The organism is Marinobacter shengliensis, from assembly GCF_030297115.1.
GTDB lineage: Bacteria > Pseudomonadota > Gammaproteobacteria > Pseudomonadales > Oleiphilaceae > Marinobacter > Marinobacter shengliensis.
Genome location: NZ_AP028062.1, coordinates 4,072,252 through 4,129,805, shown reverse-complemented (window position 1 = coordinate 4,129,805; position 57,554 = coordinate 4,072,252). Strand labels below are relative to the sequence as shown.

Sequence of the window (57,554 nt, the reverse complement as noted above, 5' to 3'; positions counted from 1 at the left end):
CAATTCTTCCAGATCGCTGGCGGTGTCCAGGGCCTCCAGGTGGCCAAGCTGCTGCTCCAGCTTGTCCACAAGCCGTCGTTCCCAACGGAAATAGTCTGTACTGCCGGGTTTGGGCGCCTGATCAACCCCGAAAAGTACCGGGGCGTCGGTATTTTCCAGCAAATGATCAAACAGCGCTGGATGGTCAGCCTCGTCTTCCAGGGTGACCAGCCACAGGCATGCATCCGGGAATTCCGGATAGTCCATCAGTCGGGACGGATCGCCGGAAAATGACACTTCCAGGCCGAATTTACCGGTGGCGGCCTGCAACCGGTGGCGTTGCAGGACCACATCGGAAACAATCCCGACCCCGGGCCGGCCAGATTGGCCGGCCATCACTGATTCCCGGTCAACCGCTTGATGGTGTCAAGCAGCTCGGCTTCCTGGAACGGTTTGCCCAGATACTCGTTGACCCCGATCGACAGTGCCCGTTCGCGGTGTTTCTCTCCGGTTCGGGAGGTGATCATGCAGATCGGTGTTTCCTTCAGGTTGTCGTCGTGGCGCACGAAACTGGCCACCTCGAAACCGTCCATCCGGGGCATTTCGATGTCCAGCAGAATGATGTCCGGGCGATGATCCTGAAGCTGGGCCACCGCATCCAGGCCGTCCTTCGCGGTGATGACTTCCATGCCGTTTCGTTCCAGCAATCGAGAGGTAACCTTGCGCACGGTTACCGAGTCGTCCACCACCATAACGGTGGTGATTTTCTCTTCGTAGCGGCTGGTTTCCCGGGCTTTTTCGAGGTTCGCCAGGCGTTGCCGTTCGGACAGAATGTCGGAACGAATCATCGCTGGCAGGTCAAGAATCACCACCACGTTACCGTCACCCAGAATGGTGGCACCGGACACACCGCGCACCGTACTGAACTGCGGGCCCAGGGATTTAACAACGATTTCCCGGCTGCCCATCAGGTGGTCCACCTGCAAGGCCATGGGCTGTTCGGCACCTCGCACCAGAATTACCGGTAATGGCAATGCCTGACCCTGCAGTTTCGGATGATGGTCACTGTTCAGCAGGCTGCCCAGATACTGCAGGCGGTATTGCTGGCCGGCGTATTCGTACATGGGGGCATCCGGCTTGTAATACTCTTCCAGCTCGTAGGTGCTGACCCGCACGATACCTTCAATGGTGTTGAGCGGGATGGCATAGAAGTCTTCGCCGGTAGCCACCATCAGGGCGCGGTTCACCGACACGGTAAACGGCAGGCGCACGGTAAAGGTGGTGCCGCGGCCCAGGGCCGAGTCAATATCCAGGCTGCCGCCCAGTTGCTTGATCTCGCTGCCGACCACATCCATACCCACACCACGGCCAGAGATCTGGGTAACTTGTTGGGCGGTGGAGAAGCCGGGCTGCAGGATAAACTGCAGGATTTCCCGCTCTGACAGGTCTTCATCTGCCCGCATCAATCCCTGCCGAACGGCTTTATCGCGGATCACATCGGCCGGGATGCCCTTGCCGTCATCGATCATCCTAAGAACCACATCGCCGCCTTCCCGGGTCAGTGACAACGTCACTTCACCGGTGGCAGGCTTGCCGGCTTTCTTGCGCTCTTCCGGGGTCTCGATGCCGTGGTCCAGGGCGTTACGCAGCATATGCTCCAGGGGCGCGATCATGCGCTCCAGAATATTGCGGTCCATTTCGCCTTCGGCGTTACGAACGTCAAAGTCCACTTTCTTGCCCAGCTCGCCGCTGATCTGGCGCACGATACGGCGCAGGCGTGGCACCATCGAGGCGAACGGAATCATCCGGGTCTTCATCAGACCCTCCTGGAGTTCCGTGTTGATCCGGGACTGCTGTACCAGCAGAGTTTCGGTATCCCGTACCCGGTCGGCCAGGGTTTCCCTCAGGTCGGCAAGGTCAGAGGATGACTCGGACAGTGCCCGGGACAGCTGTTGGATGGATGAGTAACGGTCCATCTCGAGCGGATCGAAGTCGTCGCCGTAGTCTGGGCCGTGTTCCTGTTCCGCCCGGAACAGAATCTGGGCCTCTGTCTCGATATCCATCCGGCGCAGCTGTTCTCGCAAACGTTCGATAGTGGCGGCCATTTCGTCCAGGGTGTGGCTGAAATCGCTGGTTTGCTGCTCCAGGCGGCCCCGGGTAATACTGGTCTCACCGGCCAGGTTAACCAGTTCGTCCAGCAATGGCGCAGAAACCCGTATGGTTTCCTGGGCCGCTCGCTGGGCTTCAGCCGCCTTGTTGCGGATCTTGGCCGGTGCTTTTTCTGGCTTGGGCTGCTCCTGGGCCGGTTTGGCCGGCGTTTGTGGTTGCGGGGCCGGTACCTCGGCTGGCCGCTCAGATGTCGGCTCAGGCTGCGTTGCATCAGGCTGCGCCTGTGACGGTGCAATAACCGGTGCACCCGACTCAAAGCGAGTGCGGATAGCCGACACCAAACCAATAATAGCGTCGTGGTCTTCGGTAATCGCCTGCCACTGGCTGTCGTCCGGAGCGTTTCCACCCAAATCAATCAAGCGGGTTTCAAAAGCGTGGGCTTTGTCACCCAGTTCGCTAAGTTGCGACAACCGTGCGCCACCCTTGAGGGTGTGCAGGGCCCGTTGGGCCTCCTGGTTGAAATGATGGTTGGCTGGCTCTTTGCGCCAGTCATCCAGCAGCTGCTCGAGCTGGTCCATGATCTCGCCGGCTTCCTCCAGGAAGATCTCCAGCACTTCTGGATCGACCACATCCGAGTCGGCCTCGGCGGATGCCTCCGGGGCCTCCGCCAGGTCGTCGGACACCTGGCCGGTGGCCTGGAAGTCGGCAATCAGGTCGCTGTCAGACTTAGGTTTCTGGCCTGCTTCAATGGTATCCAGCATGGACTTGAGGCTAGCCAGGGCCCGGTCGCTGAGCGTCAGCAGACCTTGCTGATCGTTACCGCCGGAGACCAGAGTATCCAGCGCGTCCGACCAGGCCTCGGCAAGGTCGGCAATCGGGTCGACATCGGACAGGCGGGCGCCACCCTTAAGGGTATGCAGTTCCTGCTGCAATCGGGTGATGCCGGCCAGTTCGTCCGGTTCTTCACGCCACTGGTCGAGGCATTCGGTGATGGCTTCATGGATCTCCAGGCCTTCGTCCAGGAAGATGCCAATCAGGTCGTCATCGGAGGCAGCTGCCAGAGTCCCGGTAGGTTCTTCATGGACATCAGTGCCGGGCTCGGCGATGGTCTCCGGGCTCTGATCCTCGGCGCCTGGCTCTTCCGCCTCCTCCACCTCTGCGGCAGGCAAGGTTTGCACTGGCGCCGGGGTCTCGCCCCGCAGAATCGCTTCCACCTGCTGAACCAATTCATCGGCCGGCGGGCAGGGCTTCTGGGTGGCGACCTGTTCAACCATCTGAGCCAGACGGTCGTGGCAGGCAAACAGCAGGTCAGTCATTTCGCCGCTGGCGTCGAGCTGGCCTTCCGCCACTTTCTCGAAAAGATCTTCCAGCACGTGAGTCAGGTCGCCGATGGCGTCGACACCGGCCATGCGGGCGCCACCCTTGAGGGTGTGTACTTCCCGCTGCAGGACAGCTGCGACCTCGCGATCCGATGGATCTTCGCTCCAGGCATGTAACGAGCTGCCGGTGGAGTTGATCAGGTCATAGGCTTCCTCGAGGAAAATGCCTACCAATTCAGGATCAAGGTGTGAAAGGTCTGTGGCCTGTAATTCGTCTTCCGCAGTGGTCTCTTCTGGTGCCTCGTCAGCCTCGGGCAGCGGCAGCTCCTGGTCTTCGGACACGTCTACGGTGTCAGAGAGGCTGACGTCGGTGACCGGCCGTGAGCCCCGTGCGGTATCGATGTAGGCGTGGATCTCGGCAATCAGATCCGGTGCCGGCCTTGGTGGCTCCTGGGTTTCCAGGGCCTCTACCATGCCTGCCAGACGGTCATGGCAGCGGAACAGCAGATCAGACAGGGTGTCGGTGACGGCAAACTTCTGCTCGGTCAGTCCCTCGAACAGGTTTTCAAGTTCATGGGACAGGTCGCCCACCGAGGGGATGTCGGCAAGCCGTGCACCGCCCTTAAGGGTATGCAGGTCACGCTGCAGCAGGCGCAGGATGTCCAGGTTGCCGGTATCTTCGCTCCAGCTCTGCAGGGCATCGGCGGTGCTGTTGATCAGGTCGCGGGCTTCCTCGAGGAAGATTTCCGCCAGTTCCTCGTCAATATCGCTGTCATCCGAGGACAGTTCCGGCAGCGGTGGCTGCTCGCTCTCGGCGGGTTCGGGCGCACCCTGGTCCAGTTCTTCCAGTTCGAGGCTGAGGTCGATTTCTTCCAGATCCTCGGTGAACTGCTGGTCGAACTCGCTCGGTTCCTCACTGGCTTGCGATGATGCGCTGGCCAGTTCGTCGAGCTCTTCGATCAAACCGTCGCTGGGTTCGGTGGCGAGACCGGCAGCCACTTGATCCATCAGGTTGATCAGTTGTTCCTGGGCTGGGCGAACGGTGGCGAAGAAGTCGTCGCCCGGTGTCAGCTGATTTTCTGCGACCGCGGTGTAGGTGCGAGTCAGGGCAGCGGCCAGGTTGGCTACATCTGTCAGACCGGCATCCGAGGCTCCCCGGGTCAGTTGTTCCAGTTCCTCACGCAAGGTGGCCAGTGAGTCGGTGCGCTCCGGGTGCTGTGCCCAGTCGTCGAGGATCGATTCTGCGTCCAGAACAATGTCCAGACCTTCACCGAGGAACAGCTGAACCAGTTGCGTCGGCGCCTGCTCAGACTGCTGCTCGTCGTCAGACATGGCATGTGAAAGCAGGGTTTGCTGGCTGATCTGTTGCAGTCTTGCCAGGTATTCATCGGTGCCCTCGAGCGACCCTTGCGGGTTGCTTCTGAGTTGGGCCAGGCCTTCGGTCAGGTAGCGGCTGGCCTGTTCGATCAGTTCCAGAACGTCCCGGTCCGCACGCTTGTTCTGGGCCCTGGACTCTTTAACAAAGCGTTCAAGCGGCGTAATAACCTCGGCAATCGGGCCGATACCGGCAGTATGGGCGCTGCCCTTGAGGGTGTGGAGGGCCCGGGAAAGGTCATCGGTGTAGGCGGCCGAGGTCTTGTCACCGGCTGCGGCCAGATAATCCTTGAGGGTTTGCAGGTGGGTTTCGGTTTCGTTCTCGAAAATCTCGAGAAGAACGGGATCGACGTCCTGATCTGGCTCACCGGCGCCCGCATCGAATTCCGGTTCGGCGTGTTCCAGACCGGTATCCTGGGCTGTCTGGCCTTCATCACCTATCTCGGCTTCCGCCGGGGGCATGGAGGTGGCGTCCGGAATCTCGCCGTTGGCCAGGGCGGTTGCCCGGGCCTGCATGACCGAGGTATCGACGCTGGCGGGGCGACGTTGCTCGAAATCAGACACCAGGGCAGGGACGGCGTCGGTCACGTCCTGAACCAGTTGTGCCACGTCGTCGTTCATGAAAATGCTGCCGTCGATGACCCGGTTGAGCATGTTTTCCACAGACCAGGCCAGTTCGCCGATTACCTCGGCACCCACCATCCGGCCACTGCCCTTCAGGGTGTGGTAGGCGCGGCGCACTTCCGCCAGGGCGGTGCGGTCGTCGTGCTGGCGCAACAGCATCGGCAGGTATTCGCGGATGGTGTCGAGCACTTCCCCGGCTTCTTCGATGAAGATTTCCAGAATCTCATCGTCGATCAGGTCATCACTGTCACTGGCGTCGGTGGCGGCCGGCTGTGCAATCTCTTCCGACAGAGACTCATTCGGTTGCGCAGATTCGGGAACAGAGCTGGTCTCGGGCTGCTCTGCTGGTGCAGGGGCGTCCTCGGCATCGGCCCGGCGAGTGGTGGCCAGGGCTTCGGCCCGTTCGATCAGTTCGGCAACGTCACCGCTGCTGTGGCCATCCCTGAATTCGTTAATCAGTGATGGAATGCGGCTGTTCACTTCATCGACCAGTGCAAACAGGTCGTCACTGGGCTTGATGGTCTGATCGATCACCCGGTTCAGCAGGTTCTCAACCGACCAGGCCAGTTCGCCGATACTGGAGGCACCTACCAGACGGCCACTGCCTTTAAGCGTATGGAAGGCGCGGCGCACTTCGGTCAGTGCCTCGCGATCGTCGTGGCTCTGGCGCAGGCGGGGGTAGAATTCATGGATGGTCTGGAGAACCTCTTCGGCCTCCTCCACGAAAATGCCCAGAATTTCGTCATCGACCAGCTCGTCATCCGATGCCTTGGCCGCATCCGGGGTGTCGCCCGGCTCCTGAACTTCCACAGTCGGCACGGAGGTGGATTCGGACGCCTGCTGGTCGAGGTTCCAGGTTGGCTCCTGGCCTACCGGGAAGCCAAGCCCGGCCAGACTGTCTTCAGCCACTCTCAGAATGGAATCGTTGTCGCTGATGCCTTCCGCCAGGCGCTCCAGATAGTATTCGATACTGGTGACGGCATCGGCCAGGGTGTCCAGCTGTTTCCAGTCAGGTACCTGCTTGTTACTCAGCAAGACATCGGAAACGTAACGCTCAGCCGAGGCCAGCATGTCTGCCACGCGATCCAGCGGTACCAGGCTCAGCCCGCCGCGAATGCTGTGCAACAGGCCGGGAACATGGTCGATTTCCCGGGTATCCCATTGCGAGGCAATGAAGTTGACGATGGCCGACTTGACCTGCTCGAGGGTGTTGCGCGACTCCCGGAGCAGGGCTTCACTGGCGTCACCCAGCTCGAGACTGCCCATATTGGGGCGTTCGCCATCCTGGCTGCCCGACTCAACGTCAGTCCGCCGGTCACTGTCCAGGCCGGCTAGGCTGGCTTCGACATAGAGCAGTGCCCCGGCGATGTCCATCAGGGTGCCATCGTCGGCGGGCTCGGCCTGGCCACACAGTTTTTCGACCAGTTCAACCTGCTCGGTTACCACCTTGCGGGGGATGCCGAGGCCCAGAACGGCCAGGGTATTGGCAACCTGGCGAAGGCCCGGCAGCAGCTCGTCAAGCTCGGTGTTCTGACGCAGTTCGGCGCGCACGAACAGATCGAGCTGATCTTTCAGGCGGGCCAGCTCCTCGTTCAGGGCGCTGACAACAGAATGGATGGCATCACGGCCCGGGCCGGACACGCGGGTGCGGGCAGCGTCCACGTCGTCTTCGGACGGTAACGCGCTGGTTAGCTGATAGGCGTCCCGGAGTGCATTGACCTGCGGGCTGTCCAGGTCACGGGCACGTGCCACGTAATACAGCAGGTGCTTGAACAGGGCTTCCGGTACTGGTTGCTGCAGAATATCGGCGTGCTCGTCGGTCAGCCGTCGAATCTCGGCGTCCAGTTCCCGTAACAGGGATTTAACGGCGGTATTGACCGGGTTCACGTTGGCCCGAAGGGTCTCGACAAAGGCGCTGGCGGCTTTCCAGAGTTCACCGCGGGGTGTTTTCTGGCACAGGCGGATCAGGCGCTGGATGACCTTTTGCATGTAATCGAAATGGGCGGCCAGGTCGGCCTCCCGGACCACGCCGGCAAGGGCAAACTGGTACATCTGCCGCAGCTTGCGCAGATGGCCGAGAACCTTGGGGTCATGCAGTCGTTCGGAGACTTTGCTGCTTACCCGGATCCGGGATGGGCTGAGATCCGGCTTGAACAGTGAGGTGTCTGACAGCAGGGCTTCGCCCCGGGCGGCCCGGAGATCGTTCAGTAGCGGCAGCAACACCATCGGAAAATCGTCACGACTGCTGCCGAGGTGTTCGAGGTACTGGGGCAGCTGCAGGATGGCCTGCATGAGGACATCAACGGCTTCGTCAACATTGGTGACGGTTTCGTTCAGGATGGCCTGGGTCAGCTTTTCCATCTCTTCGGTCAGCAAGGCTGCACCGTAGAGTTCCACCATCTGCAGGGTACCGTGTACCTGATGGAGGTAGTTCAGGCAGAAGCGCAGGCGCGCGGTATCGTCACGATTATCGACGTACGCTTCAAGTGCATGCTGGCCCTGGGTCAGCGTGTCCTGTATTTCGCCCCGAACCCAGTCGAGGGCGATACTGTCATGGTGATTGCCCATAACCACTCCGGTTATTCTTCGTCGGACTGACGTTTGATCCACGCCAGCACATGTTCCGAGGGAAGCCTCTGCAGGCCCGGTGGCTGCCAGTCGGTCAGTTCACCCTGGCCAAGCACCAGTAACCCCCCCGGTGCCAGACGCTCTGCTAGCCGTTTGACAATTTCCCGCCGGCGCCAGCGGCGGAAGTAAATCAGCAGGTTCTGGCAGAAGATAATGTTCATGCCGTGCATCGGTGCCTTGTCCAGGTCCAGGACATTGAGCCTGGTAAAACAGACTCGGTCACGGATGCTGTTCACAATCTCAACGGTATTCCGTTCTGATGGACGGAAATACCGGGCTTTCATGTCTTCGTCCATGCCCAGCAATTTGCGGGCATTGAACTGGCCCTGGCGTGCCTTTTCGATGGCGGGCAGGCTGATGTCAGAGCCAGTGACGCCAAACAGGGGCTGCAGTGCCAACTGCCCCATGCATTCATTGAGGATCATCGCCAGGGTGTAGGGCTCTTCGCCGGTTGAACAGCCAACACTCCAGGCTTCCAGGGCACGTTTTCTGAACTGTTCCCGGGGGCGGGTCAGAACATAGTCTGCAACCAGCCGGAAGGCGTCAGGGTCCCGGAAAAACCGGGTTTCCTGAACCGTCAGACGATCAACCAGTGTTGCCCATTCCCTGACGGCATCCGGGCCGTTAACGATTTTCTCGTAATAGGCCTGATAGCTGCTGCAGCCGATTTCCCGCATTCGTATACCCAGATTGGTTTCCAGGAACGAACGGCGTTCGGCCGTCAGGGTGATGCCGGTGCGATGCTCCAGCAGGGTCTGCCACTGGCTGAACTGCGCCTCATCCATATCCGGGAGTCGGCGCAGTGCCCAAATGCCTTCGGCGGGTGACAGTTGGTTATGCATCTGAGCCATAAACCGTCATTCGCCCCGGGCCGGTGATCAGCTGACCACCGGAACGTCGTTGTCTTCCTCTTGCTCCTGATCTGCAAGCTCTTCGTCTGGCAGGGTGAAGCCGGCAACGGAGGACCGCAGTTCAGACGCCATCTCGGCCAGGTTACCGATAGACTTCGCGGTTGCGTTGGTACCGGACGAAGTCTGCGAGGTGATTTCCTGGATGACGTTCATCGTGTTGGAAATGTGCGCCGCAGAGGACGACTGCTGGCGGGCCGCGTTGGAGATGTTCTGGATCAGTTCCGCCAGAGACATGGATACGTTCTCGATTTCCTCGAGGGCGATACCCGCGTCCTGGGCCAGACGGGCACCACGGACCACCTCGGCGGTGGTGTGTTCCATGGAGATAACGGCTTCGTTGGTGTCAGACTGGATCGTCTTAACCAGCGCTTCGATCTGCTTGGTTGCTGCAGAAGAACGCTCCGCCAGTCGCTGAACTTCGTCCGCAACCACCGCGAAGCCCCGGCCGGCGTCACCGGCCATGGAGGCCTGGATTGCGGCGTTCAGAGACAGGATGTTGGTCTGGTCGGCGATGTCGTTGATCAGCGATACGATGTCGCCGATTTCCTGGGAAGATTCACCCAGTCGCTTGATCCGCTTGGAGGTTTCCTGGATCTGCTCACGGATGTTGTCCATGCCGCGGATGGTGTTCTGTACCACTTCCGCGCCTTTCTTGGCGATCGCAACCGACCGCTCCGCAACCGCTGAGGATTCGGCGGCGTTGGAAGATACCTGGTCGATGGACACCGCCATCTCGTTAACCGCAGCAGAGGCGCCGGCAATTTCCTGGGCCTGGTGCTCGGAAGCATCGGCAAGGTGCATGGCCGTGGCCTGGGTTTCCTGGGCCGCTGACGCAACCCGTACAGCGGTACCCCGAATCGCCTGTACCAGCCCGCGCATCTGGTCGATCGCGTAGTTGATGGAGTCGGCGATGGCGCCGGTGAAGTCCTCGGTTACCGTGGCCTCGGTGGTCAGGTCACCATCCGCCAGGTCGGCGAGTTCGTCCAGCAGTCGCAGGATCGCGTTCTGGTTCTGTTCATTCTGCTCCTGAGTCGCAGACAGTCGAGCCTGGGCATCGCGATACAGAGCCACACCGATGATGACCACGATCGCCACCATGGCTGCCAGCAGGAAGAAGGCCAGGGTCGGGCTGATGAAGCGGGAGCTGGACTGACGGGCAAAACCGTCGGCCAGAACGGAGAGCTCAGACAGCAGGATCTCGGAGTTCTGGAAGATGTCACTGGCAGCGGTACGAACCTTGAAGAGGTCGGGAGAGGCTTCAAGGATCGCATCAACGTTCTGGGAAACGAATTCGAACAGCTCGTCTACCGCCTCCAGGCCGTAGATAGCGTCTTCATCGGCTACCCTGGAGATGCCCATGGCGGGGTTGCCGTTAAGCTGACCGTCCAGTACCCGGCCAAACAGGCTGGCGTCACGGCCGAAACGGTCAGCGGCGATAACCGCGTCTTCGTCACCGGACAGTACGTTGTTGACAGAACGCACGATACGCTCTGCCAGCAGCGACTGGCGCTGGGCCAGGGCAATCTGCTCCGCCGGAGCGTTGTTGTCCAGCAGGATCTGTACGATGTCATCGTACTCCACCTGCAACTGGGGAATGGTTTCGTTCAGGGTCCGGGCTACTTCGTGCAGGCCAAGTACCGCATCCCGGGTAGACAGGATGCTGTCGGCGTTGTCCCGAACCGTGTTCCAGTTCTGCTGAACGCCACTCTGCTGGGCCATTTCACTGGCAGGCAGGCCGGTGGCCGGATTACCTTCTGAGACGAATGACCAGAGCTGCTGGAAGTCATCCCGGGAGCGACGAAGCTGGTCAAAGGCTTCGGCGGTACCGCCGGCGGCCTCGGTGGCGTTCTTCGCGATCTCCTGGGAGAGCACCCGCATTTCGGCGGTGTTGGCGATGTATTCCTGGTCGTTCTGGCTATCCCTGTTAATAATGAACAGGACCACAACGAGCAGGACGGTGAGTGCAATCAGCGCAGCGATCAGGCCGGCAACCAGTCTGTTGCCCCCCTGTCCCATGCTGAGTCTTCCGGCTCTGTTTTTCATTTTCTGGCTCCCGGCCTCTTTCTTTCTGGAAATGGCAAGTTTTTGTAACGGGTTTCAGACGGTCAGGGTGATGTTCCTGCCAGTGCTCACACCCTTACCACTGTGCGACATCGAGAAAACGCTCATCTTCCACCAGATCGGCGGCAGAGAACACTTTCCAGACCTCCTCGTTGCGCTCATAACCACCGGTTACGAACGGACGAATGCTGTCGGGTACTCCCTCGGGAGTCGCCCTGAAACTGTCTTTTGCAAAGTACTGCATGCCCAGCACGGAATCGACCACCAGGCCGCTGAATACGTCGCCTTCCTCAATGACCAGAACCCGACGCTCGCGCATACTGCGGGAGGATCGGGGAACATCGAAGAAGCCAGCGAGATCAACCAGGGGCAGAAGGCGGCCGCGAACATTGGCAGCACCCATCAAAAACGAGCGAACCCCCGGGATATGAGTAAACCGGGGGACGTGCAGGATTTCGGTGACTTCACCCATGGGTGCGACATAGCGCTCACCCGCCAGAACAAAACCGATGCCGTTCCAGAGTTCAACGGCTTCCTGTTGTTCCGGAAGGCCGGCGGCTAATGACCGGCTGCGCTGGGCGATATCCGTCAGAACGGCGAAAGGGGCGGCCTGGGCGGACATGCTTACTCCACGGTTAGGGATCAGGCAATCAGGCTGTTGATTGTTTTGATCAGGTCATCTTCGTTAACCGGCTTGACCAGGTAACCCTTGGCGCCCTGGCGGGTTCCCCACACGCGGTCGGTTTCCTGATCCTTGGTGGTGACAATCACAACCGGAATGGACGCAGTTTCTGGCGCGCGGGTCAGCTGGCGGGTGGCCTGAAAGCCATTGAGGCCAGGCATGACCACGTCCATCAGAACCAGGTCCGGGGTTTCTGCGCGGGCTTTGGCCACGCCGTCTGCACCGTTGTCGGCGGTCAGCACTTCGTGCTTGTGTTTTTCCAGGATAGTGGAAATCTTTTTAACTTCTGTTGGCGAGTCGTCAACAATCAGAATGCGGGCCATGTTTTCCTCGATAATTACTGGTGTCAGCAGGTTTACTGTTGCGCCTGTGGAATGTACTGGCGAATAGTATTGAGCAGCTCATCCTTGCTGAACGGTTTGGTCAGATACTGGTCCGAGCCAACGATGCGACCTTTTGCCTTGTCGAAAAGGCCGTCCTTGCTCGAGAGCATGATAACCGGCGTCTTTTTGAAAGAGGAATTGTTCTTGATAAGTGCGCAGGTCTGGTAGCCATCCAGTCGGGGCATCATGATATCAACAAAAATGATGTCCGGCTGGGAATCAGCAATCTTGGCCAGAGCGTCAAAGCCGTCAGTGGCGGTGATGACCTCACAACCGACCTTTTTGAGAAGGGTTTCTGCGGTGCGACGAATGGTTTTGCTGTCGTCAATCACCATAATCTTCAGATTCTCGAAGTTGTCATCCATTGTCCAACTGCCTTGCGCTCTAGCGACTGTCGTTATTTTCAAACGGGGGTTTTAACACAAACCTTAAGGTTGTTCTATAAACCCCGCTCATTTATAGAGTATCGATGGCCGGATAAAAAGTATTAGTTTGTGACCAAATGTACTTCTGCCTGTGCCGTCACGGATTTAACTGTGGATTTCACCGGGTGCAATCAAGGCTCGGGTACAATACCATTTCCAGCATAGCACTTTATCGCTGGTTCGCTCTGCTGACCGGTTCGTGTTTTCACATCGAAATTCCAGGAGACTCTGATGACAGTCCGGCTCGGGATCGTGATGGATCCTATCGAAGACATCAGCTTCAAGAAAGACAGTTCGCTGGCCATGTTACTGGCGGCGCAGAAACGCGGTTGGCAGATCGAGTATATGGAACAGCACGATCTGTATCTGGCGGGTGGCCAGGCCCGTGCCCACACCCGCGATCTCACCGTGCATATGGACCCGGAAAACTGGTTCAGCTATGGCGCCAGCCAGGATCGGGCCCTGGGTGATCTGGATGTGATTCTGATGCGCAAGGATCCTCCGGTGGATCGCGAGTTCCTGATGGCCACTTATATATTAGGGGCTGCTGAGCAACAGGGTGCGCTGGTGGTCAATCCGGCGGCCACGCTGCGGGATTGCAACGAGAAGCTGTTTGCCACCCAGTTCGAGGACCTCACGCCACCGTTGATCGTCACCCGTTCCTCCCAGCGTTTCCGGGATTTCTATGCCGAGCATGGCGACATCATCATGAAACCGGTGGATGGCATGGGCGGCCGGTCGATTTTCCGGGTCAGAGAAAACGATGCGAACCTTGGGGTGATCATTGAAACTCTGACCAACCATGGCGCCCACCAGGCCATGGCGCAGAAATTCATTCCGGAAATCACCGACGGCGACAAGCGGATTCTGTTGATTGAGGGCGAGCCGGTGCCATACGCTCTTGCGCGAATTCCATCCCAGGGTGAAAATCGCGGCAACCTGGCGGCCGGGGGGCGTGGAGAGGGGCGCGAACTGACCGCGCGGGATCGTGAAATCTGTGCCCGCGTAGCGCCAGTGATCAAGGAAAAAGGGCTGATGTTTGTCGGGCTGGATGTGATCGGCGATTACCTCACCGAAATCAATGTCACCAGTCCAACCTGTATCCGCGAGCTGGATGCGGCCTTTGGCATCGACATTGCCGGCATGCTGATGGATGCCATTGATCGGCGCCTGGGCCGGAGCTGAGTCAGGCTTCCTCCAGGCACGTGCAGATAAACTATCAGGAAAGGTAATGGCAGTTCAGGTAAGCGATTTCGACCGGTTGTCCTTCACGCTGTTCATGGCGCTGGCGGTGCATGCCATTGTGGTTCTGGGCATTACCTTTGCTCCGGAGTCTCCCCGTTCGTCTGCCCAGACCATGGAGATTACGCTCTCGCAGTTTGATGATGAGCAGGCTCCGGATGAGGCGGATTTTCTGGCCCAGACCAGCCAGCAGGGTAGTGGCACGGAAGAAGAGGCCATGGAGATGACCACGCCGGAACCTGCGGAAATCAGCCAGCCCGAAATGGCCCAGGTGCAGCCTGAGCCCCAGACCACCACACAACCGCAACCCCGGGAAGAGCGTGCTGTGGTCCAGACCGAAACGACGGCGAGCCGGCAGGTAGAGCAGCCCGAAGACCGGTCAGAGCCTGAGCCGGAACCGTTGCCACGCAGTGAGCGCAAAAGCCTGATGGAGCGGAGCCTGGAAATTGCCAGCCTGGAAGCCCGGTTTGATGCCCAGCAGCAAGCCTATGCTCGCAAGCCAAGGGTCATGCGGGTGACGGCGGCCTCCACCCTCAGGTCAAGCAATGCCTGGTACGTTCAGAACTGGGTAAACAAGGTTACCCGGGTGGGCAACATCAATTATCCGACTGAAGCGAGGCAGGCCGGAATCTACGGAAATCTGCGTATGCTGGTTTCTCTGCGCAAAGATGGCACAATCAAGGAAGTGGCGATACTCCAGTCGTCCGGCAGCACGGTACTTGATGATGCCGCCATTCGCATTGTGCGCATGGCCGCGCCCTTTGCACCCTTCCCGGAAGAGATGCAGCAGGAAGTGGACGAACTGGAGATCATACGTACCTGGTCGTTCCAGCAGCGGGGGCTTACATCCGGATGACAGCGTCCAAGCAAACCGACGGTAATCTCAGGCATCACTTTCTGGTGGCGTCACCGTGGCTCGCCGACCCCCGTTTCCATGGCGGTGTTATTTACCTCTGTGAGCATTCCGAAGAAGGGGCCCTTGGGCTGATGATCAATCAGCCTCTGGATATCCACCTGGGAGAAATCCTCGAGCAGCTGGACATGCATGGCGGTGAGTTGGACCTGCCGGTGTTCACCGGTGGCCCGGTGCAGCCGGAACGGGGTTTTGTGCTCCACTCGCCTGGCCAGCAATGGCAAAGTACGGCACTGGTGACCGATGACGTTCTGCTCACCACCTCCCGGGATATTCTGGAAAGTATTGGTCGCGATGAGGGACCGGATGAGTTTCTGGTGGCTCTGGGTTACTCAGGCTGGGGTGAAGGGCAGTTGGAAGAAGAACTCGGCAGCAACGCCTGGCTGACCTGCCCGGCGAGCACCGATATCCTGTTCCGGACACCGGTCAGCCAGCGTTATGAAGCGGTACTCAGGTTGATTGGTGTCGATCTGAACCAGCTCAGTGATTCGGTGGGCCATGCCTGAACAAGGTAACCGTCGGCTGCTGGCCTTTGATTTCGGAACCCGTCGCATCGGTGTCGCTTCCGGTCAGGAACTGCTCGGCACCGGCCAGCCCCTGGCCATGATCCCGGCGAGGGACGGTATCCCGGACTGGCAGCAGGTCGAGAAACTTCTGGCGGAATGGCAGCCGGATGTCGTACTGGTCGGGTTACCGCTGAATATGGATGATACCGAGAACGACATGTGTGCCCGGGCCCGCAAATTTGGCAAGCGCCTGCACGGTCGTTTTCATGTGCCGGTAGAGATGGTGGATGAGCGACTGACCAGCTTTGAAGCCAAGGGCGATGTGATGGCTGCCGGTGGCAGCCGTGATTTTGGTCGCCATGGGGTGGATGACCGTGCCGCAGTACTGATATTGGAAACCTGGTGCCGGGAACAGGCCGGCTGATCTGACTGATGAGGCTCTGATGACCGCATTGATGGATATCAACCAGTTGCTGGATGAACTGGAAACCGGGTTACGCCGGATTCTTGAGCAACGTGGTATCGACAACCCTGTGTTGATTGGCATTCGCACCGGTGGCGTCTGGCTGGCCGATGTCATTGGCAAGCGCCTGGGTATAGAACAGCCGTTTGGTGAACTGGATATCTCCTTCTATCGGGACGACTTCAGTCGCATTGGCCTGAACCCGAAAGTGAAGCCCTCCAGCCTGCCTTTTGACACCGAAGGCCGTGACATCATCCTGATTGATGATGTGATCATGAGTGGGCGAACCATTCGAGCCGCGATGAATGAGATCTTCGATTACGGTCGTCCTGCCAGTATCATACTGGCCACCTTGATTGATCTGGGTGCCCGGGAGCTGCCGATTCAGCCCGATGTGGTCGGCCACTCCCTGGCGCTGGAAGCGCATCAGCGCGTCAAGTTGCGCGGCCCCGAGCCGTTGCGCATCGAACTTCAGGACTCCGGGCAGTAACACCCCCAATTGACGACAGGCGAGCCATGACCGCAAACGATCCCTCCCCGAACCACTTGCAGCTGACCCGGGATGGTCAGTTGCGGCATTTTCTCACTTTGGACGGCCTGGGCCGGGAGCTGCTGACCGACATTCTGGATACCGCCGATTCCTTTATCGAAGTGGGTGAGCGCAGCATCAAGAAGGTGCCGCTGTTGCGGGGCCGAACCGTCGTTAACCTGTTCTTCGAATCCAGTACCCGTACCCGCAGTACCTTTGAGCTGGCCGCCAAGCGGCTGTCTGCCGATGTGCTGAACCTGGACATCAACACGTCGGCCACCTCCAAAGGGGAATCCCTGTCAGACACCCTGCTTAACCTGGAGGCCATGGCCAGCGACATGTTCGTGGTGCGGCATTCCCAGAGCGGGGCGCCGCACTTTATCGCCGAAAGCGTGACCCCGGGCGTGGCCATCATCAATGCGGGCGATGGCAGGCATGCCCACCCCACCCAGGCGATGCTCGACATGCTCACCATTCGCCAGCACAAGGGGCGTTTTGAAGGCCTGAAAGTGGCCATTGTCGGCGACGTATTACACTCCCGGGTTGCCCGTTCCCAGATCCGGGCCCTGAACGAACTGGGCGCAGAAGAGGTGCGGGTGATTGCCCCCGGTACCCTGTTGCCCAGGGATGTGGAAGATCTTGGCTGCACCGTGGAATATGACATGGCCCGCGGCATGAAAGACTTGGACGTGGTGATCATGCTGAGGCTGCAAAAGGAGCGTATGGAAGGGGCACTGCTGCCCAGCGAGCGGGAATTCTACCGCCTGTATGGCTTGAATCAGGAGAAGCTGGCGCTGGCCAGGCCGGACTGCATTGTGATGCACCCGGGCCCGATCAACCGGGGTGTCGAGATTGAATCGGCGGTGGCGGATGGTCCTCAATCGGTGATCTTGAACCAGGTAACCAATGGTATTGCCATCCGGATGGCGGTCATGTCCATGGCGATGGGTGGGCAAATGGCAGAGCGACAGCAAAAACAGACAGACAGCGAGGGACATCGGGCATGAGTGGCAGCCAGCAAGATAACAGCACCAGCCTGGTGATTACCGGTGGCACCCTGTTCGATGCTCATGGGCAATTGACCGACAATCCCGGGCTGTTGGTTCGCGACGGAAAGATTGCCGCTGTCGGTTCTGAGGCGCAGCAGGCCGGTGTAGCCCGGAGTGTTGACGCCAGTGGCTGTGTGATTTCCCCGGGGTTTGTGGATTTGTGTTGCAACCTCCGGGAACCCGGCAATGGTCAGAAGGGCAATATTGCCTCGGAAACCCGGGCAGCCGCCCACGGTGGTTTCACCACGGTTTGCGCCAGCCCGGAAACCTCTCCGGTCAATGATTCCAGCGCCGTGACCCATCTGATTCGTGAAGGTGCGGCTACCCGTGGTGTGGTGAATGTGTTGCCCGTTGGAGCGATTACCCGTGGCCTGGAAGGTGACTTGCTCAGTGATATGGCGGGCCTGAAGAACGCCGGTTGCGTGGCAGTGGGTAACGGTTCCCGTGGGGTGCGCAATGCCCGTATCCTGCGCCGGTGTATGGCCTATGCCCAGACATTCGACCTGACAGTGATGTTCAGTCCGGAGAACCAGGCCCTGGCCGCGGACGGCTACGCTCACGATGGTCAGGTGGCGACCCGCCTGGGCCTGCTGGGCATCCCGGAAGTAGCGGAGACGGCTGCGGTCATGGAAATGCTGTTGCTGGCGGAGGAGACCGGGGTACGACTGCACCTGAGCCAGTTGTCCTGTGGCCGCAGCGTCGAGATGCTGGCGGAGGCCCGGAAACGGGGAATCCAGGTGACTGCCGATGTCGCCATGCATCAGCTGGTGTATACCGAAGATGCACTGGCGGGCTTTGATAGCCGTTTTCACGTACGCCCGCCGCTGCGCTCCGAGAGTGATCGCCAGGCGCTGCTGGCAGGCGTTCGCGAGGGTGTGATTGATGCCATCGTCAGCCAGCATCAGCCCCACGACAGCGCCGCCAAGCAGGCGCCACTGCCGGCCACCGAACCTGGCCTGTCCAGCATCGAGAGCGTGTTGTCCCTGGGGTTGGGGCTGGTGGCGTCTGGTGAACTTGAGATGCCTGACCTGCTGTCTGCGCTGACCATTGGTCCATCCCGGGTTTTGGGCCGGGAATGGGCGCTGGCTGAGGGTGTGGCGGCAGACCTGTGCATTTTCGACCCCAAAGGCCATTGGGTACCGTCCCCATCTACCCTAGTGTCAGCCGGACACCATGCCCCCCGTTTCGGATGTGAGCTGCCGGGGTTAATGAAGCTAACGCTGGTTGGCGGACGGACCGCCTGGCAATAGTGACACTGCTGAAAATGCGGCAGAGGTTGGCCAACCTCTGTCGACGCCATCACAGATTACCCTGTTTTTGCTGAAAAACTCTTGAAGAGAGGCACCTGAGCCAACGTATTCTATGGCTCGGCCACTTATGGTCATCAAAAGGACGACGGAAAATGCCGGCGGCCTGCTGTGCCGGTGTCCGACAATAATAATTCAGGAGTCATCCCGTGAAATCAGTCAGTTTATCCCGCCGTATTGCCATGGCGGCTGCTTTGTGCGCCACCCTGGTTACCCCTGCTCTGGCGAAAGCCGAAACCGAGATTCTCGAGCGCAGCTTTTGCGTGTTTGATCCCGTGGGCGCCAACGGCCCGCTGTTTGCCATTACCAAAGAGTTCCAGCCGGTCGCCATGCAGCGAGGCATCAGGCTGAACCTGCGGGCTTACACCGATGAAAAGGTTGCCGCCGAGGACTTCAAGGCGGGCCAGTGCGACGCAGTGCTGCTCACGGGCACCCGCGCCCGTGAGTTCAACAAATTTACCGGCAGCCTGGAGGCCATGGGTGCCGTCCCTGGCGAGCAGGAAATGCGCCTGTTGTACAACACCCTGAGCCAACCCCAGGCACGCCAGTTCCTGGTTGAAGGGCCCTACGAGGTGGCCGGTGTATTCCCCGGTGGTGCTATCTACCTGCACACCCGTGATCGCAACGTCGACTCGGTTGAAAAGCTCCAGGGCAAGCGCATCGCCACCCTGGATTATGACAGTGCGTCGGTGCGCATGGTTCGTCATGTAGGCGCGTCAGTGGTGGGCTCCAATTCCGCCAACTTTGCCGGCAAGTTCAACAATGGCAGCGTGGACCTGGCCTACGCCCCGGCGGTGGCCTATCAGCCACTGGAATTGTACAAGGGCGTTAACACCAAGGGTGGCGTGTTCAAATACGCCCTGGGGTACATGAACTTCCAGGTCATCATCCATCGTGACCGGTTCCCGGATGATGCGGGCCAGATGGTGCGTGATGAATCGATCAAGCGGATTGATCAGGCCTACGAGATTATCGCCGAGGCAGAAGCTGGCATTCCGGAAGAGGTATGGATGCACCCGCCTCAGGAAGATGTGGCCGAGTACGACCGGATGCTGCGTCAGGTGAGGCTGTCTCTGCTGGAGGATGGCGTGTATGACGAGCGTGCGATCAAACTGATGCGTGCCATTCGTTGCCGGGTGGACGGTTCGCGTTCGGAGTGTGCGTCTTAAGTCTGAAGGGCGTTGCTGGGCCTGTCAGGTAGAAGCTGGCCCGCCGGTTGGCGGGCCGGATCCGGTTAACGGATCGCGTCTTTCAGGGCCTTGCCGGCCTTGAATCCGACGGTCTTGCTGGCGGGGATCTGGATGGTGGCGCCGGTTTGAGGGTTGCGGCCTGTGCGAGCCTCGCGGGAGCGAATGCTGAAGGTGCCGAAGCCAATGAGCGTGGTGTCTTCACCCCGGGCCGCTGCCGCAGACAGCTGATCGGTAAAGGCGTTGATAACTTCGCTGGCTTTTTCCCGGGTCAGGCCGGTTTTATCGGCAATGGCGGCGGCAAGCTCTGGTTTGCGCATCGGATACTCCTGTTTGATTTCGTTCTGATTATTGTGTTTGACCGCAAGGCAGACCCTGCGGTTGAAGCAATCTATAGTGGCTTTGGCCGAAATGTGCAAACCCTGTTCGGTTACGAACTGTGGCCGCAGGCGTCATTTGCGGGGTTGGTCTCATAAACCGGAGCCCGGTTTGGTCATAATGCATGGCCGGTTACAGGATGTAACAAAACGATTCTGGCGGCGCCAGGCGCTGACGTTTTCTGAATAACACAAGAATAAAAGGGTGTTGATGCTATGAATGATTTCCGCAAAGCCGGTTCCGGAATTCGTGGGCTGGTGGCCGCTGTTGGTGCCAGCCTGGTGCTCACCGGTTGTGGTGCCGTCAATCACATGATCTACAAAACCACCGGTGATGTGATGCAAGGGTTCTCACGCAATCACACGGTGCCTTACCTGCTGGAATCCGATGACCTGGCCATGGGTTGCTCCATGAGTGAGGCGACAGCCCCCCTGCTGATGTCGTTTGGCCGCGTGACCCGCGAACCGGACCAGCTTGCGGTTATGCTGTACCTCTCGGCGGGCGGTTGTGCGGAGGAGCAGGCCAGGGAGCATGAGCTGGCTGCGGCGCGGGCAATGTATTCCATGAACGCCGGTGAGGCCCAGGATGCGATGATCCGGCAGAAACGGTCCCATACCCAGGCGGCAAAACGATACCTGAAGGGCTGGCAGCATCACCACGCCCATTACGGTGATCCGGACGGCGGGGAATGCCCCAAATTCAAAGACGATCTGGATGAGTTCATTTACCTGGCCGGCTTGTTGTCCGGGTTGCAGGCATTGAATGCCCAGATACAGGCATCGTCCTCAATTGGTGTGCCATTCAATACCGGTTCAGTGGTTGGCCGGGCGACCCAGTGCCTGGACAACAAGAAATGGTGGGGCGCGCCGATGGGGCTGCGGGCAACGGTCTGGGCCATGATTCCGGGCACCCAGCCGGAAGGTGAAGACGCCTTTGAACGACTGGCTATCGCCAGCAAGCAGGGCGAAGAGGCGGGCGTCAGGCTCGGCCACGTTTTCCACGCGATCGCCGCAGTAAACAAGAACGACGAAGCCTTGATCAAATCGGTGATCCGGGACCACGCCGAATCGTTGAAGAATGACTCGTCCAGCGACCAGTGGCGGTTTGTTGATGCCATGGCCAGCAACATGCTGGTGGCCATTTCTGATCGTTTGTGGGTCGAGAACACCGGCCACCGGACCCCCATCGGTCAATTCGGCAGCTTCTGGGATGATCAGCGGGCGCCGGTCGAAACCATGGATCTGGATGATCTGCTGTAACTCCTTCAAATTCCAGGGTAGGTTTTATGACTAAGGGTGGTCTGCAACGTTCCGGGCTGGAATGGTTCTCTTCCTTGCCGGCGTGTCTGTTGCTGCTGGCTGTGGTGTTGTTCTCGACCAGCAGTGATATCCATAACCAGATGCTGCGCGGTGGTGAGCAGCTCTGGAGCGGATACTACAAACTCCGCATGGATCCGGTGCAACCGGAGTGCAACCCGGACCGGGATATTGAAGCTGCGGTTGCGGAGGAAATGGCGGCAGGGGCTCCAGACGATGACCCCATGGCGGCTTTGCTTGGTGCACATGAAAAGAATCCGGCGGATGTCCGGCTGGCCATCGAGCGATCAGTCGGTGAGTGTCAGGCGGCCCATGCCAGCTATCTTGAGCTGCAGGATCAATTGACGCCCGGGGTGAAAGCCTATCGTGCGGTGGAATTGTTCGTGGCTGATCTGATCGCCTTCGGCCTGGCGGGCCAGCGTTATATCCTGGTGATTCTGGTGATGCTGTGTGCGGTTACCGCAACCCTGACCCGACACCACATCGCCATGCGGGCGATGGAAACCAGGCTCGATTACATCGTTTCCCATACCCTGCAGACCATTGCCAACGCCATGCTGTTGGGCTCCAGTGCCATCTTCCGGCAATCCAGCCTGGGTAGCAGTACTGCGGTTTCCGGTGAGGAGCTGATGCTCCACAATCTGTGGATTGTCGGTTTTGCCTGTCTCACCCTGGCCAGCCTGTATCGGCTGTTCCGGGTGCCCTCCAATCTACAGGAGGGTGGTCGGCTCGGGCAGGCCTTCCTTGCGGTGCCATTGTATACCGTCATGTGCCTGATCTCCGGCACTTATTTTGCGATGATCGGCCACTCCTCGGGTATTGGTATCTACCTGGGTAAGATGATGGAGCTGGCGGACATGTTCCTGAACGTTGGGCTGTACGTTTGGGTAGGCATGATGCTCAAGCAGACCCGTCTGGCGACCCTCGTGTTCAACGTATTCCGGCCCTGGCGCATGCCCCCGGAAATGCTGGCGGTTGTTGCCGTATTGGTGGCCGCTGTGCCGACGGCTTATACCGGTGCTTCCGGGATCTTTGTCATCGCAGCCGGCGCCGTGATTTACAGCGAACTGCGGGCCGCGGGCGCGAGACGGCACCTCGCCTTGGCCGCCACGGCCATGTCCGGTTCGTTGGGCGTGGTTCTGAGGCCATGCCTGCTGGTGGTGGTGATCGCCTACCTGAACCGGGAAGTGACGACCGACGAACTGTTCGGTTGGGGTATCTGGGTATTTGTCCTGACCGCGACCATGTTCGGTCTGGTGGCGATGTCGGTCAACCGGCAGAGCAAATTCGACCTGGCGCCGACCGCTCAGGCTTTCCCGGCCTCGTTCCGGGCACTCCGGCCACTGCTGCCCTACGCCCTGGTGATCGCCGGTGTTGTTCTGGTGTATCGGTTCGCCCTGGACGTGAAGATGGATGAGTTCTCCGCGCCACGGTTGCTGCCGGTGATCATGCTGGCGATTCTGGTCTATGAACATGTCAGTCTGAAGAAGCGGACTAGCCCGGAACCAGGGCAGGCTCGCCATCCGGGCCTCGAGCGCAGTATTCGTGGCGCAACCAACGATACCACCGCTGAAATCGGAGCACTGCTGTTGCTCCTTGGCCTGTCAGTCAGCATTGGTGGTGTCATCGAGCGTTCCCACATCATGGAAGCCTTCCCGCAGGCCTTCGATAGCGCCTGGTCTGCCATGTTGCTGATGGTGGTCATCCTGGTAATCCTGGGTATGATCATGGATGCTTTCGGTGCCGTGATTCTGGTCACTGCTACCGTAGCCACCATTGCCTATTCCAGTGGTATTCACCCGATCCACTTCTGGATGGTGACGCTGGTGGCCTTCGAACTGGGTTACCTGAGCCCACCGGTGGCACTCAATCACCTGCTGACCCGTCAGGTGGTGGGTGAGGCCGAGGTGCTGGCTGCCCAGCGTGAGGGTGGCACCTTCTACCAGCGCCATGAGCGTATCATCATGCCGCTGATTGCCATGGGTATTTCCCTGCTGCTGGTGGCCTTCGTGCCGCTGTTGTTCTACGCCACCTGACCCGAGGGGCTTCGGCCCCTGCCAGTATCAGACAACAAAAAAAGCGCCGTGCTCTCGCAGGGCGCTTTTTTGTTGGGGCAGGCTCAGCTCAGTTTCGGGCCGGCCTCGACGATGGCGTCTGCCACATCGAACTTCTTGAAGTTTTCCACGAACTGGGCAATCAGCTCCTGGGCCTTGCCGTCATAGTATTCCGGGCTGGTCCAGGTGTTGCGTGGGTTCAGCAGTTCGGTGTCGACACCAGGGATGTGCTTGGGCACGTCCAGGTTCAGGGCGTCCAGATGCTCGGTTTCCACGTCATCCAGATCGCCATTCTGGATGGCGGCAATGATGGCGCGCGTGGTCGGAATGCTGAAACGCTTGCCTTCGCCATAGGGGCCGCCGGTCCAGCCAGTATTGACCAGGAATACCTTGCTGCCGAACTCGTCGATCCGCTTCATCAGCAGCTCGGCGTATACGCCGGCCGGACGCGGGAAGAAGGGGGCGCCAAAGCAGGTTGAGAAGGTGGATTTCAGCTTGGACGAAGAGCCCATCTCGGTTGAACCAACCAGTGCGGTGTAACCACTCAGGAAGTGGTAAGCGGCCGCTTCACGGCTCAGGATGGAGACCGGGGGCAGAACGCCAGTCATATCACAGGTCAGGAAGATAATGTGCGACGGCTCGCCGGCGCGGTTCTCCAGAACCCGCTTCTCCACGTGCTCCAGCGGGTAGGCGCAGCGGGAGTTTTCGGTGAGGGAAACATCGGTGTAATCCGGCTCACGGGTTTCCGGATCGATCATCACGTTTTCAACGATGGCGCCAAAACGGATGGCATCCCAGATGATCGGCTCGTTCTTCTGGCTCAGGTCGATGCATTTGGCGTAGCAGCCACCCTCAATGTTGAATACCGTGCCGGGGCCCCAGCCGTGCTCGTCGTCACCGATCAGGAAACGGTGCGGATCGGCAGACAGGGTGGTCTTGCCGGTACCGGACAGGCCGAAGAACAGGCAGGTTTCGCCGTTCTCGCTGACGTTGGCGGAGCAGTGCATCGGCAGTACGTCTTTCTCTGGCAGCAGGAAGTTCTGTACAGAGAACATGGCTTTTTTCATTTCGCCGGCGTAGTGCATGCCTGCCAGCAATACTTTGCGCTTGGCAAAGTTGATGATCACGCAGCCATTGGAGTTGGTGCCGTCACGCTCGGGCACACACTCGAAGTTGGCGGCGTTGAGGATCTGCCATTCCTGCTTGTCGGCCGGGTTGTAGTCATCCGGGCGGATAAACAGGTTGCGGCCAAACAGGTTCTGCCAGGCGGTTTCCGTGGTCATTTTGACCGGCAGGTAGTGTTCGGGGTCAGAGCCGACGTGAACGTGGGAGACAAAACTGTCTTTTTCAGCAATGTAGGCTTCAACACGATCCCAGAGGGCGTCGAACTTGTCGGCGTCGAACGGGCGGTTGATCGGGCCCCAATGGATGTCGTCAGCGGTGCTGGGCTCCTCGACGATAAAACGGTCCATGGGAGACCGGCCGGTACGTTCGCCGGTGGTGACCACCAGGGAACCGTTGGCTGCCAGTTGTCCTTCATTTCTGGCCAGTGCCACTTCAACCAGTCTTGCTGTACTCAGATCATTATAAGTGTTGCTCACTTCGACCTCGCCCTCGGGATGTCTTCGTGATTGCTCAGGCCGTCCCCCCGAAAAAAAATTGACGGAAATCTGAACAATCGGGTCAATTCAGGCGCGCTATTATGCCAGAGACGCCGGTAAAAAACGACTGCCCTGAAAGCCGCGCCAGATGCGGCTTCCGGGCAAGTTGAGTGACTGCTTAGTGTAACGTATGACCGGTGAAAAGGTGATCAATGTCATTTCTATTGAAGCGATAGTTTGCGTGACAGAACTGGCAGTCCATGTTGATGCTGCCCTGCTCGTCGAGGATGCTGTAACACTCGTCTTTGCCGATGGCCTCGAGGGCGGCGAGGGTGCGCTCCCTGGAGCAGCTGCAGCGAAAGGCCACCGGTTCGGGATCGAACAGCCGCACGGTTTCCTCGTGGAACAGCCGGTGCAGCAGGGTTTCGCTGTCGAGCGTCAGCAACTCTTCGGCCTCGACAGTGCGCGCCAGGTGATTGACCCGGTTCCACAAATCATCGTCTTCTTCGGTATGGCCCGGCAACCGCTGCAGCATCAGGCCGGCGGCGGTGTCTTCGTTGGCGAACAGGAACAGGCTGGTGGCAATCTGCTCGGACCGCTCGAAATACTCTTCCAGACAGCCGGCCAGCGTATCGGCTTCCCTGGGCACCACGCCCTGATAACGTTGGCCCTGGTCCGGGGTGATGGTGATGGCCATGCGGCCGGTTCCCAGAAGTTCGTTCAGGGTATCGCCGGTAACCGCCTGATCGTCATGGCGGGCAAGGCCCCGGATATGGCGGTCGTGGCTGCATTCGGCCATCAGTGTGCGCAACGAGCCTTCGCCGGCCGCCTGCAAGGACAGGGTACCCTTGAACTTCAGGCTGCTGCTCATCAACACGCTGGCCACCAGCGATTCGCCCAGTAAACGGCGAACGGATTCGGGGTAAGGGGCCTGGGTGCTGATGTCACTGAAACTGTTACCCAGTTGAACCCAGGCACCCCGAACCTGGCTGTGTTCGAAAATAAAACGCTGGAATTGATCTCGGGATGCCATGGTGTCTCCTGACGCTGTCTGTGGGGTTGATGGTACTGCCCGCGCGGAGGGTAATTGAGGCGGGCGTACTCTTTACGAGCTGTGGTGTGATCCGGTTTTACAGGCCGTTCTGGTCCCGGAACCGCTGAATATCCCGGCGGTCTCTCTTGCTCGGCCGGCGGGCGGGTGGTAATTGGGCTGCCTGCATGGTCTTGCGCTGCCAGGCCAGTTCTTCGCGTTTTTTCACGCTGTCACTGGTTTCGTGGTAAAGCTTCTGGGCCTCTGGAGCACCCCTGCGCCGGTCGCTTATTTCATCCACGATCACGATTTTTTCCTGCCAGCCCAGGCGCAAGGTAACCCTGGCGCCAGCTTCGACAATCTTGCCGGGCTTTGTTCGCTGGCTATTGTAGTGCACCTTGCCGCCTTCGATGGCTTCTTTCGCCAGGGAACGGGTCTTGTAGAAGCGCGCGGCCCAGAGCCATTTGTCGAGCCGTACCTTTTGTTCGTCAGCGCTGGTTGCCGTCATATCTCCTCACCGGGTTGGCACCTGCCGTCGGGCTTTGTGTTAACCAGATTATAACCGGCTCGTCATCGGGATGGCAGGGGCTGTTGCGAACGCAGTGATGGCAGCACTTCATCAAAATGGCGAATGCCGGGGATCTCAGGGTGCTGTGCATTGGGTGCCTGGGTGCTGTCGGGCTCAAGAATGGCCAGGCATTGGCCGATGCCTGCCTGGCGGGCACTCTCCAGCACGGGAAAACTGTCGTCCACCATCAGGGTTTTGTCTTGCCGGTACGGGACTTTTCTGCCGAGGTCTCGCCAGAAATCCCGATCTTCCTTGGGTTTGCCGAATTCATGGCTGGAAACGATGGCATCCACATGTTGGTCCAGGCCGGTGCGCTCCAGTTTCAGTGCCAGGGGGTCCGGGTGGCAGTTGGTCACAATGACCGAGCGCAGGCCGGCTTGGCGCAACGAAGACAGAAAGTCGGGCACGTGGGGGCGGTAGCCGATGCGATCACTGACTTCCGCCTTCAGCTGGTTGATATTCACCGAGAGCCGTTCGCTCCAGTAGTCGGTGCAGTACCAGTTCAGTGACCCCCGTTCCGCCATGATCATGGCCACCAGGGTCTCTTTCGCCTGTTGGGGATGCAGGTCGTACTGTTCGGCGTAACGTCTGGGCAAGTGCTCGAGCCAGAAGTGCGAGTCGAAGTGAAGATCCAGCAGTGTTCCATCCATATCCAGGAACACGGTATCGAGGGTTGACCAATCCACCATAAACAAAAACAGCCTGAAGGGTTTCCTTCAGGCTGCCTCAGATTCCGGCGGCTGGCAAGCCGGGATTCTACTGATCGCCGGAGTAGGCTCAGTCAGCAGCTTGTTCAACCGTTTCTGGCTTGCGGCCGGTGCGCGAGCAGCCCAGGCAGCGAACGAAGGTAGCCTTGGCAGGGCCAACAACCAGCACTTCGCCAGCCTCACCGGCGTTGCCGCCGAGGGCGGAGAATGGCAGAGATACCAGATAGACGGCACTGCCAACAATGGTGGTGGCCAGTAGGGCAGGTCGCAGCAGAACCGCATCGGCCGTCATGGCCAGCGCCGAGGGGCTCTCATCGACCGCTCTGGCGTGGCCCAAAGATGAAAAAGCCAGCAGACAGGCTGCCACCGTTGCAACCAGAGTGCGGGAAATCTTGCGGGTCATGACGATTCTCTCCTGTTAATTCTCTGTTAACTATGAATCATATTGCCTGAATTTCAAACGGTTTTTGTTTGTATTGTGTGAGTTGTGTGATGTTGGTTTGCAGTTTCAGCGTTGGCAACGAGGGCAGTACACGGTGGAGCGATTGTTCATCCGGATTTCCTTCAGTACGGTGTTACATTCCGGGCAGGGGGCGCCACCATGCCCATATACCAGCAATGACTGGGCAAAATAACCCGGCTTGCCGTCGCTGTTAACGAAATCCCGCAAGGTGGTGCCGCCCATCAGGATGGCTGCGCTCAGGGTTTCCTTTATGGCTTCAGCCAGCCGGTGATAGCGGTCCAGGCTGATCCGGCCCGCCTTCCGTTTCGGGTGTATGCCGGCTTTGAACAGTGCTTCGTTGGCGTAGATGTTGCCAACCCCGACCACCACATGATTGTCCATGATGAAGGATTTGATCGGGCTCTGTTTGCCCCGGGACAGCCGGAACAGCCAGGCACCACCAAATTCCGGCGACAGCGGTTCCGGGCCAAGATCCCGTATCAGTGGGTGCAGGGTGCAGTCGTCGGACCACAGCCAGCAGCCAAAGCGCCGGGGATCATTGAAGCGCAGGGTGCGGCCGTTGGCGAGACAGACATCAACGTGGTCATGGGCGGCGGCCGGGCTGCCGTCGGTGATCACCCGCAGGCTGCCGGACATGCCCAAGTGTACAATAACAGTGCCGCCATCCAGGTGCAGGAACAGATATTTCGCCCGGCGGTCTACGGACCGGATAACCTGACCCTGCAGGCGCTCCGGTAAATCCTCGGGAATCGGCCAGCGCAGCCGGGCATTACGAATCACTACCCCGTTTATCTTCTGGCCTTCACAGTGGGGCGCAATGCCCTGACGAGTGGTTTCTACTTCGGGTAATTCGGGCACGAAGCCTCCGCTGGCAAACGTATTCTGGGGCCATAAGTGTAAACAGTAACAAAAAAGCCACCAAACGGTGTTGTTGACGCGTACAGCTGTACGCTAAAGTTGGTCAAGCATATTCCCTTCGAGTGTTTGCGAATCTCCCTCCGCAGTATCGCCTTTCGAAGTTGATGAATTCTTGAGGATAATTTATGTGGTTTAACGGTCTCCTTGACCTCTCGGTATGGCAGTTGATAGCGGTCACCCTGGTGCTCACCCATATCACCATTGTCAGTGTTACGCTCTATCTGCACCGTCACTCGGCCCATAACGCCCTGGATCTGCATCCGGTGCTCAAGCACTTTTTTCGCTTCTGGCTGTGGATGACCACTGCGCAGAACACCAAAGAGTGGACCGCGATCCACCGCAAACACCACGCCAAGTGTGAAACCGAGGAAGACCCCCATAGCCCGGTGGTCCTGGGTATCCGCAAGGTCCTGCTGGAAGGCGCAGAGCTTTACGCCGAGGCGGCCACCCCGGAAACCCTCGAGCGCTATGGGCAGCGCACCCCGGAGGACTGGATCGAGCGCAACGTCTATAGCCGATACAAGATGCTGGGCATCATGCTGATGGCGGTACTCAATCTGGCACTGTTTGGCGTCCACGGGATCTGGATCTGGGCGGTACAGATGATGTGGATCCCGGTATGGGCCGCAGGCGTGGTCAATGGCGTTGGCCATTATCTGGGTTACCGCAATTTCGAATGTGCCGATAATGCCCGCAATATCTCGCCCTGGGGCATCCTGATCGGCGGCGAAGAACTCCACAACAACCATCACACCTATCCGAATTCCGCCAAGCTGTCCCGCCGTTGGTACGAAGTGGATATCGGCTGGGGCTATATTCGCCTGTTCCAGTTGTTTGGTCTTGCCAAGCCCAAGGGCTACCGGCCGATTGCTCATTACGTTCCGGGCAAGCAGGAGATGGATGTGGAAACCGTTCAGGCCATCACCAACAGCCGTTTCGACATCATGCGTCAGTACCGCAAGCGGGTCATGGAGCCGGTCTTGCGCCAGCAGCGTTCACTGATGGACGACGAAATTCGTCCCCGCTACCGGAAGCTGAAGCAGCTGTTATCCCGAGAAGCTACGCTGATCAAGCCCAAGGACAAAGAACAGCTGGAAACGGTACTGGAGCGCCACGAAATCCTGCGCCAAATCTACGAGAAGAGCCACGAACTGCAACGGTTGTGGCGTCAGCGCGGGCTGAAACCCCAGGAAAAACTGCAGGCGCTGATGGAATGGTGCAAAGAGGCGGAAGCCAGCGGCATTCGCTACCTGGAAGAGTTCGCGGCGCACCTGCGAGCCTACTCCCTGCGTCCGGTTGCCTGACGCGCCCCGCCGTTGAGGCACCAAAAAAGCCAGATGGGTTCGCTCATCTGGCTTTTTTGTTTTATCGCGACAGCACTAATCCGTTTCCGGGTTAACCCGGTACAGGCTGTAGGTTACCTGGCCCGCGGTCTTCTGCCTGTGCAGCATCCAGCCCGCAGGCACCGGCGGTGTTGCCCGTTCGCTCTCATGCTCCACGTACACCCAGCCACCCGGTTTGATCCATTGGCCGGATTCCAGTAGCGGAAATAATCGTTCCAGCCAGTCCTGTCGGAACGGTGGGTCCATGAACACGATGTCGAAGGGTGGACGCTGCCGGTTGGCCAGAAAACTTTCTGCGCCCTGACACACCACCACACCCTTGTCAGACTTCAATAACCGGAGATTGTCTCGCAGGGCGCTGGCCAGTGCCGGGGTATGGTCGACCAGCGTGGTGCTGGCGGCACCTCGGGAAAGCGCCTCCAGGCCCAGGGCTCCGGAGCCGGCAAACAGGTCCAGACAATCGCTGCCGGCAATCTGGAAGTTGAGCCAGTTAAACAGGGTTTCGCGGGTACGTGCAGGGCTGGGGCGAACACCGCCGGCATCCGGAAATCTCAGCTTTCGGCTGCGCCAGTCGCCGCCGATAATACGCAGCTCCCCGGTACCGCTGGAGAGCGCGCGCGCCGCAGGCGTCGGGCCGGTTTTGCGGTTTGCCGGTTTGCGTCTGGCCATGGTTGTGCTCCGGAGTTCTGAACAGGTTGAATTGTGGGCGATTATGTTACCGGAAAGCAGCCGGCAGGGGATAATGGGTCAGCCCCTCACTTAGGCCTGCAGGTCTGTTAGAATGTGCGCTTTATTTTCGCCCGCCCCTTTCAGACTGATGGTAAGACTATGACGGCAGAGTGGATTTCAATCGGCCTGTTGGCCCTTCTAGTTCTGTTCTTTGTACTGGATATCGCCGGTAACCGTAAGCGTGCCCCCCGGCCGAAAGCGGTGGTTCAGAGTAAACCTGAGGTAGCTCGGGGCCCGGCTCCAGCGGAACCAGAACCAGCCCGGGAAGAACCGGAAGCCGCGCAAGAAGCGCCGGTGGCCGAGGCGCAACCCGAGGCAGCCGCTGCGGAGGCAGAGCCGGCCAAGGAAGTGCCGGCGGCCGAGTTGACCCCAGAGCCCGAACCGGCTCCAGAGCCGGAAGCCCAGGTCAGTGTTTTTGAGCGAATCAGGAAGGGCCTCGGTAAAACCCGCGCCAGCCTGACCGGCGGCCTGGCAGACCTGTTCTCGGTGGGCAAGAAGATCGATGAAGACTTGCTGGAGGAAATCGAAACCACCCTGTTGATGGCCGATGTGGGCGTTACCGCCACTTCCGAGATCATTGAGTCGCTCACCGACAAACTTGAGCGCAACCAACTCAAGGACGGTGCGGCCCTGCGTAAGGCCTTGCGTGAAGAGCTGCATGGCCTGCTGAAGGACGTCACCAAGCCGCTGGATATCCACACCGACAACAAGCCTTACGTCATACTGATGGTGGGCGTGAACGGCGTCGGCAAGACCACCACCATTGGCAAGCTCGCCCGGAAGTTCCAGGCGGAGGGCAAATCCGTCATGCTCGCGGCCGGTGATACCTTCCGTGCGGCGGCGGTGGAGCAGTTGCAGGTGTGGGGAGAGCGCAATAACGTGCCGGTGGTGGCCCAGCATACCGGTGCCGACAGTGCTTCGGTGATTTTTGACGCTATCCAGTCCGCCCAGGCCCGGGGTACCGATGTGGTGATTGCCGACACCGCCGGTCGCCTGCAGAACAAAGACAACCTGATGAACGAATTGACCAAGGTTGTCCGGGTCATGAAAAAGCTCGATGAATCGGCGCCCCACGAAGTGATGCTGGTGCTGGACGCCGGTACCGGCCAGAATGCCTTGAGCCAGGCCCAGGTCTTCCAGCAGGCGGTGGGCGTCAGCGGTATTACCTTGACGAAACTGGACGGCACCGCAAAAGGCGGTATTGTATTTGCCATTGCCCGCCAGCTGCAGCTGCCTATCCGCTTTATCGGTGTGGGCGAGCAGGCCGAAGACCTGCGCAGTTTTGATGCGGAAACCTTTGTCGACGCCCTGTTCGACGACTGAAGCACCGGCTACGGAGCCCGCGCCCGAAATGATCGAGTTTCGCCAAGTTACCAAACGCTATGACAGCGACCACACCGCTTTGCGCCAGGTGAATTTTCACCTGGACCGGGGGGAGCTGGCGTTTCTGACCGGGCACTCCGGCGCGGGCAAAAGTACCCTGCTAAAGCTGATCATGGTCATGGAGCGGCCGACGGCCGGTGAGCTGATCGTCGGTGGCCAGCGCCTGAATAGTTTGCCACGGCGCCAGATCCCCTACATCCGCCGGCATATCGGCGTGGTGTTCCAGAATCACCAGCTTCTGTTTGATCGCACTGTATTCGATAACGTCGCGATGCCATTGGAGGTGATGGGCGCCTCGCCCAATGACATCGGCCGTCGGGTGCGGGCGGCGTTGGATAAGGTGGGGCTGCTGAACAAGGAGAAAATGAACCCGCTGCAGTTATCCGGCGGTGAGCAACAGCGGGTCGGCATTGCCAGGGCCGTGGTTAACAAACCGCCCGTGTTGTTGGCGGATGAGCCCACCGGTAACCTGGATCCGGAGCTGTCTGCAGATATCATGCATTTGTTTACCGAGTTCAGCCAGGTGGGCGTGACCGTACTGATTGCCACCCACGACATTGCCCTGATCAATGAGATGGGACGGCGAAAGCTGACCCTGGATCATGGCCAGCTGATCGCCGGTGGGCATGCCCCGGCAGCGGGAGGTGCCAGTGGCTACTGAACCCCGGCACAAGCAGGATAACCGGCGCGGGGCTGCCAATCGGGGGAAGTCTCCGGTGAACGCCCAGGCCCGTAGCTATCTGGAGCATCACCGGAAGGTGGCCCGGGATTCCGCCCGGCGTCTTTGGCAAACACCGGTGGCCAGTATGATGACCTGGACCGTGATGGGCGTGGCGCTCGCCTTGCCCGTCGCACTGTTGCTGCTGTTGGGCAGTTTGCAGGGCGTGAGTGCCGGCTGGGAGAGCAGTGCCAGGATCACTGCCTACCTGGCCATGGATGTCTCTTTGGAGCAAGCCGGGGAACTGGCGGAGGAGGTCCGGGGCGATGGCCGGGTCCTGTCGGTTCAGCTGGTGGATCGGGATCAGGCCCTGGAGGAGTTTCGCGCATCGTCCGGCCTGGACGATGCCCTGGATTTTCTGGATGACAATCCGCTGCCCCATACCTTGTTGATCACCCCCCAGGACAGCGCCCGCTCCGCTGATGGCGTGCAGGCCCTGGTGCGGTTTGTTGATGGAATGGATGGCATTGAGCAGGTGCAGGTGGATCTTGGCTGGTTGCAGCGGCTCAATGCCATGACCGACATTCTGGCCCGGGCGGTATGGGCCCTGGCGCTGTTGCTTGGCTCGGCGGTCATTCTGGTGATTGGCAATACCGTGCGCCTGGCGATTGAAAACCGGCGGGATGAAATTCTGGTAGCCAAGCTGGTGGGCGGCACCGATGCCTTTGTCCGCCGGCCGTTTCTGTACACCGGGGCCTGGTTTGGCCTTGGAGGTGGGGTGGTTGCCTGGTTGTTGATCCAGCTCTCTTTGTGGTGGCTGAACGGGCCCATTGAGCGGCTGGCAGGCCTTTACCGCAGCGAATTCTCGCTGCAGGGGCCGGGCTTTGACGGTGCATTGGCATTGATTATCATCGCAATGCTGCTAGGCTGGCTAGGCGCTTGGCTCGCGGTAAAGCGCCATCTGGATGACATTGAGCCGGGTGATATTGCCGGAGGGTGATCCCGGTATCGGGAAAACCGTATTGAAGAGAGAGTTTGTTCTGGCGTAGCTTAAGGGTCAGAAAAGCCACGGTGAACTTTTCAGGTTGTTGTTTTGTAACGTTTTACTGGAAAGTTCGGGAACTAATCAAGTTCTTGGCGGTCTAAGTTTTAGTTGTTATATTTAATGGCTGTCAGGTTCGGAGGTTAATACATGGGTACGAGTTTACAGCTGGCTGACAGACTGGTTCCGGGTGCCAATCTTGAGTCTTATATTCAGGCGGCAAGTCGCATTCCGGTGCTTTCCGTGGATGAGGAGCGGGAGCTTGCTGAGCGCCTGCACTATGATGGCGATGTGGAAGCCGCCCGCCAGCTGGTGCTGTCGCACCTGCGATTTGTGATTCATATTGCCCGGAGCTATTCCGGCTACGGCCTGGCTCAGGCGGATTTGATCCAGGAAGGTAACGTGGGCCTGATGAAGGCCGTCAAGCGCTTCAATCCTGAGTATGGCGTGCGTCTGGTGTCGTTTGCGGTGCACTGGATAAAGGCCGAGATCCATGAGTTCATTCTGCGCAACTGGCGTATTGTGAAGGTCGCTACTACCAAGGCTCAGCGTAAGCTGTTCTTCAACCTTCGCAGTCAGAAGAAGAAGCTGGCTTGGCTGAACCACGATGAGTTGAATGCGGTCGCGAAGGATCTGGGGGTAGAGCCTCGGGTGGTGCGCGAGATGGAAGGCCGGCTGGCGTCCCACGACACTTCGTTCGAAGGGCCGATGGATGACGACGATGACAGCAGCTACCAGGCGCCTGCTTACTACCTGGAAGATCGTCGCAGTGATCCTGCGGTGCAGCTGGAGAACGCCGATTGGTCTGAAGATTCCAATGGCCGGTTGATGCAGGCGTTGTCGGCGCTGGATGAGCGCAGTCAGGATATTCTGCGTGAGCGCTGGTTGACGGATGGTAAGTCGACGCTGCATGAGTTGGCGGACAAGTATGGTGTGTCGGCGGAGCGCATTCGGCAGTTGGAGAAGAATGCCATGAAGAAGATCAAGGCGCAGATGATCGAAGCGGCTTGAATGGCGCCACCCGGCTTGGCTTGAAACGCCACCACCGTTTGCGGTTGGTGGCGTTTTTGTTTGTATACCTTATAGAATTCAGACATCCGGGCAGAAGCGGCTGGGTGGGTCTTTCCAAAACACGCTCCTTCGGCACATCCATGTGACGCTTGGGCTCCGCCATCCATGGCTCCGCACAGTTTTGGAAAGACCCACCCAGCCGCTTCTCCTACTTTTGGAGCGGGACCAGAAAAATGACGAGCAGACTTCCTCACATCGCCTTCCTCGGCATCGGCCTGATGGGCGCACCGATGACCCGTAACCTGCTAACGGCCGGTTACCCCATGACCCTGTGGAACCGCACTGCGAGCAAGTGTGAGCCTTTTGCCGGCGAGGCAACGATTGCCGGGAGCCCGGCTGAGGCGGTCGCCGGTGCCGATATTGTGATCACCATGCTGGAGAATGGCGCGGTGGTTGAGGACGTGCTGGTGGCTCAGGGCGCTCTGGCGGCGCTGCAATCCGGGGCGTTGGTGATTGATATGAGTTCGGTGCAGCCGTCGCTGGCGCGGCGGTTGGCCGGGTTGGCCGCGGAGCGGGGTGCCGGGTTTGTGGATGCGCCGGTGTCGGGCGGTACTCTGGGAGCGGTTGAAGCCCGTTTGAGTATTATGGCCGGTGGGTCTGAGGCGGATGTGGCGCGGGCCCGGCCGGTGTTTGAGGTGTTGGGTAAGTGCACCCGCATCGGTCCGGTGGGGGCCGGGCAGTTGGCGAAGTTGGCGAATCAGGCGATTGTTGGGATTACCATTGGTGCGGTTTCTGAGGCGTTGTTGCTGGCGGCCAAGGGTGGCGCAGACCCGGCGGCGGTGCGGGAGGCGCTGATGGGTGGGTTTGCCGGTAGTCGGATTCTGGAGCTGCACGGGCAGCGGATGATTGACCGGGATTTTGCACCCGGTGCGCCGGCGCGGATTCAGTTGAAGGATATGCGGATGATTCTGGACGAGGCCCGGGCCGAGGGGCTGACATTGCCGTTGGCGCAGCAGACCCATAACGAGTATTTGTCACTGGTGGCCAATGGCCACAGTGATGTGGACCACAGTGGTCTGTTACTGGAGCTGGAGCACCTGAACGGCACTCTGTTGGGGTCGATGGGCCGTGGCCCGAAGGAAGACACTTCAAACTCAAAGAACTAAGGAGCGGACAATGCCACGGTTTGTTGCCAATCTGTCGATGTTGTTTACCGAGGTTCCGTTTCTGGAGCGCTTTGCCCGGGCGCGGGCCGCAGGGTTCACCGCGGTGGAGTACCTGTTTCCCTATGACTGGCCGGCAGAGCAGCTGGCGGAGCAGCTACGGGAGCAGGGCCTGACCCAGGTGTTGTTCAACCTGCCGCCGGGAGACTGGCAGGCCGGGGAGCGGGGCATTGCCTGTTTGCCGGACCGGGTTGAGGAGTTTCGTGCCGGGGTGGATCAGGGTATTACCTATGCGCGGGTGCTGGGCAACCGGCAGCTGAACTGCCTGGCAGGGTTGAAGCCGGCAGATCTGGATGGGCAGATCGCCTGGGAGACGCTGGTGGCGAACGTGCAGTATGCCGCTGATCGCTTTGCCGACGCGGGTCTGACCCTGTGCCTTGAGGCGATTAACAGCCGGGTGGATATGCCGGGGTTCATGCTGGACACCACGGGCAAGGTGATGGCATTGCTTGAAGAACTCGATGCCGACAATGTGCGGTTGCAGTATGACGTCTATCATATGCAGATTATGGAAGGCGATGTGATTCGTTCCATGGAGTGTCTGCTACCGTGGATTGGCCACATCCAGTTTGCCGATAATCCGGGCCGGCATGAGCCCGGTAGCGGCGAGATTAACTTTTCGAATGTTTTCGCAGCGCTGGATCGAATGGGCTATCAGGGCTGGGTGAGTGCGGAATACCGGCCATCGTCGGTAACGGAGGACACTCTGAGCTGGTTCCGGTCGGCAAATTGACCGTCGTCATAGGCGACACCCTCTTACAAGATGGTAACTGGCTGGTTTCCGGAGTTCTTCGTACCCTAAGAGTTAATGTAATCCGCTATCAGGAGGAGCACCGGTGAAAGCGCTGGTAATCGAAGACGATCGGGATGTAGCAAATTATCTGCTGAAGGGACTGAGAGAATCCGACTTCGTGGTGGATCATGCGGCCGACGGCAAGGAAGGCATGATGATGGCGGCCAGTGAAGAGTACGACATCATGATTGTGGACCGCATGCTGCCTGGCATGGATGGCCTGTCCATCATCAAGACGGTGCGGGCAACGGGAAATCAAACTCCGGTACTTATCCTCAGCGCCCTGGGCGATGTGGATGACCGGGTAGAAGGGCTGCGTGGCGGCGGTGATGACTACCTCACCAAACCCTTTTCGTTTACCGAACTGCTGGCCCGTATCGAATCTCTGATTCGACGCAATCGCCAGGCGGCGGAAACGGAAACCGTGCTGAAGGTTGCCGATCTGGAGATGGACCTGCTGGCCAGGACTGTCAAGCGTGCCGGTCAGAACATTGATGTTCAGCCGCGGGAATTCCGTCTGCTGGAATATCTCATGCGTAACGCCGGCCAGGTGGTCACCCGGACCATGCTGCTGGAAAAAGTCTGGGACTATCACTTTGACCCCCAGACCAACGTGATTGACGTGCACATCAGCCGCCTGCGGGCCAAGATCGATAAGGAATTCGACACGCCCCTGCTGCAGACGGTTCGGGGTGCGGGATACATGCTGCGTGAAACTGCTTAGTCAGCTCAGGACATCCTCTTTTCAGCTGGCCCTACTGTACATGGTGGTGTTTGCCACATCGGTATTCCTGTTGCTGGCATTCATCTACTGGCGCACGGCCGGCTTCATGACCGCCCAGACCGATGAAACCATCGAAGCGGAAATCGCCGGTCTGGCGGAGCAGTACCGTGGGCGTGGCGTGAACGGACTGATCACCATCATCCGTGAGCGCGTCGCCCGGGACCCCAACGCCAAATCCATCTACCTGCTTACCACAGACGACTTCCTCAAGCTGGCCGGTAACATTGAAACCTGGCCAGGGGGCAGTCGCTCGTCGGACACCGGCTGGATCAACTTTACCCTGGATTCCTCAGTGGGCTGGCAAGGCCCGGAGCGGCTGGCCCGTGCCCGGATTTTCGAGGTCCAGGGCGGGTTGAAATTATTGGTGGGGCGGGATGTTGAAGAACTCACCAATCTCAAGCGGGTGATCGAAACCGCCATCAACTGGGGCATGGGCATCACCCTGGCATTGGCGTTACTGGGTGGCTTTTTGATGAGCCGTGGCACTACGCGCCGAATCGAAGTCATCAATAACACTTCCCGGCGAATCATGAATGGCCATCTGTCACTACGCATACCCACCCGCGGCACCGAGGACGATTTTGATCAGCTCGCCGAAAACCTGAACCAGATGCTCGACCGCATTGTTTACCTGATGGAAGGTATTCGCCATGTGTCAGACAGCATTGCCCACGACCTTCGCACCCCGCTGACGCGCCTGCGCAACCAGCTTGAGAACACCCTGATTGCCGTGGACAACGATGAGGCCCGGGAACAGGTGGGCAGGGCAGTGGCCGAGGCGGACCAGTTGCTGGCAACCTTCAACGCTCTGTTGCGGATTGCCCGGCTGGAAACCCGGGGGAATTCGGCGGACATGAAAGTGGTGTCCCTGGACGAGCTGGTCAGTGATGCCTGTGAATTGTACGAAGCCCTGGCGGAGGACAAGGAGCAAGCCTTCGCCCAGTCGCTGGAGCAAGGCGTGATGATCGAGGGTGATCGAGACCTGCTGTTCCAGATGATCAGCAACTTGATCGACAATGCGATCAAATACACACCGGAGCACGGTTCCATCCAGGTGGTGGTTCGCCGCGATGGCTCGGGCGCGGTGTTTGAGGTGCAGGACTCCGGTATCGGTATACCGGACGACGAGAAAAGCCAGGTGTTCCAGCGCTTCTATAGGGTGGGCAAGAGTCGGTCACTGCCAGGCAACGGCCTGGGATTGAGCCTGGTCAGTGCGGTAGCAGAAATTCACCAGGGCCAGATTTTGCTTAGTGATACCCATGAGGGAGAGGAGCCGCCTGGCTTGACGGTCACCGTGCAGATGCCCGCCTATACCGGGGTCCGCAAGCGGATCAAGGCAACACCGGCCGAACAGGCAGAGGAGACCCAGAACGATAGGTCGTCCTCTACCGAAACCAGTAGCGCCTGAGTCTTACTGACTGGCGCGAAAACGGTTAACCACCGGGCTGATCAGTGCACCAGCGCGGGCTTCGACCAGGCCGCTGATGTGCTCGAACTGAGAGCGGCGACGGTCCACTTTGGCCTGAATGCTGTCCCATTCCCCTTCCAGATGCTTCTGCTCAGCCATCAGAAAGGCCGCGATGTTGTGGCGATTCAGTTTGCTGGTGATGCCCAGACTGTCCAGGCGAAAGCCCAGGGTATCGACACCTTCCAGAGCCAGGTTCATCAGTTTTTTGGTGTTCATGGATTTGTCTCCAAACGAAAAGTCAGTGTTGATTACCTCGCACGCTATCTCCGGCGCCTAGAGTGTACAACCTAATTTCAGCCGATCAGCCAGGTTTCAGCCTTGCAAAAAGGTAATTCCTTGGCCACCGCTGGGTAATGCCCGCTCTGTAGAATGGAAATTGTAGATGCAGAAGCAGGTAGAAAGTTGCTTGCTTCTCCCTCCAGCACAGCGCTAGCCTTATACCCCGTGACCCACGGGGTTTTTTTATGCCCTGAATTTTCTGTTTAACCCGGAATCCCTGATCTGATGAGCAAGACCGAAGGTTCGACGGCTCCAAGACCGCGCTATATCACACCGGACGGCGAGCAGGCGTTACGGGAGGAGTTGCAGTACCTGTGGAAAGTGAAGCGCCCCGAAGTCACCCAAGCCGTGCGCGAGGCTGCCGCCTTGGGGGATCGCTCTGAGAATGCCGAATACATCTATGGCAAAAAGCAGCTACGGGAAATCGATCGGCGGGTAAGGTTCCTGAGCAAGCGCCTGGATGAACTTACCGTGGTCGACCGGCTGCCGGACGATCAAAGCCGGGTATTTTTCGGGGCCTGGGTCACCATCGAGGACGATGACGGTGAGGAACAGACCTACAGGTTGGTGGGTGCGGATGAATTTGACCTCGCCAAGGGCTATCTGAGTATCAATGCCCCGCTTGCCAGGGCATTGATCGGCAAGCATCTGGACGATGAGGTCTCCGTGAAAACGCCGGAGGGCTGGAAGACGGTGGTCATCACCGGTATTCGGTATCAGCCGGCAGACACTGGCAAGTGAAAATCGTCACAGAATCGTCTTTTGGTTGAGCAAAGCGTCACCAATGGCGATAGACTGATCAAAAATTGTCACCCGAAAGGGCAATGGAAGATCAATCAGGGTTGATGCGATGAATTCGTCAGAGTCTCACACCGGTTCAAAATGGGCAGGCCCGGTCGCCATGGCTACCGTTGTGCTATCGCTGGGGCTGATGTCTGTCAGCGCTCAGGGTCAAAGCGCTAACAACACAGCACCGGTGTTTGAACTGGAACAGCGTTCCACCATTGATACCATTCCTTTCCGCTCCATCGAAGAGGAAACCCTGGCCAATACGGTCATCGAGGGCGGGCTCGAAGCGCCGGCGGCCGGAGTTCCGGTGCAAACCGCCAGTGACGACGACTTCTATCTTGATCCTCTGGCATTGCAGCCCAGAGACAGCCGCACCGATCTCGGGCGCTCCGAAATTCCGGTGGATATCCGGTTCAGCAATCCCAAGCTCATCCCGGGCCAGACCCACAGCAACACCTACTCGATCCGGCCACCGGAGAATCGCACCTACGATACTCTGAACGTCAATATGACCGGGCGCTGATTCCCCCGGCGCCACTTCGAACCTGTTCAGGCCACTGCTGCGTTCGGGGTGGCCGTCTTACCAAGTACGTCCTCGTAAAAGAAGGTCAGCGCCTGGGTGGCCTGGTTAAGCCTCGCCCGAGATACGCGGATTTTGTTGCTCAGATAATCCAGAAACAGCAGTTGATCTTCTGCCGCCAGATGAGCCGGGTCTTTTAGATCGTGAAACAGCACAAAACGGCTGATCCAGTGCAGGTAGGTTTGTTCGGCCCGCTGATTCAGCTGGCGTTTGCGGATGGCGGCCTGTACATCGCCGACCATACCGGGCCGTGACTGCTCGAGCGCCTGGGTAATATCCATGGTGTGTACTCTTCGGAAAGCTTGTTGTTGTTATGTTGCGCGCATCATATGACAAACGTTTGAACGGCGCAAAACCGAAGGCGGTATTTTCCTGCGGTTGAGGGCTGCACGCGCCAAAGGGGCGGGCACAGCCCAGGGGGTATTACTTCAGTGAGTCGAGCTTATCGATGTACTGCTGCATAGCCTGATCGCTGGAGGTGCCTTTCAGCTTCTCCCAGGCGTCGTATTTGGCGCGGCCCACGAAATCCATCATGCCCGGGCGCTTGCCGGACACGTCGCCTGCGGTGGCTTGCTTGTACAGGGCATAAAACTCAAGCTTCATCTCGTTGGACGGTTTGAAATCGCCCTCGGCGGTCTGGATATAGTTTACCGCTTCATCAAACTTCGCCTTCAGGTCACTCATGGTGTGTCTCCTTGGTGTAAATGGTTGTCTCCTCGAAGGATATCGCGAGTATAGCCTTGGCCGGCAGTGCCGTCATTGACTGAAACTGCATTCGGTCCGGCAACAGGGCTATCTGGCAAAAGTTTGCCCGACAGCACAGTTTGGGCCATTGCTGGCCAGTTTTTGCTTGAGAATGCCAGATCACCTGTGTACAGTTTGACGCGTTGTCTGCCAGGACGGCAGGCATCAAGGACTGAACAACACTGCAAATGAATTGCACAGGGAGCACGCCATGTCTGCCAAAGACGGTTCCGTCGCGCCGAAAGAGCGCATCAATATCAAGTATGTCCCCGCCACCGGCGACCAGCAGGCTGAAACCGAGCTGCCGCTGAAGATGTTTGTGGTTGGCGATTTCAAGGGCCATGCTGAAGAAACCCCCATCGAAGACCGCAAAGCCATTTCCGTTGACAAGAACAACTTCCGTTCTGTCATGAAGGAAGCCGGTCTGACTTTGTCTACGTCGGTCTCCAACAAGCTCGAAGAGAATGCCGATGACCTGCCGGTCAATCTGGAATTCCAGGGTTTGGACGACTTTTCTCCGGACAGCATTGCCCGCCAGGTACCCGAGCTGAAAAAACTGATCGAGCTGCGTGAAGCCCTGGTTGCCCTCAAGGGCCCGCTGGGCAACGTGCCTTCGTTCCGTTCCAAGCTGCAGGAGCTGCTGGACAACGACAGCGCCCGGGAAAAACTGCTGGCCGAGCTCGAACTGGCCACCGAAGGCGGCGAGTAAGCGCACCACCGGAACCCGGTAACCAACACCGATTATCAATCACGTACTGAAGGGATGTGGTATGTCTGATACTGCTGTGCAGCAATCTGCTGCCTCCGAATCCGTAGCAGAAGGGTCCTTGCTGGACCAGGTCATGGCCAATAGCCGTATGGCGCCGGCCGACGAAGGTTACGATGTTGCCCGTAAAGGGGTAGCGACGTTTATCGCCAACCTGCTGAAAAGCGACGAAAAAGGCCAGCCGGTCAACAAGGCCCTTGTGGACCAGATGGTGGTCGAGCTGGACCGCAAGATCAGTGCCCAGATGGATGAAATCCTGCACGCCCCCAAGTTGCAGGAACTGGAATCGTCCTGGCGCGGCCTGAAACTGATGGTCGACCGCACTGAATTCCGCGAGAACATCAAAGTCGACATCCTGCACGCCACCAAGCAGGAGTTGCTGGAAGACTTCGAGTTTGCACCGGATGTTACCCAGACCGGCTTCTACAAGCACATCTATGCCGCAGAATACGGCCAGTTCGGTGGTGAGCCGGTGGGTGCCATTGTCGGCAACTACGCCTTCAGTCCATCAACGCCAGACATGAAGCTGCTGCAGTACGTGTCCTCTGTAGGCGCCATGTCCCACGCGCCGTTCCTGTCTTCGGTGGCGCCGTCGTTCTTTGGTGTCGACAGCTACCAGGAACTGCCGGCCATCAAGGAGCTCAGTGCCGTCTTCGAAGGCCCGAAATACGCCAAGTGGCGCTCCCTGCGGGAATCCGAAGACGCCCGTTACCTGGGCCTGACCGCGCCGCGCTTCCTGCTGCGTGTGCCCTATGACCCAACCGAGAACCCGGTGCGCAGCTTCAACTACAAAGAAGAAGTCTCCGGCGACCACGAGCACTACCTATGGGGCAACACCGCCTATCTTTTGGCTACCCGCCTGACCGAGAGCTTCGCCAAGTACCGCTGGTGCCCGAACATCATCGGCCCGCAAAGCGGTGGTGCCGTGGAAGACCTGCCGGTGCACACCTTTGAGTCCTTCGGCCAGCTGGAAGCCAAGATTCCCACCGAAGTGCTGATCACCGACCGCCGGGAATACGAACTGGCGGAAGAAGGCTTCATCGCCCTGACCATGCGCAAGGGCAGCGACAACGCCGCGTTCTTCTCCGCCAACTCGGTGCAGAAGCCCAAGCAGTTCCCGAACACCAAAGAAGGCAAGGAAGCGGAAACCAACTACAAGTTGGGTACCCAACTGCCGTACATGATGATCGTGAACCGCCTGGCCCACTACATCAAAGTGCTGCAGCGCGAACAGATCGGCTCCTGGAAAGAACGCCAGGATCTGGAGCGGGAACTGAACACCTGGATTCGCCAGTACGTGGCCGACCAGGAAAACCCGCCCGCCGAAGTCCGCAGCCGCCGCCCGTTGCGTGCCGCCAAGGTGGAAGTGTCGGAAGTGGAGGGCGATCCGGGCTGGTACCAGGTCTCCCTGGCCGTGCGCCCGCACTTCAAGTACATGGGTGCCAACTTCGAACTCTCGCTGGTCGGCCGCCTGGACAAGGATTAATCCATGTTCGGCGCCACTGGCACTGACGGCGTTCGCAATACTGGCAGCCTGTTTGAACGGCTCGAACAGGCCGCCGCCCCTGCGGGGCAGGGCATGGTTGAAGTGACCCATGTGGTGGAATCCATCAAGCGCCATCTGGTGCGCCTGCTGAATGCCCATCCGGGCAACAGCGCCAGCGTACCAGACCTCGGATTGCTGGATTTCAACGATGCCACCCTGGGTACTCAGGATTTGAGTATCCAGATTCGCGGGGCGATTCGTCAGTGCATCGAGAAGTTTGAGCCGCGGGTCAAGCGGGTGGATGTGGTGGCGTTGCCACCGGGCCCGGACCCGCTGCAGTTGAAGTTTCAGGTGACGGTTTATCTGCAGGTTGCAGGGAGTGACGACCGGACGACTATTGACCTGGTTTTGGATGACAAGCGGTATTACCGGGTGGTTTAGGTTTGGTTGCTTTGGCCCGTGGGGGCTGGAGGGGGTGGGGGACAATTTTCTTCTGGGAAAAAACAACTCGCTTTGCTCAGACATCTTTTTTCCCGCCAGAAAATTGTCCCCCACCCCCTCCGTCAAACCTGGATGAATGCCGTCTGGATGTTTTTTGAAGGCACGGATGAGAGCGAGGGTGTGGTTGGTCTTTCCAAAAGTGTGCGGAGCCATGGATGGCGGAGCTCAAGCGCCCCACGGACGGGCTCGAAGCGTCTTTTGGAAAGACCAACCACACCCTTGCTCGGAGCCAGATAAGGTGCAGTAAGAATGAAGTTGAACAGGTTCTACAGGGATGAGTTGAGCTTTCTGCGGTTGCAAGGCAGGGAATTTGCCGAGGCACATCCGCAGCTTACCCGCTTTTTGTCCGAACAAAGCACCGACCCGGATGTGGAACGGCTGCTGGAAGGCTTTGCCTTCCTGACCGGCAAATTGCGGGAAAAGGTTGAGGACGAGTTTCCAGAGCTGACCCATTCCCTGCTGAACATGCTATGGCCCAACTACCTGCGGCCGGTGCCCAGTTGCACCATCATGCGCTTTGACCCGCAATTGCACGCCATCAGCGAGCGGCAAACCGTTGAGCGCCATACCGAAATCAAGAGCCGACCCCTGGGCGAAGCCAGCCGCCAGACCCAGTGCCGGTTCCGTACCTGCCGGGCGGTCGATATCTTCCCGGTCAGCGTGGCCGATGCCCACGCCGAGCATTCCCGGGAAGTGTCTTCGGTCACCGTCGACCTGGGACTGCACACAGACCAGCCGTTGAATGCCCTGGGCCTGGACAGCCTGCGGTTCTATCTGGGCGGCGATAACCACACCGCCGAAACCCTGTACCTGTGGCTGAACCACTACCTCACCCGCATGGAACTGGTGGTGGGCGACAATGTTTACAGCCTGCCGTCGTCGCTGTTGCAGCCGGTGGGTTTTGCCGCCGACGAGGCGATTTTGCCGTATCCGAAGAACGCTTACGCCGGGTACCGCATCATCCAGGAATACCTGAGCTTTCCCGAGGCCTTCCGGTTTATCGATATCGCCGGCCTCAAGTCCCGGTTGCCGGCGGTGCAGGCCGATGAGATCAGCTTGCGTTTTCATTTCAGCCGTATTCTGCCGCCCGATGTTCGGGTCACTCGGGACTCCCTGCAGCTGTACTGCACCCCGGCGGTCAACCTGTTCAGCCACGAAGGCGAGCCGGTAGATCTGAACGGCCGGCAGACCGAGTACCGTATTTCCCCGTCCAGCCGCTGCCCAGAGCACTTTGAAGTGTTCAGCATCGAACAGGTGGAAGGCTGGCTTGAAGGGCGTTCCGGCCGGGGGGAACCTCGGCTGTACACCGCGTTCGAGAGTTTCCAGCACGAGGTGGAGCGGGACCGTGGCCGCACGGCGCTGTATTACCGGGTGCGGACCCGTGAAAGCGTGCGCGGTGATGGCTTTGATCACTACATCTCGTTTGTCCGGGGCGACGAGTCCGAGTGCATGAACCGCCAGGAAGCGGTGTCGCTGACGCTGACCTGCACCAACCGGCAACTGCCCCAGCAGCTGGCCGTGGGTGAGATCTGCATGGCCACCGAGACCACCCCGGCGTTTGCCTCGTTCAGCAACATTACCCGGCCCACGGCCACGCTGCGGCCAACGCTGGACGGCAGCCTGTTGTGGACGCTGATTTCCAATCTGTCCCTGAACTACCTGTCCATGCTGGATGTGGATGCCCTGCGCACCGTGCTGCGGGTATACGACTTTCGAGCGCTGGTCGACCGACAGGCCGAGCGGGTGTCCCAGAAACGGTTGGCGGGCATCAGTGAGATCACCACTCAGCCGGTGGACCGCATGGTTCGTGGCTTGCCGGTGCGTGGCATTCGTTCGGTGCTGAAGCTGGATCAGCAGAATTTCGGCAGCGAAGGGGATCTGTACCTGTTCGGAACGGTACTGAGCCAGTTTTTTGCGCTTTACGCGAGTATCAATGCCTTTCACCAGTTGGAAGTGGTGAATACAGACAATCAGGAACGGTACACATGGACGTTACAGCAAGGTCAGCAGCCGCTGATGTAGCCGGGCTGGAACCTGTCCTCGGCAACGCGCGGCGTTACAGTTTTTTCCAGTTGGTGGATCTGATTCACCGGCACCATGGCGACGATCTGGAAAGCTCCGGCAGCGGCGAGCCCCGCCAGGAGCGTATCCGGTTTTCGGCCTCGGCCGGCCTGGGCTTTCCGGGTAGCGATGTGGTCTCGGCCCTGTCGCCGGAACACGAGCACGCGCCTTACCAGATGGAAGTGAGCTTTCTCGGCCTGCACGGCTCCCAGTCGCCGTTGCCGGGCTACTACCTGGAGGACCTGGCCTGGGAAGCAGGCCAGAACCTGGGAGTGCGCCGTCACTTTCTGGACTTTTTCAACCACCGGTTGGTCACCCTGTTCCACCGGGCCTGGCGCAAGTACCGGTACTACGTGCGGTTCCAGCCCGGCGCCAGCGACGGGTTTTCCGAGCTGGTGTTTTCCCTGGTCGGTCTGGGTGACAGCCGCTTGCGGGAAGCCACACCGGTCAACTGGTCCAAGATGCTGGCCTACGCCGGCCAGATGGCGGGCCGCAGCCGGTCGCCGGAAGTGGTCAGTGGCATTGTCGCACACTGTTTCGACCTGGAAGACGTCAGCATCGAGCAGTGGGTGTTGCGCAAGGTGGCCATCGGGCAAGACCAGCAAACGCGGTTGGGCCAGGCCAATGCCAGCCTGGGCCAGGACACCCTGGTTGGCTCCAGCATCCGGGATCGCAGCGGCAAGTTCATCCTGCGCCTGCGCAACCTGAGCCGGCAGCGCTTTGCGGATTTTCTGCCCAACGGCCGGGACCATGAGCGCCTGGTGAAGCTGGTGGAATTCACCACCCGGGAGCAGCTGGCCTACGACCTGGAGCTGCAAATGCGGCCCAAGGATATCCGGCCCATGCAGCTGGGTGAGGATGTGCGCCTGGGCTGGAATTCCTTTGTGACACCGGACCGGGCCCGTGAACGCCCGGCGGTGCGCATCCAGATACGACGATAAGGCAAGGAGCCAGACAGGTGTCAAACCGGACAGCAGCATTAACCCTGGTGATCATCAACCCGACCGAAACCGGCGGTGGTGCCAGCATTGAACACAGTTTTGGTACCGGTGGCGGGTCGATTGGCACGGCGGCCAACGACACCTGGCGGTTGTCGCCCCATCGCACCGGCGCCGTAGCCGGCCATGCCGAGGTTCGCTTCCTGGATGGTGGCTTCTGCCTGATTGACCGCAGTGGCCGCACTTACATCAACAGCAGCAGCCAGCCTGTGGGCCGGGGCCGCAGGGCGCGGCTGAATCATGGTGACACCCTGACCATCGGCCGTTACCGGATGCGGGCAGAGCTGAACGGTGACGCGGTTGACCGCTCAGAGCTGGAAGAAGGCTCTGGGCAGGACCGGCAGCTGGTGGATGTGGAGGAAGATTCACTGATGCGGGCAGAAACCGGTCAGAGGATGCCGGATGGCCGGGAACCCCTCGAGGGACTGCATACTCCGGCGGGAGAAACGATGAGTGACGACCCGCTGGCGCCCTGGCAGGAAACGGCCCGTCAGCCTGCGGAAGAAGCCCCCGAGCTGTTGGCCAGTGACCAGTCCTGGTTTGCCCGTTCGGCCGAGGTCAGCGATGAATACCGGGAAAACCGGGATGTGGCCATGGGCCTGCCAATGAACCGTAACGCCCGCAAGCACGGGCACGACACACAGGAGCGACAGGGAATGTCAGAGTTCAGGGAACACAGCCGGGAAGCCAAAGACACCAGCCGGCAACACATCAGCGGTGCCCCCCTGATGCGAGGTATGGAAGCCGACATCGATTTTGCCGACAGCGATGAAATGCGGTTGTTCCTGGAGGAAGCCGGCCAGACCCTGAAAGCCACGGTCGAAGGCCTGCTGGCCCTGCATCAGGGTGAAGATTCGCGGCACCGGGCCCTGCGCACCCGCCTGCAGCCGATTGAAGACAACCCGTTGCGCCTGGGTGACGACTACACCGGCACCATGCAGACCCTGTTTGCCGCCGAGCGCAGCCCGGTGCACCTGTCTGCTCCGGCTGCGGTTCGGGAAAGCCTGGAGAGCCTGAACCATCACCAGCAGGCCACCCGTGAAGCCATTCGGGAAGCCCTGGAAGCCATTCTTTATGCCTTCTCGCCGGAGGCCCTGTTGCGCCGGTTCCACGGCTACCGCCGTGGCCTGCAAGACAACGAAGACGAAGGCCGTTGGGCCTGGAACATGTACCAACACTATTACCGGGAACTCAGATCCAGTCGTCAGCAGGGATTTGAACGCCTCTTCCAGGAGGTGTTCGACCAGGCCTACGACCAACACTTGCGCCAATTACAGAGGGAGAGCCTTTCATGAAGTACTGCAAATGGAGCTTGCTGGCTATTGTCATGCTGATGGTGGGGTGCAGCACCCCGTACAACGCGGTGACCAAAACCGCCAAGGTGTTGTGGGACCCCGATATTCCCGTGGGCTATCCGGAAGAGCTGCCCAGCAAGGTGGCGCTGACCATGCTCGCTGAACCGGATGTAAACCCGAACGAATCCCTGGCGCCCACGCCGATTGCCTATCAGATCATCGAGCTGCGGGACAGCTCCCTGCTGATGGCCGGCGACTTTGATCAACTGTTGAACGACCTGGAAAAGTCCCTGGGCCGCAACTACGTGGACCACAGCGACTACACCCTGGTACCGGGCCAGTTCAAGTACGTAGCACCGTTCGAGATCAGCAAGGACACCCGGTTTATCGGCGTTATCGCCTTCTATGCTTACCCGAACCTGTCCCAGTGGAAAAAGGTCATCCGGGTGGATCCGGTGGGCGACACCTACCACCTGCTGGTCAACCTGCGTGAGCGGGAAGTACAACTCAGACGTTCGGAAGATACCTGATGGCAGCTACCAATCGAGTCGTCTGGAGTGACGGGCTGTTTATCAAGCCCCAGCACTTCCAGCAGCAGCAACGATATCTGGAACACCAGATCAACGAGCGGGCGCTGGCGGTCTCGGACTACCTGTATGGCTTCAGTGACCTGGAGCTGAACGCCGAGTACCTGAGCTTCGGCCGGGTTGGCCTGGTGCGGGCTTCCGGACTGTTTCCGGATGGTACCCGGTTCAATCTGCCCCAGGACGATGTGATGCCGGAACCCCTGGAAATCACCGATGCGTCGGTGGCCAATCAGGTGGTGTATCTGGCGCTGCCCCTGGGCAGCGATACCCTGGCGGAAGTGGAGTGGCCGGATGCCCCGGTAGCAGGGCGTTTTCGTGCCCAGACCGTGGAAATCCGGGATCTGCATTCCATTGATGGCGACGCCCACAGCATCGATGTGGGCCGGGTTGCGCCGCGCCTGATGCTGGAGCGGGACGATCGCAGTGCCTATGCCTCGGTGGCCATCGGCCGGATCCTGGAAAAACGCCCGGATGGCAGCCTGGTGATGGACCCCAACTTCCTGCCCACCATGCTCAGCGTCCGTTCAGCCCCGCGCTTGCAGCGGTTCGTCGGCGAAATGGCTGGCTTGATGCAGGAGCGGGCCCGCAACATCGCCGAGCGCGTAGGTGCGCCAGGGCAGGGCGGTGTGGCGGATGTGTCTGACTTCATGCTGCTGCAGATGCTGAACCGGGCGCACCCGAAATTCATGCACCTGGCCCGGCTGCGCCAGCTGCATCCCGAGCGCCTGTACGAGGCTCTGCTTGAGCTGTGTGGCGAGTTGGTGACCTTTACCGACGAAAGCCGGCTGCCCAAGGAATTCACCCCCTATGACCACGACCTGCCGGAAGCCTGCTTCAGCCCGCTGATGCAAGTGCTGCGACAGGCCCTGAGCACCGTGCTGGAACCGAGAGCGCTGTCGATCACGCTGCAGCAGCGCCAGTACGGGCTGACGGTGGCACCGGTGCAGGATGGACAGATCATCAAGGATGCCGAATTCATCCTGGCGGTGAAGGCCGACATGCCGCTGGACGACCTGCGCAAGCAGTTCACCCAGCAGTGCAAAGTGGCGTCGGTTGAGAAGATTCGCGACCTCATCAGCCTGCAGCTGCCGGGTATTCCGTTGTCGGCTCTGCCGGTGGCGCCGCGCCAACTGCCGTACCACGCCGGCTTTGTCTACTTCCGGCTGGACGACCAGAGCCAAGCCTGGCAAATGCTCGACAACGCCAGTGGCTTTGCCTTCCACGTGGCCGGCAGCTTCCCCGGGCTGGAAATGCAATTCTGGGCAATCAGGAGCTAAACCATGGCAGATGCACCGGTAATGGACAGACCAGACAACACCAGGGATTCGGGTGACAGTGCATTCAGTGACCTTCTGTTTGCGGACGCCGGCAACAGTGGCTCCCGAACCGAATTCGACAACGCCGGCTTCCAGCTGCGAGGGCTGGAAGAAAACCGCCTGATCGACGCCGCCACGCCACTGCTGGGCCTGGTGATCCGGGTCCGCCGGCTGGCGGATTTCCGGGACGTGGAAAACCTGTACCAGCAAGTGGTCGACGAAGTGGCGGCCATTGACCGGGAGCTGATCGAGCAGGGCTATGAACGCCCGACGGTGGTGGCCTATCGCTACGTGCTCTGCGCCTTCATTGATGAAGCGGTGCTGGGCACCGATTGGGGCGCCCATAGTGTGTGGTCCCAGCACTCCCTGCTGTCCCGCTTCCACAATGAAACCTGGGGTGGGGAAAAGGTATTCGCCATCCTCGCCCGCATGGAGAAAGAGCCGGCCCGCTACCGCGATATGCTGGGCTTCATCTACCTGTGCCTGTGCCTGGGTTTTGAAGGCCGTTACAAGGTAATGGAGAACGGCCGGGATGAGTACGACCGGATTGTTCGCGGCCTCTATGAGCAACTCCGTGAACTGCGCGCCGACCGGGACCCGCAGCCGCTGGCCGACGCCACGGAGAACGTAGCTCCGGCCCGCAACCGGCTGCGCAGCGGCCTGCCCCTGTGGGGTATTGGCGGCCTGTTTATTGCTGCCATGGCGGGCATTTACCACTTGTACAACGTCGCGCTGAACGAACGCATCAGGGATGTGCTCAGCGTACTGGACCAACTACCGAAATAAGGATATCACTGTGATTCGGGTAGAACTGCCGGCGCTGATCGGGCGCCTTAACGACATTTCACGCCAGGCCCTGGAAGCCTCCGCCGCCCTGTGCATCAGCCGCCAGGGCGCCGAGATTACCCCGGCCCATTTGCTGTTCAAACTGCTGGAAACGCCGTTCTCTGACGTACGCCAGATTCTGGAACACACCGGCATCAATCATCAGCAACTGCAGCCATTGGTGGGCGACAGCCTGAACGGCGAGCCGCAGACCGCCGAGCCTTATCCCTCGTTCTCGCCTTTGCTGGTGGAACTGATGCAGGACGCCTGGCTGCTGACCTCCACCGAGCTGGGCCACACCGAACTGCGTTCCGGCGCCGTATTCCTGGCCCTGCTGATGAACGCCGACCGCTACTTGATGCCCCGGGTGGCCCAGACCCTGGTAGACATCAACCGGGAACAGTTGCGCAAACAATTCGACCGCCTCACGGAAGGTTCCGTCGAACGCCCGCAGCTGACGGAAAACGGCTCTGCCAAGCCTGTGGCGGATACCGACATGGACCCGCTCAAGCGTTACGCCACCGACTTCACCAAGCTGGCCCGGGAAGAAAAGCTGGACCCGGTGGTGTGCCGGGATGCCGAAATCGACCAGATGATCGACATCCTCTGCCGCCGCCGCAAGAACAACCCCATCGTGGTGGGCGACGCCGGCGTCGGTAAAAGCGCCCTGGTGGAAGGCCTGGCGCTGCGCATTGTCAACGGTGACGTACCGGACCGCCTGAAAACCGTTGAACTCTGGACCCTGGACATGGGCGCCCTGCAGGCCGGTGCCTCGGTCAAAGGCGAATTCGAGAAGCGCCTCAAGGGCGTGATCGAAGCCGTTAAAGGTTCTGTTACGCCAATCATCCTGTTCATCGACGAAGCCCACACCCTGATCGGTGCCGGCAACAGCGAAGGCGGCTCCGACGCCGCCAACCTGTTGAAGCCAGCGCTGGCCCGGGGCGAGCTGCGCACCATCGCTGCCACCACCTGGCGCGAATACAAGAAATATTTCGAGAAAGACCCGGCCTTGAGCCGCCGCTTCCAGCCGGTCGCCCTGGACGAGCCGACCCCGGGCGAAGCCGTCCACATACTCCGGGGCCTGCGTACTGTCTACGAAAAAGCCCATCAGGTACTGGTCGCCGACAGCGCCCTGAAAGCCGCCTCGGAAATGTCTGCCCGTTACCTCGCCGGCCGCCAATTACCGGACAAAGCCATCGACGTACTGGACACCGCCTGCGCCAGGGTCAGCCTGAACCTGAGCACACCTCCGCGCCGTCTCAGCCACGTGCGCAGCGAGTTGCACCAACTGGCCATGGAACAGGACCTGCTGAGCCGGGAACATACTCTGGGCCAGAGCGTTGACGCCGAGCGGGAACAGGAACTTGAACAACGCATCGCCGACCTGACCGCCGAAGCCGAAGCCCTGGAGCAAAGCTGGAACGACCAGCGCGAGCTGGTGGCCCGGCTGGTCGACATCCGCGAACAATTGCTGCTGGGTGATGTCGAAGCCGAAACCGCCGATGATGCTGATGTTGAGTTGGCCGAGACCGAGCACGAAGAACGCCCGGACCTGAAAAGTGAAGCCGCCGCCATCGAACAGGAACTGGCCGAGCTGCAAGCTGATGAACCCCTGGTCCATGCCCGCGTGGACGCTCGCCAAGTCGCCGAAGTCATCGCCGACTGGACCGGCATTCCTGTCAATCGCATGACCACCGACGAGCTGGAGAAAATCACCCACCTGCCGGCGTACCTGCGGGCCCACATCAAAGGCCAGGACACCGCCATCGACTGCCTGCACCAGCACCTGCTCACCGCCCGCGCCGACCTGCGCCGCCCCGGCCGCCCCATGGGCGCCTTCCTGCTGGTGGGCCCGAGTGGTGTTGGTAAAACCGAAACCGTGGTGCAACTGGCCGAACTGCTCTACGGCGGCCGCCAGTTCCTCACCACCATCAACATGTCCGAATACCAGGAGAAGCACACCGTCTCCCGCCTGATCGGCTCACCCCCAGGCTATGTGGGCTTTGGCGAAGGCGGCATCCTCACCGAAGCCATCCGCCAGAAGCCCTATTCCGTGGTCCTGCTCGACGAAGTCGAAAAAGCCCACCCGGAAGTCCTAAACCTGTTCTACCAGGCCTTTGACAAAGGCGAGTTGGCGGACGGCGAAGGCCGGTTGATCGACTGCAAAAACGTCGTCTTCTTCCTCACCTCCAACCTCGGCTACCAGACCATCGTCAACCACGCCGAAGCACCGGAAAAGATCGAAGAAGCCCTGTACCCGGAACTGGCCAACTTCTTCAAACCTGCGTTGCTGGCACGAATGGAAGTGGTGCCCTACCTGCCGCTGGGTGAAGACACCCTCAACCGCATCGTCGGCGACAAACTCCAGCGCCTGGCCGACCAGATTAAAGCCCGTTACCACACCGATGTGGAACTGGAAGACGGCCTGGTAGAAGCCATCCGTAGCCGTGCCACCAGGAGTGAGAACGGCGCACGGATGCTGGAATCGATCATCGAAGGCGAATTGTTGCCACCGGTATCCCTGGCGCTGCTGGAAACACTGGCGGCAAGGGAGCCGGTGACCAAGGTCACCTTGGGTGTCGAAGAAAACCGGTTCACAGGAACAGTCGCGTAGGCTGACTTAGAAGGAGCGCACCGTGGGGGATAGCTTTCCAAAACCCTGCGGAGCCATGGATGGCGGAGCGGAGCGTACAAGGATGTATTCACAGCGTGTTTTGGAAAGCTATCCCCCACGGTGTGCGGGCGGCGATCTCCATAAAGAAGGAACGATAGCAATGGGACGGATGCAGAAGGAACTGCACACCGGCATAGACCTGGCGGTGGCACTCATCAAACAGGACACCCTGCCTGCGTTGCTGAACACCGCCACCAGCCAGCTCCAAAAAGCCTTCGGCCTCACCAAATGCTGGGCCCTCGAACTCGACCTCAGCGGCCGAACCCTCCACTGTGGCCAACTAGGCGACACCAGCGAATTCGACTGCAGCGACTTCAGCCACCCGTTTGCCCATGTACTGCAAACCGGCCAGCCCAGAGAGCTTACCCGCGCCGCCAGCTACCGCCTGGATCACCCCGGCTTCCAGACCCTGTTCGACGCCAGCGACCGCCCCAGAAGCCTCTGGCTTGAACCCCTCGCCGGCGAAGACGGCCGCACCCTCGGTATCCTCGTTCTCTGCGGCGACCATCCAGACTGGCAAGGCATCGTCGGCCAGCCCCTGTACGCCGGCATCAAACAACTGCTGGTGCATCAGTGGATCAGCCAACTGCAAACGCGCGACCAGGTCTGGCAGCGGCGCATGCTCAAACGCTCCCTGGACCACCTGCACGACGCCGAAACCCTGCGCCAGCGCTGTGAAAAACTGGCCCACACCCTGGTCGGCAACTCCGAAGCCATGGTGAACCTCCGGGCCCAAGTGGTGCGTGCCGCCGGTAGCCAGCTGTCTGTGCTGATCCAAGGCGAAACCGGCTGCGGCAAAGACGTGGTCGCCCGGGGCATCCACGACATGTCCGACCGGGCGAATGGTCCGCTGGTGGTGGTCAACTGCGCTGCCATCCCCGACACCCTGCTGGAAAGCGAACTGTTCGGCCATACCAAAGGCGCCTTCTCCGGCGCCGACCAGTCCAAAGAGGGCCTTCTGGCACAGGCCAATGGCGGCACCCTGTTCCTGGATGAAATCGGTGACATGCCCATGGCCCTGCAGTCCAAACTGCTGCGGGTACTGGAAAGCCGCCAGTTCCGCCCCCTGGGCGCCCGGGATGAACAGCACTCCGACTTCCGGCTGGTGGCGGCTACCCATCAGCCCCTGCAGGAAGGCATCGAAGACGGCCGCTTTCGGCGTGACCTGTTCTATCGCCTCAGCCAGTTCCCATTGCGGGTTATTCCGCTGCGCGAACGCACGGAAGATCTGGAAGCCCTGAGCCGGCACTTCATTCGCCTGTACACCGAACGCGAAGGCAGTGGCCCACTGGGTATCAGTAGCCACGCGCTGCACACACTGGCTGGTTACAACTTCCCCGGCAACGTGCGGGAACTGCGCAACATCGTGGAATTGGCTTGCCTGCAAACGCCCGCCGGCGATGACATCCAGCCGGAAGTGTTACGCCTGGATGACCTGTTTGCCGATCCAGGCCCGGCCATGGATGCCAGCGTTGAACCGAAAGCCATGGTGGGGGTTCCGGTGGCGGATGACATCCGCGACCTGAAAGCCGCCGCCCAGGCCTTCGAGGCCGCCATTATTCGTGAACGACTGCGCCAGTACGGCGGCAACCGTGCCCAGGCCGCTGAAAGCCTGGGCCTGCCCAAACGTACCCTGGCCCATAAATGTCTGAAGTATCAGGTAACTGACGTATGACCCTGAAAGACCGAATCCAACCCGGGTTGCTCGGCCTGGCCATGGTGCTGGCCAGCACCGTCACGCTGGCCGACACCCGCCTGGCGGAAGCCGAGGCCTGCACGGCCGAAGCCAACCGGCTCGACCGGCTGGCCTGTTTTGATGAGGTGTTTGCCACCCCACTGGCCCGTTACGAGCAGGGTCGGCGGGTGCAGGAGGTCAACCAGTCCGAACGCTGGCGCCGGGCCTTTGCCCAGGCCAGTGGTGAAGATGCGTCCGGGGTGACCTATCGGGATACCGGTGCGGCTGCTGGCCACCTGGTCACTGTCTCTGCATTAGGGGTTCAACCGCCACGACCGGTGCTGGCGCTGCAGTGCCACAACAACATCACCGAATTGACCGTCATGCTGCCGGAACCTATCAACCGGGAGCGGGTGGAGGTGGCATTGGGGCCCGAGCGAGCCTACTGGCGGGTACGGGATGAGGGCCTGGTGGTCAGTGCCGGCCGCGGCTTGCCGGCAATCCGTATAGTGCAGCAAATCGTCGGGCAGCCGGACGCTCGCATTCACGCCGAAGCCCAGGAGCTGGATGGTTTGCTGTTTGATCTTTCCGGTTATGCAGAAGCGATCCGGCCACTACGTCAGGCCTGTGGCTGGTAAGGGGGCAACGATGCAGGTTATTGAACAACACCCATACGTTGAACAGGTGCTCGGTGCGATTCCGGGGGAAAGCGGCACCGGCGACAGCCTGGCCGAGGACCCGGTGTTGGAGTTTCTGGAAGACGAAGTGATGAAAGTGGGTTCTCTGGCTCACAACGACATCGACTGGAACAAGGTTGAGAGCGAGGCCCTCAAGCTGCTGGCAGACCGCAGCAAAGACATCAAGGTATTGGGTTTTCTGATGCTCAGCCTGCAGCGCAGTGGCGACGGCGAACGCTTTGCCTTGTCACTGTACCTGTTGCATCGGGTGTTGGATGGCTGGTGGGAGAACGCCTGGCCCTATCCCGGCGCCAAGGGCCAGCGTGCCCGAAAAATGCTGTTTACCCAGATGCTGCAACGCGCCCTCAAAGGTGTGGAGAGCCTGAATTTTGATGCCAGCGTGGGTGATGGCCGCCAGTACTGCCTGGATCTGATCGACAAGCTGGATGACCAGGCCAAAGCCAAAGACCTGCCGGGTGACGCCTTGTTTGATCTGAAGCGGGCGGCAGAGAAACTGCCCAAACCAGACCAGCCTGGCAGCCAGGCCAGTGCCGGGGAGCCTCAAACCGCTCCGAGCCAGCCGGCAGCGGCGGCAGTAAACAAGCCGGCGGCTACCACTGCCGCAAGCGCTTCACTGGGCAACCTGACACTGGACCCGAGTAATGAGCGGGCGACCCGCCAGAGCCTGCTGAAAGTGGCTGAGCTGCTCACCGGCACTGAGCCGGACAACCCCTTGGGTTATCAGATGCGCCGCCATGCCATCTGGCAAAGCATCACCAGCCTGCCGCCCACCCGGGATGGCAAGCGAACAGACCTGGCTGCTGTGAGTGCAGACCGGGTGGCGGAGTACAAGGAAAGTCTGGATAAAACCCCGGATAACGAACTCTGGCAGCGCATCGAACAGAGCCTGTCGGTCAGCCCGTTCTGGCTCGATGGCCACTGGCTCAGTGCCCGGGCGGCGATGGCGTTGGGCCATAGCGATTGCGCCGAAGCCATCCGGGAAGCCCTGAAAGCCTTTGTGGAAAGGCTGCCGGAACTGGCAGAGCTGACCTTCAATGACGGCACCGCCTTTCTCAGTGACGATGCCGCGGACTGGATGCATACCGCACCGGCGACGGTCAAAGGCAACGGCGGTGGCGCC

52 protein-coding genes (2 of these 52 only partly in view) are annotated in these 57,554 nt (G+C 59.7%); 34 read left to right on the top strand and 18 right to left on the bottom strand.

The window, feature by feature from the left end:
* The 7 genes from QUE75_RS18860 to pilG form a co-directional block, all read right to left on the bottom strand.
* Window positions 1-375, bottom strand: partial view of a chemotaxis protein CheB gene (locus QUE75_RS18860; RefSeq protein ID WP_058090785.1) — the beginning only. It extends 678 nt beyond the left edge of the window; only the first 375 of its 1,053 coding nucleotides appear in the window; the start codon lies at window positions 373-375; its stop codon lies off the left edge, out of view.
* Complete coding sequence (locus tag QUE75_RS18855) at window positions 375-7,973, bottom strand: Hpt domain-containing protein (protein WP_286252488.1); 7,599 nt, start codon at window positions 7,971-7,973, stop codon at window positions 375-377. Before QUE75_RS18855 ends, QUE75_RS18860 begins: the two co-directional genes overlap by 1 nt.
* 11 nt (window positions 7,974-7,984) lie before the next feature.
* Entirely contained in the window at window positions 7,985-8,884 is a 900-nt protein-coding gene (locus QUE75_RS18850; RefSeq protein ID WP_061331967.1) for a CheR family methyltransferase, read from the bottom strand.
* 27 nt (window positions 8,885-8,911) lie between these two features.
* Window positions 8,912-10,987 carry a methyl-accepting chemotaxis protein gene (locus tag QUE75_RS18845; protein ID WP_230715101.1) on the bottom strand — a complete coding sequence of 692 codons (2,076 nt, stop codon included), beginning with the start codon at window positions 10,985-10,987 and terminating at the stop codon, window positions 8,912-8,914.
* Window positions 10,988-11,081: 94 nt separating this feature from the next.
* Entirely contained in the window at window positions 11,082-11,627 is a 546-nt protein-coding gene (locus QUE75_RS18840; protein ID WP_061331966.1) for a chemotaxis protein CheW, read from the bottom strand.
* Window positions 11,628-11,647: 20 nt separating this feature from the next.
* Window positions 11,648-12,010 carry a twitching motility response regulator PilH gene (gene pilH, locus QUE75_RS18835; protein WP_011787171.1) on the bottom strand — a complete coding sequence of 121 codons (363 nt, stop codon included), beginning with the start codon at window positions 12,008-12,010 and terminating at the stop codon, window positions 11,648-11,650.
* A 32-nt stretch (window positions 12,011-12,042) separates the two neighbouring features.
* Window positions 12,043-12,435, bottom strand: a complete 393-nt coding sequence (pilG, locus tag QUE75_RS18830; RefSeq protein ID WP_058090780.1) for a twitching motility response regulator PilG — start codon at window positions 12,433-12,435, stop codon at window positions 12,043-12,045.
* Window positions 12,436-12,726: 291 nt separating this feature from the next.
* Here pilG and gshB point away from each other — a divergent pair, with 291 nt between their 5' ends.
* The 8 genes from gshB (at window position 12,727) to QUE75_RS18790 (ending at window position 19,673) form a co-directional block, all read left to right on the top strand.
* Window positions 12,727-13,680: a glutathione synthase gene (gene gshB / locus QUE75_RS18825; RefSeq protein WP_286252478.1), complete on the top strand. Its 954-nt coding sequence runs from the start codon at window positions 12,727-12,729 to the stop codon at window positions 13,678-13,680.
* A 46-nt stretch (window positions 13,681-13,726) separates the two neighbouring features.
* Complete coding sequence (locus QUE75_RS18820) at window positions 13,727-14,593, top strand: energy transducer TonB (RefSeq protein WP_106696071.1); 867 nt, start codon at window positions 13,727-13,729, stop codon at window positions 14,591-14,593.
* Window positions 14,590-15,156 carry a YqgE/AlgH family protein gene (locus QUE75_RS18815; RefSeq protein WP_061331963.1) on the top strand — a complete coding sequence of 189 codons (567 nt, stop codon included), beginning with the start codon at window positions 14,590-14,592 and terminating at the stop codon, window positions 15,154-15,156. The genes QUE75_RS18820 and QUE75_RS18815 overlap by 4 nt, the downstream gene beginning before the upstream one ends.
* Window positions 15,149-15,580 (top strand): Holliday junction resolvase RuvX, encoded by a 432-nt coding sequence (gene ruvX, locus QUE75_RS18810; protein WP_061331962.1) that lies wholly within the window; start codon window positions 15,149-15,151, stop codon window positions 15,578-15,580. The genes QUE75_RS18815 and ruvX overlap by 8 nt, the downstream gene beginning before the upstream one ends.
* A gap of 19 nt (window positions 15,581-15,599) precedes the next feature.
* On the top strand, window positions 15,600-16,109 hold the full coding sequence (pyrR, locus tag QUE75_RS18805; RefSeq protein WP_058090775.1) for a bifunctional pyr operon transcriptional regulator/uracil phosphoribosyltransferase PyrR: 510 nt from the start codon (window positions 15,600-15,602) through the stop codon (window positions 16,107-16,109).
* A 26-nt stretch (window positions 16,110-16,135) separates the two neighbouring features.
* Window positions 16,136-17,155 (top strand): aspartate carbamoyltransferase catalytic subunit, encoded by a 1,020-nt coding sequence (locus QUE75_RS18800; RefSeq protein WP_061331960.1) that lies wholly within the window; start codon window positions 16,136-16,138, stop codon window positions 17,153-17,155.
* Window positions 17,152-18,447 (top strand): dihydroorotase, encoded by a 1,296-nt coding sequence (locus tag QUE75_RS18795; RefSeq protein ID WP_286252473.1) that lies wholly within the window; start codon window positions 17,152-17,154, stop codon window positions 18,445-18,447. Before QUE75_RS18800 ends, QUE75_RS18795 begins: the two co-directional genes overlap by 4 nt.
* A gap of 206 nt (window positions 18,448-18,653) precedes the next feature.
* Window positions 18,654-19,673: a putative solute-binding protein gene (locus QUE75_RS18790; RefSeq protein ID WP_106696068.1), complete on the top strand. Its 1,020-nt coding sequence runs from the start codon at window positions 18,654-18,656 to the stop codon at window positions 19,671-19,673.
* A 65-nt stretch (window positions 19,674-19,738) separates the two neighbouring features.
* On the opposite strand, the gene QUE75_RS18785 is transcribed toward QUE75_RS18790, so the two are convergent.
* Entirely contained in the window at window positions 19,739-20,011 is a 273-nt protein-coding gene (locus tag QUE75_RS18785; protein WP_058090771.1) for an HU family DNA-binding protein, read from the bottom strand.
* A 273-nt stretch (window positions 20,012-20,284) separates the two neighbouring features.
* Here QUE75_RS18785 and QUE75_RS18780 point away from each other — a divergent pair, with 273 nt between their 5' ends.
* Window positions 20,285-21,328 carry a hypothetical protein gene (locus QUE75_RS18780; RefSeq protein ID WP_286252468.1) on the top strand — a complete coding sequence of 348 codons (1,044 nt, stop codon included), beginning with the start codon at window positions 20,285-20,287 and terminating at the stop codon, window positions 21,326-21,328.
* Between the two features lie 26 nt (window positions 21,329-21,354).
* Window positions 21,355-23,421 (top strand): TRAP transporter large permease subunit, encoded by a 2,067-nt coding sequence (locus tag QUE75_RS18775; RefSeq protein ID WP_106696066.1) that lies wholly within the window; start codon window positions 21,355-21,357, stop codon window positions 23,419-23,421.
* Window positions 23,422-23,504: 83 nt separating this feature from the next.
* Here QUE75_RS18775 and QUE75_RS18770 read toward each other — a convergent pair whose 3' ends face one another.
* The 6 genes from QUE75_RS18770 to mutM all read right to left on the bottom strand — a co-directional run bounded on the left by QUE75_RS18770 (window position 23,505) and on the right by mutM (window position 28,666).
* Window positions 23,505-25,040, bottom strand: a complete 1,536-nt coding sequence (locus tag QUE75_RS18770; RefSeq protein ID WP_058090768.1) for a phosphoenolpyruvate carboxykinase — start codon at window positions 25,038-25,040, stop codon at window positions 23,505-23,507.
* A 178-nt stretch (window positions 25,041-25,218) separates the two neighbouring features.
* Window positions 25,219-26,073, bottom strand: a complete 855-nt coding sequence (gene hslO, locus QUE75_RS18765) for an Hsp33 family molecular chaperone HslO (RefSeq protein ID WP_072675993.1) — start codon at window positions 26,071-26,073, stop codon at window positions 25,219-25,221.
* 97 nt (window positions 26,074-26,170) lie between these two features.
* Window positions 26,171-26,578: a ribosome-associated heat shock protein Hsp15 gene (gene hslR, locus QUE75_RS18760; RefSeq protein ID WP_286252464.1), complete on the bottom strand. Its 408-nt coding sequence runs from the start codon at window positions 26,576-26,578 to the stop codon at window positions 26,171-26,173.
* Window positions 26,579-26,640: 62 nt separating this feature from the next.
* Window positions 26,641-27,327 carry a GMP/IMP nucleotidase gene (gene yrfG, locus QUE75_RS18755; RefSeq protein ID WP_286252462.1) on the bottom strand — a complete coding sequence of 229 codons (687 nt, stop codon included), beginning with the start codon at window positions 27,325-27,327 and terminating at the stop codon, window positions 26,641-26,643.
* A gap of 88 nt (window positions 27,328-27,415) precedes the next feature.
* Window positions 27,416-27,748 carry a hypothetical protein gene (locus tag QUE75_RS18750; RefSeq protein ID WP_072675996.1) on the bottom strand — a complete coding sequence of 111 codons (333 nt, stop codon included), beginning with the start codon at window positions 27,746-27,748 and terminating at the stop codon, window positions 27,416-27,418.
* A 105-nt stretch (window positions 27,749-27,853) separates the two neighbouring features.
* The gene (gene mutM, locus QUE75_RS18745) at window positions 27,854-28,666 is read right to left on the bottom strand and encodes a bifunctional DNA-formamidopyrimidine glycosylase/DNA-(apurinic or apyrimidinic site) lyase (RefSeq protein ID WP_106696062.1); all 813 of its coding nucleotides are present in this window, start codon (window positions 28,664-28,666) and stop codon (window positions 27,854-27,856) included.
* A 185-nt stretch (window positions 28,667-28,851) separates the two neighbouring features.
* Here mutM and QUE75_RS18740 point away from each other — a divergent pair, with 185 nt between their 5' ends.
* Window positions 28,852-30,030, top strand: a complete 1,179-nt coding sequence (locus tag QUE75_RS18740) for a DesA family fatty acid desaturase (RefSeq protein WP_106696061.1) — start codon at window positions 28,852-28,854, stop codon at window positions 30,028-30,030.
* 75 nt (window positions 30,031-30,105) lie between these two features.
* On the opposite strand, the gene rsmD is transcribed toward QUE75_RS18740, so the two are convergent.
* Window positions 30,106-30,738 (bottom strand): 16S rRNA (guanine(966)-N(2))-methyltransferase RsmD, encoded by a 633-nt coding sequence (rsmD, locus tag QUE75_RS18735; protein ID WP_061331949.1) that lies wholly within the window; start codon window positions 30,736-30,738, stop codon window positions 30,106-30,108.
* A gap of 159 nt (window positions 30,739-30,897) precedes the next feature.
* Between rsmD and ftsY the strand changes: the two genes are divergently transcribed.
* From ftsY to QUE75_RS18695, 8 genes are all read left to right on the top strand, one after another.
* Window positions 30,898-32,121: a signal recognition particle-docking protein FtsY gene (ftsY, locus tag QUE75_RS18730; protein WP_061331948.1), complete on the top strand. Its 1,224-nt coding sequence runs from the start codon at window positions 30,898-30,900 to the stop codon at window positions 32,119-32,121.
* Window positions 32,122-32,149: 28 nt separating this feature from the next.
* Window positions 32,150-32,842, top strand: coding sequence for a cell division ATP-binding protein FtsE (gene ftsE, locus QUE75_RS18725; RefSeq protein WP_058090759.1), 693 nt, complete (start codon window positions 32,150-32,152; stop codon window positions 32,840-32,842).
* Window positions 32,832-33,839, top strand: coding sequence for a permease-like cell division protein FtsX (gene ftsX / locus QUE75_RS18720; protein ID WP_106696117.1), 1,008 nt, complete (start codon window positions 32,832-32,834; stop codon window positions 33,837-33,839). Before ftsE ends, ftsX begins: the two co-directional genes overlap by 11 nt.
* Window positions 33,840-34,031: 192 nt before the next feature.
* Window positions 34,032-34,892, top strand: coding sequence for an RNA polymerase sigma factor RpoH (rpoH, locus tag QUE75_RS18715; RefSeq protein ID WP_058090758.1), 861 nt, complete (start codon window positions 34,032-34,034; stop codon window positions 34,890-34,892).
* 233 nt (window positions 34,893-35,125) lie between these two features.
* Window positions 35,126-36,058: an NAD(P)-dependent oxidoreductase gene (locus tag QUE75_RS18710; RefSeq protein ID WP_286252451.1), complete on the top strand. Its 933-nt coding sequence runs from the start codon at window positions 35,126-35,128 to the stop codon at window positions 36,056-36,058.
* A 10-nt stretch (window positions 36,059-36,068) separates the two neighbouring features.
* Entirely contained in the window at window positions 36,069-36,848 is a 780-nt protein-coding gene (hyi, locus tag QUE75_RS18705; protein ID WP_286252450.1) for a hydroxypyruvate isomerase, read from the top strand.
* A 103-nt stretch (window positions 36,849-36,951) separates the two neighbouring features.
* Window positions 36,952-37,632 (top strand): winged helix-turn-helix domain-containing protein, encoded by a 681-nt coding sequence (locus QUE75_RS18700; protein ID WP_011787144.1) that lies wholly within the window; start codon window positions 36,952-36,954, stop codon window positions 37,630-37,632.
* Window positions 37,619-39,100: a HAMP domain-containing sensor histidine kinase gene (locus tag QUE75_RS18695; RefSeq protein ID WP_106696057.1), complete on the top strand. Its 1,482-nt coding sequence runs from the start codon at window positions 37,619-37,621 to the stop codon at window positions 39,098-39,100. Before QUE75_RS18700 ends, QUE75_RS18695 begins: the two co-directional genes overlap by 14 nt.
* A 3-nt stretch (window positions 39,101-39,103) precedes the next feature.
* Here QUE75_RS18695 and QUE75_RS18690 read toward each other — a convergent pair whose 3' ends face one another.
* On the bottom strand, window positions 39,104-39,376 hold the full coding sequence (locus QUE75_RS18690) for a hypothetical protein (RefSeq protein WP_061331943.1): 273 nt from the start codon (window positions 39,374-39,376) through the stop codon (window positions 39,104-39,106).
* A gap of 288 nt (window positions 39,377-39,664) precedes the next feature.
* On the opposite strand from QUE75_RS18690, the gene greB reads away from it, so the two are divergent.
* Entirely contained in the window at window positions 39,665-40,180 is a 516-nt protein-coding gene (gene greB / locus QUE75_RS18685) for a transcription elongation factor GreB (protein ID WP_106696056.1), read from the top strand.
* Window positions 40,181-40,370: 190 nt separating this feature from the next.
* Window positions 40,371-40,751, top strand: coding sequence for a hypothetical protein (locus QUE75_RS18680; protein ID WP_286255733.1), 381 nt, complete (start codon window positions 40,371-40,373; stop codon window positions 40,749-40,751).
* 26 nt (window positions 40,752-40,777) lie between these two features.
* Here QUE75_RS18680 and QUE75_RS18675 read toward each other — a convergent pair whose 3' ends face one another.
* Window positions 40,778-41,089: a site-specific integrase gene (locus QUE75_RS18675; protein ID WP_061331940.1), complete on the bottom strand. Its 312-nt coding sequence runs from the start codon at window positions 41,087-41,089 to the stop codon at window positions 40,778-40,780.
* A gap of 142 nt (window positions 41,090-41,231) precedes the next feature.
* Window positions 41,232-41,492, bottom strand: coding sequence for an acyl-CoA-binding protein (locus tag QUE75_RS18670; protein WP_058090750.1), 261 nt, complete (start codon window positions 41,490-41,492; stop codon window positions 41,232-41,234).
* 271 nt (window positions 41,493-41,763) lie between these two features.
* Between QUE75_RS18670 and tssB the strand changes: the two genes are divergently transcribed.
* The 13 genes from tssB to tssA all read left to right on the top strand — a co-directional run.
* Window positions 41,764-42,261 carry a type VI secretion system contractile sheath small subunit gene (gene tssB, locus QUE75_RS18665; RefSeq protein ID WP_058090748.1) on the top strand — a complete coding sequence of 166 codons (498 nt, stop codon included), beginning with the start codon at window positions 41,764-41,766 and terminating at the stop codon, window positions 42,259-42,261.
* A 61-nt stretch (window positions 42,262-42,322) separates the two neighbouring features.
* On the top strand, window positions 42,323-43,804 hold the full coding sequence (gene tssC / locus QUE75_RS18660) for a type VI secretion system contractile sheath large subunit (protein WP_058090747.1): 1,482 nt from the start codon (window positions 42,323-42,325) through the stop codon (window positions 43,802-43,804).
* 3 nt (window positions 43,805-43,807) lie between these two features.
* A complete protein-coding gene (gene tssE / locus QUE75_RS18655; protein ID WP_286252434.1) occupies window positions 43,808-44,245 on the top strand; it encodes a type VI secretion system baseplate subunit TssE in 438 nt (145 codons plus the stop codon).
* 309 nt (window positions 44,246-44,554) lie between these two features.
* A complete protein-coding gene (tssF, locus tag QUE75_RS18650; RefSeq protein ID WP_138436025.1) occupies window positions 44,555-46,327 on the top strand; it encodes a type VI secretion system baseplate subunit TssF in 1,773 nt (590 codons plus the stop codon).
* Entirely contained in the window at window positions 46,291-47,307 is a 1,017-nt protein-coding gene (gene tssG, locus QUE75_RS18645; RefSeq protein WP_072676012.1) for a type VI secretion system baseplate subunit TssG, read from the top strand. The genes tssF and tssG overlap by 37 nt, the downstream gene beginning before the upstream one ends.
* Before the next feature lie 17 nt (window positions 47,308-47,324).
* Window positions 47,325-48,659 (top strand): type VI secretion system-associated FHA domain protein TagH, encoded by a 1,335-nt coding sequence (gene tagH, locus QUE75_RS18640; RefSeq protein ID WP_286252429.1) that lies wholly within the window; start codon window positions 47,325-47,327, stop codon window positions 48,657-48,659.
* Entirely contained in the window at window positions 48,656-49,189 is a 534-nt protein-coding gene (gene tssJ, locus QUE75_RS18635; protein WP_058090742.1) for a type VI secretion system lipoprotein TssJ, read from the top strand. Before tagH ends, tssJ begins: the two co-directional genes overlap by 4 nt.
* Complete coding sequence (gene tssK / locus QUE75_RS18630) at window positions 49,189-50,523, top strand: type VI secretion system baseplate subunit TssK (RefSeq protein WP_061331933.1); 1,335 nt, start codon at window positions 49,189-49,191, stop codon at window positions 50,521-50,523. Before tssJ ends, tssK begins: the two co-directional genes overlap by 1 nt.
* 3 nt (window positions 50,524-50,526) lie before the next feature.
* Complete coding sequence (gene icmH / locus QUE75_RS18625) at window positions 50,527-51,348, top strand: type IVB secretion system protein IcmH/DotU (RefSeq protein WP_058090740.1); 822 nt, start codon at window positions 50,527-50,529, stop codon at window positions 51,346-51,348.
* A complete protein-coding gene (gene tssH / locus QUE75_RS18620) occupies window positions 51,314-54,001 on the top strand; it encodes a type VI secretion system ATPase TssH (RefSeq protein ID WP_396631674.1) in 2,688 nt (895 codons plus the stop codon). Before icmH ends, tssH begins: the two co-directional genes overlap by 35 nt.
* Before the next feature lie 169 nt (window positions 54,002-54,170).
* Entirely contained in the window at window positions 54,171-55,736 is a 1,566-nt protein-coding gene (locus tag QUE75_RS18615) for a sigma-54 interaction domain-containing protein (RefSeq protein ID WP_286255732.1), read from the top strand.
* Window positions 55,733-56,374 (top strand): type VI secretion system-associated protein VasI, encoded by a 642-nt coding sequence (gene vasI / locus QUE75_RS18610; RefSeq protein WP_286252420.1) that lies wholly within the window; start codon window positions 55,733-55,735, stop codon window positions 56,372-56,374. The genes QUE75_RS18615 and vasI overlap by 4 nt, the downstream gene beginning before the upstream one ends.
* 10 nt (window positions 56,375-56,384) lie before the next feature.
* A protein-coding gene (tssA, locus tag QUE75_RS18605) for a type VI secretion system protein TssA (protein ID WP_286252417.1) crosses the window boundary here: on the top strand, window positions 56,385-57,554 show its 5' portion. It continues 273 nt past the right edge of the window; 1,170 of the gene's 1,443 nt are visible here — the first part of the coding sequence; its start codon is at window positions 56,385-56,387; its stop codon lies off the right edge, out of view.

What these genes read in the sequence shown, in the direction of transcription:
- tssC (WP_058090747.1), top strand. Translation starts at nt 42,323, where the DNA reads ATGTCTGATACTGCTGTGCAGCAATCTGCTGCCTCCGAATCCGTAGCA.
- yrfG (WP_286252462.1), bottom strand. Translation starts at nt 27,327, where the DNA reads ATGGTGGATTGGTCAACCCTCGATACCGTGTTCCTGGATATGGATGGA.
- hslR (WP_286252464.1), bottom strand. Translation starts at nt 26,578, where the DNA reads ATGACGGCAACCAGCGCTGACGAACAAAAGGTACGGCTCGACAAATGG.
- ftsE (WP_058090759.1), top strand. Translation starts at nt 32,150, where the DNA reads ATGATCGAGTTTCGCCAAGTTACCAAACGCTATGACAGCGACCACACC.
- pyrR (WP_058090775.1), top strand. Translation starts at nt 15,600, where the DNA reads ATGACCGCATTGATGGATATCAACCAGTTGCTGGATGAACTGGAAACC.
- QUE75_RS18795 (WP_286252473.1), top strand. Translation starts at nt 17,152, where the DNA reads ATGAGTGGCAGCCAGCAAGATAACAGCACCAGCCTGGTGATTACCGGT.
- QUE75_RS18780 (WP_286252468.1), top strand. Translation starts at nt 20,285, where the DNA reads ATGAATGATTTCCGCAAAGCCGGTTCCGGAATTCGTGGGCTGGTGGCC.
- rpoH (WP_058090758.1), top strand. Translation starts at nt 34,032, where the DNA reads ATGGGTACGAGTTTACAGCTGGCTGACAGACTGGTTCCGGGTGCCAAT.
- icmH (WP_058090740.1), top strand. Translation starts at nt 50,527, where the DNA reads ATGGCAGATGCACCGGTAATGGACAGACCAGACAACACCAGGGATTCG.
- hslO (WP_072675993.1), bottom strand. Translation starts at nt 26,073, where the DNA reads ATGGCATCCCGAGATCAATTCCAGCGTTTTATTTTCGAACACAGCCAG.
- rsmD (WP_061331949.1), bottom strand. Translation starts at nt 30,738, where the DNA reads ATGGCCAGACGCAAACCGGCAAACCGCAAAACCGGCCCGACGCCTGCG.
- tssK (WP_061331933.1), top strand. Translation starts at nt 49,189, where the DNA reads ATGGCAGCTACCAATCGAGTCGTCTGGAGTGACGGGCTGTTTATCAAG.
- QUE75_RS18785 (WP_058090771.1), bottom strand. Translation starts at nt 20,011, where the DNA reads ATGCGCAAACCAGAGCTTGCCGCCGCCATTGCCGATAAAACCGGCCTG.
- QUE75_RS18710 (WP_286252451.1), top strand. Translation starts at nt 35,126, where the DNA reads ATGACGAGCAGACTTCCTCACATCGCCTTCCTCGGCATCGGCCTGATG.
- vasI (WP_286252420.1), top strand. Translation starts at nt 55,733, where the DNA reads ATGACCCTGAAAGACCGAATCCAACCCGGGTTGCTCGGCCTGGCCATG.
- QUE75_RS18680 (WP_286255733.1), top strand. Translation starts at nt 40,371, where the DNA reads ATGTCTGTCAGCGCTCAGGGTCAAAGCGCTAACAACACAGCACCGGTG.
- QUE75_RS18615 (WP_286255732.1), top strand. Translation starts at nt 54,171, where the DNA reads ATGCAGAAGGAACTGCACACCGGCATAGACCTGGCGGTGGCACTCATC.
- QUE75_RS18800 (WP_061331960.1), top strand. Translation starts at nt 16,136, where the DNA reads ATGACCGCAAACGATCCCTCCCCGAACCACTTGCAGCTGACCCGGGAT.
- QUE75_RS18815 (WP_061331963.1), top strand. Translation starts at nt 14,590, where the DNA reads ATGACAGCGTCCAAGCAAACCGACGGTAATCTCAGGCATCACTTTCTG.
- QUE75_RS18775 (WP_106696066.1), top strand. Translation starts at nt 21,355, where the DNA reads ATGACTAAGGGTGGTCTGCAACGTTCCGGGCTGGAATGGTTCTCTTCC.
- tssB (WP_058090748.1), top strand. Translation starts at nt 41,764, where the DNA reads ATGTCTGCCAAAGACGGTTCCGTCGCGCCGAAAGAGCGCATCAATATC.
- QUE75_RS18845 (WP_230715101.1), bottom strand. Translation starts at nt 10,987, where the DNA reads ATGAAAAACAGAGCCGGAAGACTCAGCATGGGACAGGGGGGCAACAGA.
- QUE75_RS18675 (WP_061331940.1), bottom strand. Translation starts at nt 41,089, where the DNA reads ATGGATATTACCCAGGCGCTCGAGCAGTCACGGCCCGGTATGGTCGGC.
- QUE75_RS18820 (WP_106696071.1), top strand. Translation starts at nt 13,727, where the DNA reads ATGGCAGTTCAGGTAAGCGATTTCGACCGGTTGTCCTTCACGCTGTTC.
- tssH (WP_396631674.1), top strand. Translation starts at nt 51,314, where the DNA reads ATGTGCTCAGCGTACTGGACCAACTACCGAAATAAGGATATCACTGTG.
- greB (WP_106696056.1), top strand. Translation starts at nt 39,665, where the DNA reads ATGAGCAAGACCGAAGGTTCGACGGCTCCAAGACCGCGCTATATCACA.
- gshB (WP_286252478.1), top strand. Translation starts at nt 12,727, where the DNA reads ATGACAGTCCGGCTCGGGATCGTGATGGATCCTATCGAAGACATCAGC.
- QUE75_RS18750 (WP_072675996.1), bottom strand. Translation starts at nt 27,748, where the DNA reads ATGACCCGCAAGATTTCCCGCACTCTGGTTGCAACGGTGGCAGCCTGT.
- QUE75_RS18855 (WP_286252488.1), bottom strand. Translation starts at nt 7,973, where the DNA reads ATGGGCAATCACCATGACAGTATCGCCCTCGACTGGGTTCGGGGCGAA.
- pilG (WP_058090780.1), bottom strand. Translation starts at nt 12,435, where the DNA reads ATGGATGACAACTTCGAGAATCTGAAGATTATGGTGATTGACGACAGC.
- QUE75_RS18840 (WP_061331966.1), bottom strand. Translation starts at nt 11,627, where the DNA reads ATGTCCGCCCAGGCCGCCCCTTTCGCCGTTCTGACGGATATCGCCCAG.
- QUE75_RS18670 (WP_058090750.1), bottom strand. Translation starts at nt 41,492, where the DNA reads ATGAGTGACCTGAAGGCGAAGTTTGATGAAGCGGTAAACTATATCCAG.
- hyi (WP_286252450.1), top strand. Translation starts at nt 36,069, where the DNA reads ATGCCACGGTTTGTTGCCAATCTGTCGATGTTGTTTACCGAGGTTCCG.
- tssF (WP_138436025.1), top strand. Translation starts at nt 44,555, where the DNA reads ATGAAGTTGAACAGGTTCTACAGGGATGAGTTGAGCTTTCTGCGGTTG.
- ruvX (WP_061331962.1), top strand. Translation starts at nt 15,149, where the DNA reads ATGCCTGAACAAGGTAACCGTCGGCTGCTGGCCTTTGATTTCGGAACC.
- tssG (WP_072676012.1), top strand. Translation starts at nt 46,291, where the DNA reads ATGGACGTTACAGCAAGGTCAGCAGCCGCTGATGTAGCCGGGCTGGAA.
- tssJ (WP_058090742.1), top strand. Translation starts at nt 48,656, where the DNA reads ATGAAGTACTGCAAATGGAGCTTGCTGGCTATTGTCATGCTGATGGTG.
- QUE75_RS18690 (WP_061331943.1), bottom strand. Translation starts at nt 39,376, where the DNA reads ATGAACACCAAAAAACTGATGAACCTGGCTCTGGAAGGTGTCGATACC.
- tssE (WP_286252434.1), top strand. Translation starts at nt 43,808, where the DNA reads ATGTTCGGCGCCACTGGCACTGACGGCGTTCGCAATACTGGCAGCCTG.
- ftsY (WP_061331948.1), top strand. Translation starts at nt 30,898, where the DNA reads ATGACGGCAGAGTGGATTTCAATCGGCCTGTTGGCCCTTCTAGTTCTG.
- QUE75_RS18740 (WP_106696061.1), top strand. Translation starts at nt 28,852, where the DNA reads ATGTGGTTTAACGGTCTCCTTGACCTCTCGGTATGGCAGTTGATAGCG.
- pilH (WP_011787171.1), bottom strand. Translation starts at nt 12,010, where the DNA reads ATGGCCCGCATTCTGATTGTTGACGACTCGCCAACAGAAGTTAAAAAG.
- QUE75_RS18850 (WP_061331967.1), bottom strand. Translation starts at nt 8,884, where the DNA reads ATGGCTCAGATGCATAACCAACTGTCACCCGCCGAAGGCATTTGGGCA.